Here is a 57,445-nt window from a genome sequence, read left to right on the forward strand (position 1 = left end):
CGCCCGCGTACGGCGCGGGCGAGCCCTCCAGCGGGTCGCCGTCGCGGCGGGCGTTGTCCTTGTCGTAGAAGACGGGTTCCACCACGGTGACGCCGTGCACGACCGCCCCGGAGACCGCCGTCAGCCGGTCGCCCGGCGCCACGCCCTTGGCCAGGGCCAGCGCGAACGTCCGGCCGAGCGCGGCGCCGGCGTAACTGGAGGTCACGTGGCCCAGCATCGGCACCACGCCCTCCCTGAGGCCGGCGACGAGCTGCGCGCCCTCGTCCACGAGGGTCGCCGGATCGTCGGGCAGCAGGCCCACCAGGCGCTTGCGGCCGGGCCGGTCGGTGTCGGGGCGGGTGTGCGAGCGCTTGCCGACGAAGTCGGGCTTGCGCGGGGAGACGATCCACGCCATGCCGAGGTCCTGCGGGGTGACCGTGCCGTCGGTCTCCTGGCCGACGATCGCGAACCCCTTCTCGGCCCGCAGCACGTGCATGGTCTCCGTCCCGTACGGCACCGCGCCGAGGTCCAGCACCGCCTCCCACAGCGCCCTGCCGTACGCCCACGGCACGTTGACCTCGTACGCCAGCTCGCCGGAGAAGCTGATCCGGAACACCCGGCCGGGCACGCCCAGCACGTCGGCTTCGGTGTACCGCATGAACGCCAGGCCGAGCGCGTCCGGCGCGACCGCCGCGATCACCTGGCGGGCGCGGGGGCCGACGACGGCGACGGTCGCCCAGTGGTCGGTCACCGACGTGAACGACACGTCCAGCTCCGGCCACTCCGTCTGCCGCCACTCCTCCAGCCAGTCCAGCACCGCGGCGGCGTTGCCCGTGGTCGTGGTCATGAGGAAGTGGTCCTCGGCGAGCCTGGTCGTGGTGCCGTCGTCGAACACCATGCCGTCCGCCCGGCACATCACCCCGTAGCGGCAGGCGCCGACGGCGAGCGTGGAGAACGTGTTCGTGTAGATCCGGTCCAGGAACTCCCCGGCGTCCGCGCCCCGGATGTCCATCTTGCCGAGGGTGGAGGCGTCCATGGCGGCCACGGCGGTGCGGGCCGCGCGGCACTCGCGCGGCACGGCGGCCTCCATCGGCTCGCCGTCCACGGGGAAGTAGCGGGGGCGTTTCCACTGGCCGACGTCCTCGAAGACCGCTCCCCTGGCCACGTGGACGTCGTGCATCGCGGTGGTCCTGACGGGGTCGGACAGCGCGCCGCGGTCACGCCCCGCCAGGGTGGCGAACGACACCGGCGTGTACGGCGGCCGGAACGTGGTCGTGCCGACCTGCCCGGGAGCGGCTCCGAGGAGGGCGGACATGACGCCGACGACCACGGCGCCCGAGGTCTTGCCCTGGTCGGCGCCGGTGCCGGCGGTGGTGTAGCGCTTGACGTGCTCCACCGACCGCATCCCGGTGCCCGCAGCCCTGGCCAGATCCTCCACGGTCACGTCCCGATGCAGGTCAGCGAACGCCGGCTCACCGGAGCGCCCCTCCACCTGCCACAACACCGCAGGCGCGCGCAGCGCCCGCTCATCGCACTCGGGAACCCGCCACCCGTCCGCCGTCGCAGGAGCCGTCTCAGGAGCGGTCTCAGGAGCGGTGGCCTCGTGGTCCGGTGGGCGGCCGAGGGCGAGGGCGGCGGCTTCCGTGCCGGCGGCGTAGCCGTCGGCGATGGCCTCGCGGGTGCCGTAGCGGCCGCGGCAGGCCCCTGCGGAGCGTTCGGCCTGGGCGGAGACGTCCGGGACGAACGCCTGCAGGTCATCGTCGAACCGGACGCGTCCCTGCGACTGGCTGAACAGGTGCACCACCGGGTTCCAGCCCCCGGCGACGGCCAGCAGGTCGGCCTCGATGTACTGGTCGCCGCGCCCGCCACCGTGCCCGCCGCTGTGCCCGCCGCTGTGCCCGCCACCGACGTACACGCCCGTGAGGACACCCTCCGCGTCGGCGGTCGTGCCGGTCACCACCTGGCCGGCGAGTGTGCCCGGCACGAGCCCTTCCTGGCGTGGGTCGACGATCGCCGCCACCTCAACCCCGGCGGCCTCCAGGTCGCGGGCAGCCTCGTACCCGGAGTCGGCGCAGGCGAGGACGACCGCGCGCCGCCCCGGCGGCACCCCGTACCGGTTGGCGTACGCGCGGGCGGCCGAGGCCAGCATCACGCCGGGCCGGTCGTTGCCCGGGAAGGCGAGCGAGCGCTCGTGCGCCCCGGTCGCCAGCACCACCCGCCGGGCCCGCAGGTGCCACAGACGTTCGTCGCGTTCGCGCCGCTCCACCGCCACCACGTAGTTGTGGTCGTAGTAGCCGACGGCGGTCGTCCTGGTGAGCACACGGCCGGGCAGGTCGAGCCCGTCCACCCAGTCGAGGGCGGGGGCGCCGTCCAGGAGCACGCGGCTGTTCAGCAGGTCGCCGCCGAGCCGCGGCTGCTCGTCCACGAGGATCACCCGCGCCCCGGCGCGCCCGGCCGCGACCGCGGCGGCCAGCCCGGCGGGCCCACCGCCGACGACCAGCACGTCGCAGTGCAGGTAGCCCTTGTCGCAGCGCCGATCGTCCACGGCGTCGAGGTCCAGCCTGCCCTTGCCACGCAGGCTCCACGCCTCCAACCCGTCGTACAGCTCCACGGTGGTGGCCGCGAGCATCGGGTCGGCGCCCACCCGCACCAGGGCGTTCGGCTCGTCGGCGCCCGCGGCGAAGATCCCGCGCGGCCGCCCCAGCTCGACGCTTCGGCCCACCACGCGCACGCCGTTGCGCAGCAGTGCGGCGGCCAGCGTGTCGCCGGGCTCGCCGCGCAGCTCCCGGCCGTCGAAGGTGAATCTCATGAGGTCCTGATCTCGTGGGTGACCGTGTGCCGCTCGACCGCGAACCAGGTCCGGCAGCCGTGCACGTGGAACCAGCGTTCGCGGAACCAGCCCTTGGGGTTGTCGCGCAGGAAGACGTACGCGGCCCATTCCTCGTCGGAGACCTCCCCGGCCGGGTACGCGACCCCGGCCTGGCCGCCGTAGTGGAACTCGGTCTCGTCGCGGGGGCCGCAGTGCGGGCACTCGATGAGCAACATCAGTGCGCCACCGCCGCCGCGCCGTGCTCGTCGATGAGCGCCCCCGTGGTGAACCTCTCCAGCCCGAACGGCTCCGCCAGCGGATGCGGCCGATCATGGGCGAGCGTGTGGGCGTACACCCAGCCCGAGCCCGGGGTGGCCTTGAAGCCGCCGGTGCCCCAGCCGGCGTTGACGTAGAGCCCTTCGACCGGGGTGGGGCCGATGACGGGGGAGGCGTCCGGGGAGACGTCCACGACGCCGGCCCACGTGCGCAGCACGCGCACCCGGCTGAAGATCGGGAACAGCTCCAGCGCCGCCGCCATCTGCGCCTCGATCACGTGCACGCCGCCCCGCTGTCCGTAGGAGTTGTACGCGTCGATGCCCGCCCCCATGACCAGCTCGCCCTTGTGGGCCTGGCTGACGTACACGTGGACGGCGTTCGACATGACCACGCAGTCGAGCACCGGCTCCAGCAGCTCCGAGACCAGCGCCTGCAGCGGGTGCGACTGCAGCGGCAGCCGGACGCCGGCCCGCTCGGCGAGCACCGACGTGTGCCCGGCCGCGGCCAGCGCCACTTTCCCAGCCGCGATGCGCCCCCGCGACGTCTGTACGGCCGTAACCCGATTTTTCGTGATCTCGAATCCGGTGACCTCGCAGCCCTGGATCAGGTCGATCCCGTACGCGTCCGCCTTACGAGCCAGCGCCCAGGCCACGTGGTCGTGCTTGGCGATGCCGCCGCGGCGCTGGAGGGTGGCGCCCATGACGGGGTGGCGGGCCCGGTCGGAGACGTTGATGACCGGGCAGAACTTCTTCACCTCGTCGGCGTCCAGCCACTCGGCGTCCACCCCGTTGAGCCGGTTGGCGTTCACCCGGCGCCGGCCCTCGCGCACGTCGCTCAGGCTGTGCGCCAGGTTGAGCACCCCGCGCCGGCTGAACCGCAGGTCGTAGTCGAGCTCCTCGCTCAGCCCCTCCCACAGTTCGAGCGAGTGCTCGTAGAGGGCGGCGCTCTCGTCCCACAGGTAGTTGGAGCGGATGATCGTGGTGTTGCGCGCCATGTTGCCGCCCGCCAGCCAGCCCTTCTCCAGGACGGCGACGTTCGTGATGCCGTGGTTCCTGGCCAGGTAGTAGGCGGTGGCCAGGCCGTGCCCGCCGCCGCCCGCGATGACCACGTCGTAGGCGGGCTCGGGGTCGGGGTTGCGCCAGAGGAAGTCGGGGTGGCTCAACGCCTGATCTTCTCCATCCCGGGGTCGTACAGGGGCTCGGCGGCGACCTCCGCGGGCACGCGGCGGCCGAAGTAGGAGATGTCCACGTGCGTCCCGGGTTCGGCGAGCTCGATCGGCAACCACGCGTACGCGATGGAGCGGTGGATCGTGTGGCCATAGGCGGCGCTGGTGACGTAGCCGACCGTGCGGCCCTGGTGACGTACGGGCTCCTTGCCCATGACGACCTCGGTGGCGAGCAGCGGCACCAGCTTGCGGGTGACGTCCGCGGACAGGGCGTCGCGGCCGAGGAAGTCCTTGTCCTGCCTGACGGCGAAGGCCAGCCCCGCCTCGTACGGGTTGTGCTCGGTCGTCATGTCCACGCCCCAGAGCCGGTAGCCCTTCTCCAGGCGCAGGCTGTTGAACGCGGCCCGCCCGCCCGCGACCGCCCGCCCCGGCGACCAGAGCGTGTCCCACAGCTTGAGCCCCATGTCGGCCGTGGTGTAGAACTCCCAGCCCAGCTCGCCGACGTACGAGACCCGCATCGCAAGCACCGGCACATGCCCGATATATCCCGATTTGCAGGTGAAATACGGGAAGCCCTGGTGGGACATGTCCATGTCGGTGAGGCCCTCCACCAGTCCCCTGGCCCAGGGTCCCCAGACGCCGACGCAGCACGTGCCGGGCGTCAGGTCGCGCACCCGCACCCCGCCCGGCGCGTGCCGGGTCAGCCATTCGAGGTCGAGGTTGCCGTTCGCGCCGACCTGGAACGTCTCCTCGTCCAGCCGCGCCACCGTGAGGTCAGACCGGATCCCGCCGCCGGCGTCCAGCATCAGCGTGTACGCGACCGAGCCGGGCTTCTTGTCGACGTTGTTCGTCGTCATACGCTGCAGGAACGCCGCCGCCCCGGGCCCGCTGACCTCGATCCGCTTGAGCGGCGTCATGTCGTAGAGCGCCACCCGCTCCCTCGTGGCCCAGGATTCGGCGGCGGCGATCGGCGACCAGTGACGGCTCGCCCACGCGTCTCGCTGCATCGCCCCGAGGAACGGCTCCGCGGCCGCGCCCCGGGCCTCCTCGGGCACGTCGGCGTACTCGTCCCTGCGCCGCCGTACGAGGTCCTCCAGCAGGGGCACGTTCGACTCGAACCAGTGGGGCCGCTCCCACCCGGCCGCCTCAAGGAAGTACGCGCCGAGCTCCCGCTGCCGGACGTGGAACGGGCTGGTGCGCAGCGGCCGCGGCGACTCCATCGGCTGCAGCGGGTGGATGACGTCGTAGACCTCGATGAAGTTCTGCCTGCCGCGCTCCTCGACGAAGGCGGGCGACAACTGCGCCTGCTCGAACCGGCCCAGCTCGCACTCATGCAGGTCGAACCCTGACCGCCCGTCCACCAGCACCTCGGCCAGCGCCCGCGCGACCCCCGCCGAGTGCGTCACCCAGACGGCCTCGGCCACCCAGAACCCGTCGAGCCGCGGAGCCTCGCCGATCAGCGGGAACCCGTCGGGGGTGAAGGAGAAGACGCCGTTGATGCCGTCCGCGTACTTGGACTCGGCGAGCGCGGGCAGCAGCTCGACCGCGTCCCGCCAGGAGGGCTCGAAGTCCTCCTCGGTGAACGCCTGCACCGACGGCATGGTGGTGCCCTTGGGGCCGATCTCGTCCTGGGCGACCGGCATGGGGCGGTGGGCGTACGAGCCGATGCCGATGCGGTCGCCGTGCCGGCGGAAGTACAGGTCGCGGTCCTGGTGACGGAGGATCGGGCCGTGCGGCTGCGGCGGCAGCGGGCCCGACCTGGCGTACTGGTGGGCCAGCGGCTGCAGCGGCACGGTCAGCCCGGCCATCCGCCCGATCGACGGCCCCCAGAAGCCGGCCGCGCACACCACCACGTCGGCCGGGATCGTCCGGTGCCCGCCGGACGTCACGACCGAGACCCCGGTGACACGCCCGCCGCGCTGCTCGACGCCCACCACCGTGTGGTGCGGCAGGAACCTGGCCCCGCGCTCGGTGGCCCGCGCCGCCTGGGCCTCGCCGCAGGCCACCGCCGCGGCCAGCCCGTCGCTCGGGACGTGGAGCCCGCCGAGCAACTTGCCCCGGTCGAGCAGCGGCCAGAGCCGCGCGCACTCCCCGGCCTCGATCAACCGGGCCTCGACGCCCCACGACTCGGCCCAGCCGAGCTTGCGGTGCAGGTCGGCCCAGCGTTCGGGTGTGGTGGCCACCTCCAGGCCGCCGACCTGCTGGAAGCACGACGGGCCGAGCGCCGCGTACTTGCTGACGGTGTAGGCGGCGAACGCGGTCATCGTCCTCGACGGGTTCGTCTGGAAGACCAGGCCGGGCGCGTGCGAACTGGACCCGCCGGCGGCGAACAGCGGCCCCTGGTCGACGACGGTGACGGAGGTCCATCCCCGTCCGGTGAGCTCGTCGGCCAGGGCGCAGCCGACGATGCCGGCGCCCACGATCACCACACGGGGCCGACTCATGGCGCCTCCGGTTGTTCCTTAATGCGCAATACGCACCGGACTACGCAACGACCATAGAGCGCCGTTCATCCCGGGACAAGACCGGTGGACCGCCCGACGCCTAGGCTGCTTCCGGATCACGACAGGGGAGGATCGATGGCGCAGCGGCGCTTACTTGAGGGGCTCGGGGTCACCGCCGCCGAGGAGACCGCCTACCGCGCCCTGCTGCGGCACGGACCGGCCACGCTGAACGAGCTGGCCGCCGAGACCGGCTCGTCCGCCGGGGGCATCCGCCGCATGCTGCCGCGGCTGGAGGACCTCGGCCTGATCTCGCGCGTGGCCGGACGGCCGCTGCGGCTGATCGCCACGCCCCCGAACATCGCGGTCGACATCCTGGTCGCCCGCCGCCAGGAGGAGATCACGCACAGCCGGGCCGCCGCGGCGCTGCTGGCCACGGAGGTCAGCGAGCGCAGCGGGCCGCATCCGGAGGAGGTGCTGGAGGTGGTCTCCGGCCGCGACGCCGTGTCCCGCCGCTACCTCCAGCTCGAACGCAACGCCACCCGCGAGATGCTCGTCCTCGTGCACCCGCCGTACGCGGTGGACATCAGCGACGACCAGGAGAACCGCCGGCGCGCCGCCCGCCAGGGCGCTCCCGTCATCCGCGGCATCTACAGCCCGCAGGCGTTCGAACAGCCCGGCATGCTGGCCCACACGCGCTGCGCCATCGCCGACGGCGAGCAGGCCAGGCTCGGGCACGTGCCGGTCAAGCTGGCGGTCGCCGACGCGAGCACCGCCATCCTGCCGCTGGTCTCCGAGGAGGACCAAGCCGTCGAGAGCGCCCTCGTGGTGCACCCGTCGGCGCTGCTCGACGCGCTGGTGGGGTTGTTCGAGACGCTGTGGCGGGCGGCGGTGCCGCTGCGCCTGACGTCCGAGGACCTGGAGCCGGAGACGTGGCCGCAGGCGCCCGACACGGAGGTGCTGGCCCTGCTCGCGGGCGGCATGAAGGACGACGCCATCGCCCGTCAGCTCGGCCTCAGCCCCCGTACGGTGCAGCGCCGCGTCCAGGTGTTGTGCGAGCGTCTGGGCGCCCGCACCCGTTTCCACGCCGGCTACCTGGCCGCCCAGCACGACCTGCTCGACCAGTGATCCACCACCCGGGCGGCACCCGCCTCCCGGGCATCACCATGGATGGGTCAGGGGACCAGGCCGGCCTCGTAGGCGGCGATCACCAAATGCACGCGGGTGCGCGCGCCGAGCTTGGTCAGCAGGTGGCTGACGTGGGTCTTCACCGTGCCCAGGCTGAGGTGGAGCGCGGCGCCGATCTCGTGGTTGGACAGGCCGCGAGCGATCAGGGTCAGGACCTCCCGCTCACGTTCGGTGATGTGGAGTCGTCTGGGCGGCGGCACGTGTGCGACGTAGCGCTCGATGAGCCGCTGGGTGACGGCGGGTGCGAGGAGTGCGTCGCCACGGGCGATCACCTCGACGGCCTTCAGCAGGTCGGACGGCGGCGTGTCCTTGAGCAGGAAGCCGGCGGCCCCGGCGCGCAGTGCGCCGTAGACGTACTCGTCCAGGTCGAACGTCGTCACGATGAGGATGCGCACCTGCGGCTGCTCGGCGCAGATGTGGCGGGTGGCCTCGATGCCGTCCATGACCGGCATGCGCACGTCCATCAGCACGACGTCGGGCCGCTCGCGGCGGCTGATCTCGACCGCTTCCATGCCGGTCGCGGCCTCCCCCACCGCGGACAGGCCGGGGGCACTGTCGACGAGCAGCCGGAAGCTTCCCCGGATCAGCGCCTCGTCGTCGGCGACGAGCACCCGCGTGGTCATGCCGTCTCGCCCGAGCCCTCCGGCCGGGGCCGGCCCTGGGGAACACCCTCCGCGTGTGGGGACACATCCTGTGCCGGGAGGAACGCGTGCACGCGGAAGCCACGCAGCGGACGGGGGCCCGCTTCGAAGTCACCGCCGAACACGCGCACGCGCTCCCGCAGCCCCATGAGCCCATGACCCGGCGCGCCCAGCTCGCCCGGCTCGCGTCCTGGCCCGTCGTCGAGCACCTCGACCCGGGTGCCCCCCACCTCCTGAGTCACGGTCACGCGGGCCTGGTCGGCACCGGCATGCTTGATCACGTTGGTCAGCGCCTCCTGCACGATCCGGTAGACGGTCAACTCCAGCTCCCGCGGCACGTCGCCGGTCACGGACAGGCACACGTCGATCCCCGCCGCGCGAGTCTGCCCGACCAGCTCCGGCAGGTCGGCCAGGGTGGAGGCGGGTGCGAGCGCGGCCTCGCCGTCCTCGCGCAGGACGCCGAGTAACCGGCGAGTCTCGTGCAGGGCCGACCTGCTCGTCTCACCGACGGAGCGCAGTGCCCTGCGCATCTCCTCCGGTCTCCCGACGTGCTCGGCGGCCCCGGCCTGCACGGCGATCGTGCTGAGGGTGTGCCCGACGACGTCGTGCAGCTCCCTGGCGATGCGCAACCGCTCCTGCGTCGCCTCCGCCCTGGCGTGTTCTTCGGCGTGCGCGGCCAGCCGCTCGACGTAGAGGGCACGCTCGCGCATCATCGCCCCCGCCGCCCAGAAGGTCACCTGCACCCCGGCCACGAGCAGGAAGACCTGGACGCTCTGGGCGGAACCCGTGGAGCGGAGCAGATGCGGCATCGCCGTGGCGGTGGTCAGCGCGAGCGCCGCGGCCAGCGCGCCGCCCGACCACCGGCCACCGGCGAACCGCGCGACCGCGTAGACAGCCATGGGCACGGCCAGCACGTCGCCTCCGGACGGCGCCAGCGCCTGCATGCCCGCCCCGCCGGCGATGACCACGCAGAACACCGTGCGCGGCCGAATCCGCCGCACGGCCAGCGGCAGCGTCGCCGCCAGTGCCGCGACGGCACCGGGCCATCCCGCTTCGTGGGTGTACACCATCAACGGCAGGTAGGCGAGCCCTACCCCGACCGCCCACAAACCGTCGAGCAGCAGCCACGCCTTCAGCGGCACTCTGCTGAACAGCGGCGGACGGATCTGGGTCGCAGGCACGCATCGACGGTAAACCGGCGGCCTGGGCCCGCACATCAGCCTGGGGTCCGATATCGGGATCAGACCTGGGGCAGACGCGGAGACGCGCTCGCCGGAGGATCGTCGTCCACATGATCGAAGTCTCCGGTGCCACCAAACGCTTCGGACGCGACCTGGCCGTGGACGACCTCTCCTTCGAGGTGCGTCCCGGCCGCGTCACCGGTTTCCTCGGGCCCAACGGGGCGGGGAAGACCACCACGATGCGGATGATCCTCGGGCTCGAACGCCCCACGTCGGGGCGTGCCACCGTCGGCGGCCGGCCCTACCACGAGATCGACAGGCCCCTCACCAGCGTCGGCGCGCTGCTCGACGCGACGGCCGTGCACGGCGGCCGCCGCGCGGACCAGCACCTGCGGTGGCTGGCGGCCTCCAACGACCTGCCGGACGAGCGCATCGCTCCCCTGCTCCGGCGGGTGGGCCTGGACGGCGTACGCAAGCGGGTCCAGGCCTACTCCCTCGGCATGAAACAGCGGCTCGGGGTGGCCGCGGCGCTGCTCGGAGACCCAGCCGTGCTGCTGTTCGACGAGCCGGTCAACGGGCTCGACGCCGAGGGCGTCCGGTGGAGCCGCGACCTGCTCAAGTCGGCCGCCGCCGAGGGCCGCACGGTCCTGGTGTCGAGCCATCTGATGTCCGAGATGGCGATCACCGCCGACCACCTGATCGTGGTCGCCCGCGGGCGGCTGGTGGCCGACGTGCCGGTCGCCGAATTCGTCCGGCCGGGAGCGTCCCTGGAGGACGTCTACCTCGAGGCCGTGGGAGGCATGTCATGAGACTGCTCGCCGCCGAGTGGATCAAGTTCCGTACGCTGCGTTCCAGCCTGTGGTCGCTGGCCGCCGCCGTGGGCTGCGCGCTGGCCGTGACCGTGCCCGCGGCGGGAACGGTCCTCACGCGCATCGAGCCCGGTCACCCGCCTGGACAGGTGGCGTCGGGCGTATGGGCGGTGGCCTTCTTCGGCGTGGCGCTCTCGGCCCTGGTGATCGGCGTCCTGGGAGTGATCACCATGACGGGCGAGCACGCGTCGGGGATGATCGGCCTGACCTACACCGCCATGCCGTCGCGCAGGGGCGTCCTCCTGGCCAAGGCGGCCGTCTTGACCGGCGCGGCCCTGACCGTGCTGGTGCTGGTCGGGGGCCTCGGATACGGGTACGGCCGGGTGGTGACCGCGCGGCACGATCCGGCGTTCCTGCCGCCGGACGCCTGGCGGCAGATCGGCGCGGCGGCGCTCGTGCTGGTGATGGCCGCGCTCCTCGGGCTCGCGTTCGGCGCCCTGCTGCGCAACGGAGCCGTAGCGGTCGTGGTTCTGATGGCGGTCCTGTACGTCATCCCGCTGGTCGTCCTGTCGCTTCCCGGCGGCGAGGACGTCGGCGGGTTCCTGCCTCTGGCGGCCGGGCTGGAGCTGCTCCGCCAGGCTCCCCAGACGATGCCGGCGTCGACGGCGGTCGCGGTCTGCGCAGCCTGGGCGCTGGTGCCGCTCGCCGTCGCGCTCGCCGTCAGCCGCCGACCCGGCAGCACCTCCAGGTGCCTCTAGGTGAGCAGCACCCCGCCGTCGACCGGCAGCGTCACCCCGGTGACGTACGAGGCCGCGTCACTGGCCAGGAAGACCGCGGCGGTCACCAGCTCCTCGGCCTGGCCAAGCCGCTTCATGAGCACCCGCGTCTCCACGATCTGCTCGAGATAACCGGGTTTGTACTGGTCGGTCATCTCGGAGGCGAAGAAGCCGGGCTCCAGGCAGTTGACCCGGATGCCGCGCCGCGCCGTCCACTGCTGGGCCAGGTCGCGCGTGAGCCCGGACACGGCCGCCTTGGAGGCGGTGTAGGCGGCCTGCGGCAGCCCCGCCGTGGTCTCGCCGAGCACGCTGCCGATGTTGACGATCGAGGATCCTGGCCGCATCACCCGCGCGCACGCCTGCGCCATGCAGTACGTGCCGACCAGGTTGACGTCGATGACCTGCCGGAACTCCTCGGGCGTCTCACGCAGCGCGGGCACGGCAGTGCCGATGCCGGCGTTGTTGATCAGCACGTCGACACGGCCCAGGCCCTCGACGGCGGCGGCCACCAGAGCGTCGCAGTCTTCCGGCCGCGACACGTCGGTCGCCACCGCCAGGCACCGGCGGCCGGTCTCTTCCACCAGCCGCCGCGTCTCCTCCAGCCGATCGGCGCGGCGCGCACCGATCACGACGTCGGCGCCCGCCTCGGCCAGCCCCCGGGCCAAGGCGACGCCCAGCCCGGAGGAGGCGCCGGTGACGACGGCCACCTTGCCGTCGAGCCGGAAGCGGTCGAGCACTTCTACAGCCCGTATTCCTTGACGATGCGCTCGTGCCGCTCGACCTCTACGCCGATCTCGCGGGCCAGGTCGAGCCAGGCCAGCGGGTGCACCCAGCGCTCGGTGGCGTCGTCGAGCAGCGCGTCGACCTCGGCGGGCGAGACGTCGGGCGGCACCGCGACCCAGCCGAACACGCCCGGCAGCCGCTCGCCGGTGCTCGGGTGGGTGATGGTGTAGTTCTCGTCGCTGTAGACCCACATCGGCCAGCCACGCTCGGCCATGACCTCGGTGAACTCCGCCCAGTCCTCCTCGCTCGGCGCGGCGCCGTCGAAGAAGTAGCTGGTGTAGCCGCCGGGCCGCAGGATGCGCACCGCGGCGAACGGCGGCACGAAGTTCTGCTGCTCCTTGGGGTCGTCGGGGACGGGCTCGAGCAGCTGCGGGTCGAACACGACCAGGTCGCCGGCGTTGTAGTCCATGCCGCGCGGCTGCGGCAGGGCCAGCCGGGCGGTGGCCGGGCCGGTGCGGATGGACAGCACCTGGCGCTGGCCGCCGTCGGGCGCCGGGAGGACGAGCCGGATCAGGCCCATCTCCTCCTCGATCGGGCCCTCGCTGGACTTCAGCGGCATGCCGAGCTTGGCCGCGCCCTTGCGGACGAGCGCCCAGTCTTCCGCCGAGGTGGCCATGACGATCATGCGCCAGACGTCTTCGTCGGCCAGCTCGTCGATCACCTCGGCCAGCACGTTGGCGGCCCTGTCGTTGTGGTCGAGCTGCTGGGCGGCGCCCGACAGCAGGCGGCGGGCCTCGATGCCGGCGCCGGCCGAGACGGCGTGCTCGGCGGCGTCGAGGCACTCCTGCCAGCGCTCGCGGGCGCTGTGCATGCGGGCGAGGGCGACGTACTGGTCGGCGTGCGGCAGCAACGCGGCCATCTGCTCCAGCCGCTCGTCCTGGCGGGCCTCGATGAGCAGCGTGGTCAGGTAGGCCAGGTCGTCGGCGTGGGCCGTGGCGATGTCGCCGGTGTCGACGAGCATCTTCCACAAGATGTCGGCGCCCGCCGCGGGGAAGCCGAGGAAGCCGAGCGTGGTGGTGTGGCGGCGGGTGGCCTCGAGGTCCTTGCCGGACAGCGGGGCCAGCCAGCCGACCCACTTCTCAGGGTCGGCGTTGAAGCCGTCGGCGGCGTCGAACTGGCCGACCCGCTCCTCCAGCGGCCCCGGCGCCGCGGGCTCCGGGGTGGCGTCGGCGGCGGCCCGCAACGCGGCGATGCGCTCGGTCAGGTCGCCGGTCTCGCGCAGCTCGGCGGCGCCGGCCTCGGCCACGTCGGCCAGCAGCCTGGCCTGCCAGACGCCCTGGCGGCCGAGCGCCAGGTCGCCGGCGACCAGCGCCAGCTCGACGCGGGCGCGGTAGCCGCCCATCATGCCGAAGTAGTCGATCCACTGCCGCACGACGCGGCCCAGCTGCCAGGTGTTGGTGATCTGGGCGGAGCCGGCCAGCTTGGCGACGGCCTGCGTCCATTCGGTGAACACCCGCGGGTGCTCGCCGATCACGTCGAGGTCGGGCAGCGCGTCGACGGCCTCGGAGATGCGGCCCAGCGTGGCGAGGATCAGCGCGCGGCACACGCCGTCGCGGTGGGGCTGGGCCACCGGGTCGTCGGGCTTGGCGTCGGCCGCGGCCTGCAGCGCGCCGAGCGCGTCGTCGCCGCGCCCGGCGGCCAGCAGCGCGCGGGCGCGCTCGGCGCCGAGCTCCCAGCTCGGCTCGCGCCCGGCCGTGCGCAGCCGCTCGACGGCGGAGTCGGCGTAGGTGACGGCCTCGCCGGGCTGGCCGGCGTCGGTCAGGGCGGCGACGTACTGCGTCACGAGGCCGGCGAAGGCCGGCTTCTCGGGGCTGGTCGCCTCGATGTGGGGGCTGAGCGTCTCCAGGCGCTGCGCGGCGTAGCCGGGGCCGTCGGTGTTGGCCCACGCGATGGCGAGGGCCTCGACCGCCGCCGGAGCGGCCGGGCAGTCGCGGACGTCTTCGCGCTCGGCGAACGCGAGCAGCTGCTTCGCGTCGTCGACGGCGACCGCGCCCTGCGCCCGGTCGCCGATGCGGCCGATCAGATGCCAGTAGCGGGCGTAGAACTCGAGCCAGGGCAGCTCCAAGGCCTCCGCCTGCTGCGCGATGGCCGGCGCCATGACGTCGAGCTGCGGGTATCGGCCCTCGTAAGCCTGTGCGGGGAGGTCTCCCAGCGCCATGGCGAGGCCCACGTTGCCCGCCTCGGAAAGCTGCTGCTGGGTGTCGCCGACCCAGGCCCAGATGTCCACGTCCATGGGCAGCCAGTCTGCCAGGTCAACGGGCATGCCCAAAACGCAGAAGCTCTATCAGCTCGTCCGATTCGCCGTCGCTCAGGACGGAGAACGCCTCCGCCATGAGCGCGTCGGTCGTCTCCTCGACCGCCGCGCGGCGCGCCACGACCTCGGGCCCCGGCGTCGCGTACGGCTCCGGCCAGGTGAAGAAGCGGGCGATCATCTCGCCCGACCGCTGCCCGAGCGGTGTGCCGTCGTGCTCGGCGGCGAGCGTGGCGTCCAGCGGGTGCAGCCCGGCCGCGATCACGGCATTGGCGTGCAGACCACCGCGCAGCTCGCGTAAGACGTGCATGAGCTGGACGGCGCGGGCGGGCGCGTCGCCGGGCAGCGGCACGGCCCGCCAGCCGGCGAACAGCGGGGCCCCGACCGGCGAGGCGTTCTCGACCACGCGCTGGAGCAGCTCGGCGATCCTGGCGCAGCCGTCGCGCCCGTCGAGTTTGCGCCGCGCCCACGCGTGGCACGCCTCGGCGTAGAGCTCGACGGCCCGCTCGACGGGGAGCTTGCGCCCGCTCTCCCAGCTCTGCCTGACGTGGTCCGGGGGGAAGAAGACGGCCGCCGCGCTCACCACGTCGGCGTCGCACTCGCCGAGGACGCCGCAGCGGCCCCGGAAGTAGAACTCACGGGCGCCGAGGCCGTACTCGTCGCAGACGGCCTTGGCCTCCCTGGAGATCATGAATCCGCCGCCGTACTGCCCGATGGGCGACTTGACCGCCCTTGCAGTGGTCCGCGCGTCCGCCATGTCCACTCCTCAGTTCGTGAAGTGAACCCAGCATCCGCTATCAGAACATCATTCTGCAAGCAGGAGTTCGCCGCTGGCGATGATCTCGGCGGGGCCCGACAGGTAGCTCGTGTCCTCGTCGAGGATGACCGTCAGCGTGCCGCCCAGCACCTCGACCGTCCACGTGCCGAGGGTGTCGCCCGACAGCCTGGCCGCGGCGACGGCCGTGGCCACCGCGCCGGTGCCGCAGGAACGGGTCTCGCCGGCGCCGCGCTCGAAGACGCGCATGACGGCGCGGGTGGTGCCGACCGGGTTGAACAGCTCGATGTTGACGCCGGCGGGGAAGACGCACGTGTCGAAGGCGGGCTGGTGGCTCAGGTCGAGCTGGGCGACCGGATCCCCGATGGCGCAGGCCAGGTGGGGGTTGCCCATGTCGACGTGGACACCGGTGTATTCGTGCCCGCCGAGGCAGGCCACGCTCTCGCCGAGGACGACGGGCTTGCCCATGTCGACGGTGATGTCGCCGTGGGGCTCGGCGCGCACCTTGCGCAGGCCGCCGCGCGTCGCCACCGCGAACTCGGTCGCATTCTCCAGCCCGGCGTCGATCAGGTAGCGCGCGAAGACCCGTACGCCGTTGCCGCACATCTCGGCCACGCTGCCGTCGGAGTTGCGGTAGTCCATGAACCACTCGGCCGCCGACGCCTGCTCGGCCACCTCGTGGCTCTGCTTCGTGCGCGCCACCCGGAGCACACCGTCGGCCCCGACGCCGGCTCTCCTGTCACAGATCTTGGCGACGACCGCGGCCGAAAGGTCGACCACACCGTCGGGATCAGGCAGGATGACGAAATCGTTCTCGGTGCCGTGCCCCTTGAGAAAGCGCATTGTACAAGTTTATCCGCATGCGTGCTCGGAGACTCGCGCGAGGGATCTTTCCAGGAGATCGGGAGCGTCGTACGGCAGCCAGCACACCCGCGGATCCCTGCGGAACCACGACTCCTGGCGGCGGGCGAAACGCCTGGTCAGACGGACGGTCTCGGCGAACGCCTGCTCTTCGCTCCACTCGCCCTCGAGGAAACGGATGACCTGGGCGTATCCGAGTGCCCTGCTCGCCGTACGGCCCTGCGTCAGCCCTCGCTCCAGCAGCGTGCGGACCTCCTCGACCAGGCCCGCCCCCCACATGCGCTCGACCCGTACGGCGATCCGCTCGTCGAGCTCGGGCCTCGGCACCTCCAGGCCGATCTGGACGCTCGGGTAGACGGCCTCGTAGGTCGGCATGGTCGCCGTGAACGGGCGCCCCGACAGCTCGATCACCTCCAGCGCGCGCACGATGCGGCGGCCGTTGGTCGGCAGGATGGCCGCCGCGGCGGCCGGGTCACGCTCGCGCAGGCGCTCGTGCAGCGGGCCGGGACCGACCTCGGTCAGCTCGGCCTCCAGCCGCGCCCTGATCTCCGCGTCGGTGCCGGGGAACTCCAGGTCGTCGATGGCCGCCCGGACGTACAGGCCGCTGCCGCCGACGAGGACGGGCACCTCGACGGCGTCGATGACGGCCCTGGCCAGCTTCTGGTACTCGGCCACGCTGGCGGTGACCGTCACGTCCCAGACGTCGAACAGGTGGTGGGGCACGCCGCGCATCTCGGCGGGGGTGAGCTTGGCCGTGCCGATGTCCATGCCGCGGTAGAGCTGCATGGAGTCGGCGTTGACGCACTCGCCGCCCAGGCGCAGGGCGATGTCGACGGCGAGATCGGACTTTCCGGCCGCGGTGGGGCCCACGACGGCGATGACGGGATGCTGGCGCACCCCTCCAGTCTGCTAGAGGTCGAGGAGTGTCGGTTGCAGATAGCCCTCATGGGTGAGCAGCCACCGCTTCGTCTCGACGCCCTCCCCGCCGCTGAACCCGCCCAGCCCGTTGCCCGCCACGACGCGGTGGCACGGCACGACGATCGGGATCGGGTTGGAGCCCATGATCGAGCCGATGCCGCGCGCGGGCACCCCTGAGCCGCTCAGCCGGGCCAGCTCGCCGTAGGTGACCGCGGTGCCGTACGGGACGCGGTGCAGGGCCCGCAGGACGCGCAGCCGCGCGCCGGACATCAGCCGCCAGTCCATCGGCGTCGCGAACTCCTTGAGCTCACCGGCGAAATAAGCATTCAGCTCGGCGACCGCACAGGCCGTACGATCCGCATCATGGACCTCAGCCAGGCCCAGGCGGTCGGCCAGCCGCTCACGGGACCCCCACCCCGACGCGACGAGACCGATCTCGGTCAAGGCCAGCGTGAACGGGCCCACCGGCGTGGGCACCTCGGCGTAGGCGACCGTGTTCTCCATGGGGGCCATCATGTCCTCACGTGAGCTCGTGGTGCTGGGCACCTCCAGCGCGGTGCCCACCCGCCACCGTAACCACAACGGCTACCTGCTGCGCTGGGACGGCCAGGGCTACCTGTTCGACCCCGGCGAAGGCACGCAGCGGCAGATGACGTTCGCGGGGCTGAGCGCGCACGACGTCCACTGGGTCTGCGTCACCCACTTCCACGGAGACCACTGCCTGGGCGTGCCGGGCGTCGTGCAGCGCATCGCCCGCGACAAGGTCCGCCACCCGGTGCGGGCGGTCTTCCCCGCCTCCGGCGCGAGCTACTGGCGGCGGCTGCGCCACGCGACGGCCTTCGCCGACACCTCCGTGATCGAGGAGCACCCCGTCTCCGGTGAGCTGGCCGGCGTCGGCCCGCTGACCGCGCGCCGCCTGTCCCACCCCGTCGAGTCGTACGGCTACCGCCTCCAGGAGCCGGCCGGGCGGCGCATGCTCCCCGAGCGGCTGGCCGCCCACGGCATCCGCGGCCCGGAGATCAGCGAGCTCCAGCGCACCGGCTCCGTGCGCGGCGTCACGCTCGACCAGTGCAGCGAGCCGAAGCCGGGGCAGAGCATGGCGTTCGTCATGGACACCCGGCTGTGCGACGCCGTCTTCGAGCTGGCGCAGGGGGTCGACCTGCTGGTGATCGAGTCGACGTTCCTGTCGTCGGAGAGCGCGCTGGCCAAGGAGTACGGGCACCTGACGGCGTTCGAGGCGGGGGTGGTGGCCGCCGACGCGGGCGCGCGCCGCCTGGTGCTGACGCACTTCTCCGAGCGGTACGGGTTCGACGACGAGCCGGCGTTCACCGAGGAGGTACGCCGCAGCTACGGCGGCCAGGTGGTGCTCGCCCGCGACCTGATGAAGATCCCCGTGCCGGGGCGTCAGGCCCACAGCGCGGCGAAGTAGCCGACGCCGTACGGCGCGCTCTGCATGAGCAGCCGCCCGTCGTACGCGCTCGCGCCGGCCGCTCCCGCCAGCACCTGCAGCGCGGCCCGGCCGCTCACCCACAGCCGGTCGGCCTCCTCGGGGTCGAGCGCGGCCAGCGGGGCGGGGTCGCCGGCGGCGAGCGCGGCGGCGATGCGGGCGTTGAACGGCCCGGCCGCGTCGTCGTACCGGCCGGGCGCTCCGGGGCTGAGACAGGCCGAGCCGTCGGCCATGACGACCAGCGCCACCCTGTCCGCGGCCGCTGCGAGCTCCTCCCCCAGCTTCCTGCAGTCCTCGCTCGGCGCGTCGAACGCCACGGACCGCAGCCGGTCGGGGGCGTGGCCGTCGAGGAGCAGGCGGCCCACGGTCAGCGACAGCGGCAGCACGGGCTCTCCCCGGCCGGCCGTGCGGTCGACGCCCCAGGCGCGCAGGCTGCCGGCGGCGGCGCCGTCGTACGCCTGCGACGACTCGGCGCCGCCCACCACGATCAGCGCGTCGGGTCGCGCCTCACCGACCGCGGCGATCGCGGCCAGGCAGGCGGAGCGGAGGTCGGGCATCCCGAGCACGACCAGCGGGGTGGGCGGGCATACGGCCGCGGCGACAAGCACGACCGCAAGCGTACGACTCCCCGCCGAATCCCCGTGACACGCCTCCACGTCACCGCAGGCCACCGGGTCAGAACGGGCTGCGGCCCACGTGGATCTCGGCGACGAGCTTCTCGGTGTAGGCGTGGACCAGCCGGTGGACCTCGCCTCCGAAACTGATCCTGGCGACACCCAGCTCCGCCAGCCTGGCGAGCTCGGGCACCCCCGGCCGGTAGAAGACGTTGACCGGCGCGCCCAGCTCGTCGACCAGCGCGCGGATCTCGTCCTCGTCGCCGAGGCCGATCGGGTACACGCAGTCGGCTCCCGCCTCCAGGTAGCGCCGCGCGCGCCGGACGGCCTCCGCGCGCGTGGCGCCGCCGTGGAGGTAGACGTCGACCCGGGCGTTGATCACCAGCTCGGGCCGGGCCGCGCGCACCCCGGCCAGGAACTCCGCCTGCTCGCCAGGGTCCACCAGCTCGCCGGTGCCGGGGAGGGAGTCCTCGAGGTTGCACCCGACGGCGCCGGTCTCGGCCAGGCGCTCGGCGAGCTCGGCCGGTTCGAGCCCGTAGCCGCGCTCCATGTCGGCGGTGACGGGCACGTCGACCGCCCTGACCACGCGGGCGACGGCCGCCAGCATCTCCTCGACGGGGGTCTGCTCGCCGTCGTCATGGCCGAGCACACGGGCGACGGCTGCGCTCCCGGTCGCCACCGCGGGGAACCCGGCATCACGTACGGCTCGGGCCGAGGCGGCGTCCCAGACGTTGGGCAGGACCAGCGGCTTCCCGGGGATGTGCAACGCGCGCAGCGCGGCCGCTCTGTCAGTCGTCATGCCACGACCCTAGGCAGCCCCGCGACCTGCGCGTAGAGCCACTGGCCGCCGTTTACGGCGAGCCACTTCCACGGACCGCGCGGCGGGGCGCCCGCTCACCGCCGGCGGCGGGGCGGCCCGTCAGCAGCCGGCCGTGGAGCACTGGCCCTCGACCACGCCGGCCGGGCCGTCGGCGGGGGTGTCGGCCGGGGCGCCGCCGCCTGAGGGCTTGCCCGAGCCGGAGGGGGCCGTGGTGGGCTTCTTGCCGCCGTCGGCCTTGGCGTCGCCCGAGGAGCCCGTGCCGGTCGAACCGGTGCCCGTCGAACCCGTGCCCGTCGAACCCGTGCCCGTCGAGCCGGTGTCGCCCGTACCGGCCTGGTCGTCGCCGCCCACGCCGGCGTCGCTCACGCCGCCCATGGTGGCGTCGTCGCCGCCGAGGTCGTCACCCGGGGTGTCGGTGACGGCGTCGCCCATCGTGGCGTCGTCGTCCTCGCCGCTCAGGTCGTCGGTGCCGCCCGCGGTCTGGGAGGGCGCGGAGGTGCCGCCGCCGGGCTGGGCCGCTTCCTCGGAGCCGCCGGCCAGTGTGAAACCGATGCCGCCCGCGACCAGCACGGCGACGATGGCGCCCAGGACGATGATGAGCGTCTTGTTGGTGTTCTTCTTGCGCCGGGTGTTTTCCGGGGGAGTATTTCCCGGCCCCAGGAGGGTGTCTCCCGGACCGGACAGGATCTCCTGACGATCGCGATCGATCGGATCTTGCATGGGGGTACAGCTCCCTGCGGTCGTATCGGGGAAAGCTCGCCGGCTTCCGCGGGTGATGGACCACACTAGCCGCATCGGCGGAATGCTCGCACACCCATCACAAAGGAATCACGACTTGTCCCCCCTTAGATCCGTTTGCCCAGGTAGCCGCGCCGGACTGGCACCCGCGGCCGGAGTAGCCGGGGTACTTGTCACCGCGACCCTGGGGATTTTCCTGGCATTCACCGACTCACCTGAACATTCTCCGCGGCGATCTTCAGAAATCGATCAGGAAACCACGCTTACCGTGAGATCGAAATCACCGTCGACGCCACTCATAGCGTCGGAGTTAACACCCACAGCCACCACGTCACGCCACTCTCGCGCGCCTTCGCATGGAGCGATCCATTTGCCGACGGCGCAACCCGCGGACCTCGTGCTCGGGCCGCTGCCCCCGCCCTGGATCGAACAGGTCCCACCGGTCGCGCTGCCGTCGGTGACGGCGGGCCCCGTGGCCTCGCCTCAGGCGCGCCGACCAGCCAGGAGCCGCGCCGAACGGCCGCGGAAGGACCGCCCGCCCGTCCCCCGCCCCCAGGGCTCGCCCGAGCCCCCGCCGACGCTCGAACGCCCGTCACGGGACCACGGCGCCGGCCACCCTCCCCCGCCGCCGCGCCGCGGTTTTCCCGACCCGTGCGCCACGTTCGACGACTTCCGCCGCGGCGCCTGCCACGCGTTCCTGGACCGCCTCATCCGCTGAGAACGGCGAAGGGCGGCGCCGCACGGCACCGCCCTCCGCCAAGCCGACTCCCGTCAGTGGGCCGAGCAGCCTCCCGTGGCCGCGGCGGACGGCTGCGGGCGGCCGATGGTCGGCATGCCCAGCGGCACTCCCGACCCCTGCCCGGCAGGGCGTCCCTGGCGGACCTGCCAGGCGTCGCCCGCCCGGGTGCGCCGGACGCCGAGCAGCGGCCCGTCGGCCACCAGGTGGTGCGGAGCCGCGTACGTCACCTCGACCGTGACCATGTCGCCCGGTCGCGGCGTCTCGTCGCCCGCCGCGAAGTGCACCAGGCGGTTGTCCGGCGCGCGCCCGGACAGCCGGCGGGTGGTTTCGTCCTTGCGGCCCTCACCCTCGGCGACGAGCACCTCGAGCGTCCGGCCGACCTGCTTCTTGTTCTCCTCCCAGGAGCTCTCCTCCTGCAGGGCCACCAGCCGCTCGTAGCGCTCCTGCACGACCTCCTTGGGCACCTGGTCGTCCATGGTGGCCGCCGGGGTGCCGGGACGGATGGAGTACTGGAAGGTGAAGGCGTTGGCGAAGCGGCTGCGCCGGACCACCTCGAGCGTCTGCTGGAAGTCGTCCTCGGTCTCGCCGGGGAAGCCGACGATGATGTCGGTCGAGATGGCGGCGTCCGGCATGGCCGCGCGCACGCGCTCGATGATGCCGAGGTAGCGCTCGGCGCGGTAGGAGCGCCGCATGGCGCGCAGCACCCGGTCGGAGCCGGACTGCAGCGGCATGTGGAGCTGGTGCATGACGTTGGGCGTCTCGGCCATCGCGGCGATCACGTCGTCGGTGAAGGCGGCCGGGTGGGGCGAGGTGAAGCGCACCCGTTCGAGCCCCTCGATGTCGCCGCAGGCGCGCAGCAGCTTGCCGAACGCCAGCCGGTCGCCGAACTCGACGCCGTAGGTGTTGACGTTCTGGCCGAGCAGCGTGACCTCGAGGACCCCCTGCCCGACCAGCGTGCTGACCTCGGCGAGGACGTCGCCGGGCCGGCGGTCCTTCTCCTTGCCGCGCAGCGACGGCACGATGCAGAACGTGCAGGTGTTGTTGCAGCCGACCGAGATGGCCACCCACGCGGCGTACGGCGACTCGCGCCTGGTCGGCAGGGTGGACGGGAAGACCTCCAGCGACTCCTTCAGCTCGACCTGCGCCTCGCCCGCGACGCGGGCCCGCTCCAGCAGCACCGGCAGCGAGCCGATGTTGTGGGTGCCGAACACCACGTCGACCCACGGGGCCTTGCGGACGATCTCGCCCTGGTCCTTCTGCGCCAGGCAACCGCCCACGGCGATCTGCATGCGCGGGTTGCGCGTCTTGGCGGGGCGGAGGTGGCCGAGGTTGCCGTAAAGGCGGTTGTCGGCGTTCTCCCGCACGGCGCACGTGTTGAACACGACCACGTCGGCCGTCTCCCCGTCGGGAACGGGCACGTAGCCGGCGTTCTCCAGCAGGCCCGACAGCCGCTCGGAGTCGTGCACATTCATCTGGCACCCGTATGTGCGCACTTCGTATGTGCGGGCGCCCTCCTGGGTCACAGTCATGGCGTCTTCAAGGGTAGTCGCAGTCGGACTTGACAGGACCCTCACCGTTCCAAAAGGCCAGCTTGATGGCATGATGTGATCGGATCGGTACCGCTCGGTTAGTGACCAGCGCTCTAACGCCCTCTACCGTTTCGTTCCATGACGGAGAACGGAGACGCCACTCCACTCGTGCAGTTGGAGAACGTCAACAAGCACTTCGGGTCGCTCCATGTCCTGAAGGACATCAACTTGACCGTCTCTCGTGGCGAGGTTCTGGTCGTCATCGGCCCGTCCGGCGGCGGGAAGTCCACGCTCTGCCGCACGATCAACCGGCTGGAGACGATCGACGGCGGGAGGATCGTCTTCGACGGCAACGTCCTGCCCGCCGAGGGCAAGGGGCTGGCCAGACTTCGGTCCGAAGTCGGGATGGTCTTCCAGTCGTTCAATCTGTTCGCGCACAAGACCATCCGGGAGAACGTCACCCTCGGCCCCACCAAGGTGCGCGGCATCGCGAGGGACGCCGCCGACAAGCGGGCGATGGAGCTGCTCGAACGGGTGGGCATCGCATCGCAGGCCGACAAATATCCGGCCCAGCTCTCCGGCGGCCAGCAGCAGCGCGTCGCGATCGCCAGGGCGCTGGCCATGGACCCGAAAATGATCTTGTTCGACGAGCCCACCTCCGCACTCGACCCCGAGATGGTGCAGGAGGTGCTCGACGTCATGATCGGGCTGGCGCGTGACGGGATGACCATGGTGGTCGTCACGCACGAGATGGGCTTCGCCCGGCGGGCCGCCCACCGCGTCGTGTTCATGGCCGACGGCCAGATCGCGGAGGAGAACACCCCCGACGAGTTCTTCACCAACGCGCAGACCGACCGAGCGCGTGACTTCCTTTCGAAGATCCTCACGCACTGAAGATTGAGGCAGGTACACATGCACATGCGTCGAGCGGGAGCACTGCTCTCGGTGGCGGCCCTGGCCGCCGGCCTGTCCGCCTGTGGCGGCGGCGAACAGACCTACGCCACGGTCGCGGACAAGATCGCGGCCGGCGGGACGATCGTGGTCGGCACCAAATGGGACCAGCCGAGCCTCGGCCTGAAGATGGGCGCCGAGCCCGAGGGCTTCGACGTCGACGTGGCCAAGGCCGTGCTGAAGCAGATGAACGGCGGCAAGGACGTGGCGGTGGAGTGGAAGGAGTCGGCCTCCTCCAACCGTGAGCCGTTCCTCCAGAACGGCACCGTTGACATCATCTTCGCCACGTACTCCATCACCGAGGAGCGCAAGACCAAGGTGACCTTCGGCGGCCCGTACGTCGTCGCGCACCAGGACGTGATGGTCCGCGGTGACGACACCACCATCAACACCCCGCAGGACCTCGAGGGCAAGCGGATCTGCAAGGCGGCCGGCTCCAACTCCTACCGCCGCATCACCGACCCGCCCCCGGACGGCGAGCTCGACCTCGACGCGACCACCGTCGACGCAGCCAACTACTCCGAGTGCGTGCAGAAGCTCTCCGGCAGCAACCTCGACGCGGTGACCACCGACGACCTGATCCTGGCGGGCTTCGCCAAGCAGGCGCAGCAGTCCGGCGGCAACTTCAAGGTCCTCGGGCAGGGCTTCACCGACGAGAAGTACGGCGTCGGCGTGAAGAAGGGCGACACCAAGACCTGCGAGGCCGTCAACACCGCGGTGAAGGCGCTGTGGGACAACGGCACCATGAAGACGCTGCTGGACAAGTGGTTCGGCGGCATCCAGGGCCTGAAGCTGTCCGACACCGCGCCGACGCCCGAGGGCTGCGCCTGATCACACATGAGGCGGCGGCCGGCGACCCGGCCGCCGCCGCCCTATGTGGTGGAGCACGATGGAAGATCTGATTAGGTACGCGCCCGACCTCGCCCTGGGGTTCCTGGAGAACATCAAGCTCTCCATCGTGGGCGCGATCACCTCCCTGATTCTCGGCACCATCCTGGTGGCGATGAGAGTTTCCCCCACCCCCGTCCTGCGGGTGGCCGGCACCTTCTACGTCAACGTGATCCGCAACACCCCGCTGACCCTGGTGCTCGCCTTCTCCGCGCTCGGGCTCAGCGACCAGCTCGGGCTGGTCTTCTCCGCCGAGCCCAGGATCAACTCGTTCTGGATCGTCGCGATGGGCCTGTCGGCCTACACGGCGGCGTTCGTCTGCGAGGCGCTGCGTTCGGGCATCAACACCGTGCCGCTCGGGCAGGCGGAGGCGGCCCGGGCGATCGGGCTGACGTTCATGCAGTCACTCCGGATGATCATCCTCCCCCAGGCTTTCCGCGCGGTCGTCGCGCCGCTGGGCAGCGTGATGATCGCCATGATCAAGAACACCACCGTCGCGGTGGCGGGCGGGTTCGCCGCCGAGTCGGCGGCCAACATGAAGGAGTCCTTTGACCAGGTCGGCGCCTCGATCCCGATCTTCCTCGGCATCGTGGTCGCCTTCATGGCCGTGACCCTGCCCGTCGGCTGGTTCACCGGCCGGCTGGCCCGGCGCCTGGCGGTGGCCCGATGAGCACTTCTGTCCTGTTCGACGTTCCCGGGCCGCGGGCGCGGGCGCGCAACGCGCTCCTCACGGTGGCCAGCGTCATCCTGGTCGGCGCCGCCCTGTACGGCATCTACAGCGGCTTCGACGCCAAGGGCCAGTGGCGGGCCGAGATCTGGCAGCCGTTCCTCGAGTGGGAGACGTGGGAGTTCTACATCTTCCCCGGCCTGCTCGGCACGTTGCGGGCCGCCGCGGTCGCCTCGGTGCTCGCCCTGGTCTTCGGCGCGGTCTTCGGCCTGGCGCGGTTGTCCGACCACCGCTGGATCCGCGTCCCGGCGGGCGTGGTGGTCGAGGTCTTCCGGGCCATCCCGCTGCTGCTGCTGATCTTCTTCATCTTCTACCTGGCGCCTGCCGTGGCGGGGCCCGGCGACTACACGTTCATGGCGGTCGTCGTCGGCCTGATGCTCTACAACGGCTCGGTGCTGGCCGAGGTCGTCCGGGCCGGCGTGCTGTCCGTGGCCAAGGGCCAGTCGGAGGCCGCGTACGCGATCGGCATGCGCAAGAACCAGGTGATGCGGCTGGTGCTGCTGCCGCAGGCCGTCACGGCGATGATGCCGGCGATCGTCAGCCAGCTCGTGGTGCTGCTGAAGGACACCGCGCTCGGCTACATCATCGCCTACGTCGACCTGCTCAACACCGGCTTCAAGATCCTGCCGGCGCGCTTCTTCGGCTCGCTGATCCCGGCGGCCATCGTCATCGGCGTCATCTACGTGGCGCTCAACATGGCGCTGAGCTTCCTCGCCACGTGGCTGGAACGGCGTAGCCGGCGCAGCCGCAAGACCTCGGCGGCGCCGATCGAGCCCCCCGGCCAGCCCGCCATCGGTGCCGGGGCGGGCACCGGGCCGCAGGGCGGCGGGGTCGCGGCCGGCCGCGGCATGGAGTGACGGCGGGGCGGCGGGCCCGCGCGCCCGCCGCCTCCCAGGGACGGCCAAGAAAGCCCCAGGTCTGCTTTGCCGCAGGTCCGGGAGCGCCCCTCCGCAGGTAGCCTCCTTGCGAGGAGGTCCGGGAAGCATGCGGGGGGCGGCGCACGCGGGGCTCGTCATGGTGCTGGCCCTGACGGCGTGCGGAGGCGGCGGTTCGTACACGACCGTCGTCGACAAGATCAAGAACACCGGCACGGCCGTCGTCGGCACCAAGGCGGACCAGCCGGGCGTCGGCCTGCGCACGGGCGCCGGCGAGCCTCAGGGCTTCGACGTCGACGTGGCCCGCTACATCGTCAGGCAGCTCGCCGGCGGCGACGACGTCCGGATCACCTGGCGGGACTCGCCGTCGTCGTCCCGAGAGGCGCTGCTCCAGAACGGCACCGTCGACCTGGTCGTCGCCTCCTACAGCATCACGCCGGCCCGCTCGGCCAGGGTGACGTTCGCCGGGCCGTACGTGATCGCCCGGCAGGACACGATGGTGCGGGCCACCGACCCCAGCATCAGGAAGACGACCGACCTGCGCGGCAAGCGGATCTGCCTCGCCGAGGGGTCCAACTCCTACCGCCGGATCGTGGACCCGCCGCCAGACGGGCGGCTGGACCTGCCCGCCGTCCTGGTGCCCGCGGCGAACTACTCCGACTGCGTACGCAAGCTCGCCGCCGGACAGCTCGACGCGGTCAGCACCGACGACCTGGTCCTGGCCGGGTACGCCGAGCAGCAACCCGGCAAGTTCCGGCTGCTGAACGACCCCATCTCGGACGAGAGCTACGGCGTCGGCATCAAGGAGGGCGACGTCGCCACCTGCGAGGCCGTGAACCGGGCGATCGCCCGGATGTGGCAGGACGGCACGGCGACCTCCCTGCTGCGCAAGTGGTTCGGCGGGACGGGGCTCAAGCTGCCCGCCTCACCGCCTCGCCCCCGGCACTGCGGCTGAACCGCGCGGAGCCTCCTGCGTTCGCGCAGATCTTCCGGCAGGATGCGGGTATGCCTTTCTGGCCCTCCCCCATTTCGACCAGAGACGTGGCGAGTTCCGGCACGCGCCCCGCCTGGCCCATCGCCCGCGACGGCCGGGTGTGGTGGACCGAGGACCGTCCCGACGAGAGCGGGCGCACCACCATCGTGTGCCGGGCTCCCGACGGCACCCGCACCGAGTTACTGCCGGCCCCGTGGTCCGCCCGCACCCGGGTCCACGAGTACGGCGGGCGCCCCTACACCGTGACCCCCGCGGGCAAGGTCGTCTTCGCCAACCTGCCGGACCAGCGGCTGTACATCCTGGACGGCGACGGCGACCCGCGCCCGCTCACCCCCGAAGGCGCCCGCTACGCCGACCTGCTGGCGCACGACGGCCAGGTGTGGTGCGTCCGCGAGCGCCACAGCGGCGACGGCAAGGTGAGCCGCGCGATCGTGTCCGTCCCGCTCGACGGCGGCGAGATCCGCGAACGCGCCAACGGCTGTGACTTCTTCGCCTCCCCCGCCGTCTCCCCCGACGGGCGGCACCTCGCCTACATCTGCTGGAACCACCCCCGCATGCCCTGGGACGGCACCGAGCTGCGCGTCACCTCCCTGGCCGACGGCCGCTCCTGGACGGTGAAGGGCGGCCCGGCCGAGTCGGTGCTGGCCCCGGCGTGGAAGGACGATGCCCGCCTCTACCTGATCTCCGACTCCACCGGCTGGTGGAACCTCTACGAGATCGGTCTCCACGGCGACGACGCGCGGGCCGTGCACCCGTCCGAGGAGGAGTTCACGCTGCCGCCGTGGCGGCTGGGCGGGATGCCGTACACCGTGCTGGCCGACGGGCGGCTCGCGGTGCTGCACGGGCGCGGAGACCTGCGGCTGGGCGTGCTCGACCCCGAGTCCGGGGCGCTGACCGACCTCGACCTGCCCTACGCCGGTTGGGACGCCGCGCTGGCCGCCGAGGGCACGTCCGTGGTCGGCGTCGCGTACGCCGCCACGACCCCGCGCTCGGTGGTGCGGGCCGACACGGCCACCGGGCGCCATCTCACGCTCGGGAGCGACCTCACCTCACTGCCCGACCCCGAGTACCTGCCGGTCCCCCGCGCCGTGCGCGTGCCGGGCGAGCGCGAGGTGCACGCCTTCCTCCATCCGCCGTACGCCCCGGCCACCGAGGGCGACACGCCCCCATACGTGATCTTCGTGCACGGCGGGCCGACCGCTCAGGCCGACTCCGCGCTCGACCTGGAGAAGGCGTTCCTCACCTCGCGCGGCATCGGCGTGCTCGACGTCAACTACGGCGGCTCCACCGGCTACGGCCGCGCCTACCGCGAGCGGCTCAGGGGCCGGTGGGGCCTGGCCGACGTCGACGACGTCGTCGCCGCCGCCCGCTGGCTCGCCGCGGAGGGCCTGGCCGACGCCGGGCGGATCGCCGTACGCGGGGGCAGCGCGGGCGGCTGGACGGTCATGGCGGCCTGCTGCCGCTCCGACGTGTTCGCCGGCGGCGTCTCCTACTACGGCATCAGCGCGCTCGCCCCGCTGGTCGCCCACACCCACGACTTCGAGTCGCGTTACGTGGAGTGGCTGGTGGGCCCGGAGGACCCTCAGGTGTACGCCGCCCGCGAGCCACTCGCGCTGGTCGACGGCGTGACCTGCCCCATGCTGCTCCTCCAGGGGCTCGACGATCCCGTGGTGCCGCCGGAGCAGTCGGAGGCCTTCGCCGATGCGCTGTCCGAGCGTGGCGTCCCGTGCACGTACCTCGCCTTCGAGGGCGAGTCGCACGGCTTTCGCCGCACGGAGACGCGGGCCGCGGCGCTCGCCGCCGAGCTTGCCTTCTACCAGCAGATCTTCTGAGCGGATCGGTCACAGCCTGCTAGCATGATCGCCGCTATGGACGATTCCCTCGGCAGCTCCTACCGCCTCGTCGAGATCCTCGGCGAGGGCGCCATGGGCACCGTGTGGCGTGCGCTCGACCGCCGCACCGGGGAACAGGTGGCGGCCAAGCTCCTGCATCCCCGGCTGACGCGCGAGCCCGACACCGTCACCAGGTTCGTCCGCGAACGCACGGTTCTGATCCGGTTACGCCATCCGGGCATCGTGTCCATCCGCGACTTCGTCCTCGAAGGCGACCGCATCGCGATCGTCATGGACCTGGTGACCGGCGGCGACCTGAGCGCCCTCGTACGCCGCTCCGGCACGCTCCCCGCGGCCACGGCCGCCACGATGACCGCCTCGCTGGCCGAGGCGCTCGCCCACGCCCACGAGCGGGGCGTCGTCCACTGCGACGTCAAGCCCGCCAACGTGCTGGTCGACCAGGCCACCGGGGCGCTGCGGCTGACCGACTTCGGTGTCTCCCGCATCCTGCACAGCTCCACCGCCAGCACCACCGGCTCCGTGGCGGGCACGCCCGTCTTCCTGGCGCCCGAGGTGTTGCGCGGCGAGCGTCCCTCACCGGCGGCCGACGTCTACGCGCTCGGCATGCTGCTGTACGAGCTGCTGGCCGGGCGTCCGCCGTTCGCGGGCGGCCACGGGCTGAGCGCGCTGCACTCGGCGCTGCACATGGCGCCGCGGCGGCTGGAGGGCATGTCCGACACTCTCTGGGGCGTGATCGACGCCTGCACCGCCAAGGAGCCTGCCGCCCGGCCGCCGCTCGACCAGCTCACCCCCGTCCTCCACGCGGCCGCCCGCACGGAGCCCCAGCTTCCCCTGCCGCCGGTCTCCCGCGACGAACCACTCTCCGCCACCGCCATCCCGCTCCCCAACACCCCGACCTCCCTGCCCCAGCCCGACACCGGCACGTCCTCACCTCACCCAGGCACCACGACCTTCCCGCCTCACCCCGACGCCGGCCCCTCTGTGCCGCGACCTGACGCCACCACCTTCCCGCCTCAGGCCGACCAAGCGAGCACCCTCCCGCCCCAGCCCGACGCCGCCGCCTCTGTGCCGCGACCTGACGCCACCACCTTTCCGCCTCAGGCCGACTCCAGCACCTTCGCCCCGCAGCCCGACGCCGGCCCCTTACCGCTTCAGGACGACCGAGCCGGCGCTTTCCCGTTCCAGCCTGGCCAGGCCGCCAGCGCCTCCCCTCAGTCCCCTCAGAGCTCGCCCCACCGCGCCCCGGGCTCCTCGCACCCGGGTTTCCCTACGCACGCCGGAGCGGCGCCTGAGAGCTCCACGACCCCCGGCTGGTACCCCGACCCCGGTCCGGGTACCAGCATCCCGCCGCACACGCAGACCGCCGCGACCTCACCGCACCTCCCCGCCCACACGCACGGCTCCCCGACCGCGCCGCACGTCCCGACGCTGGGGCAGGCCGACTCGGCGTCGCCGCACGTCTCGACGCCCGCGTCCGCCAACCCCGCCTCGCCATACCCCTCGACACCCAGACAGGCCGACCCGACTTCGCCGCACGTCCCGACGCATCCGCAGGCCAACCCCGCTTCGCCGCACCTCCCGGTCCTCGGGCAGACAAACCCGCCGCACGGCCCGACGCCCTCGCAGATGGCCCCCGCGCCGCCTAGGAGTGAGGCATCCTCACCCGGTGGTCCTCAGGCGGCGGCCGTCCCCCACTCCGGGCAGGGCGTACCGCAGCCGCCGGGCGCGCACGGGGCCGCGCCGGTTCCGCCTCGCGGCGGCTCGGGGCCGTACCCCGTTCCGGCCGCGCCCGGCTGGGGCGAGGCCACCTCGCCCGCCGTCACCCGTACGGCGCGCAAGCGGGGAGCGTGGCTGGCAGGCGGCGCCAGTGCGGCGGCGGCGGCCGCCGTCGCCGTGTTCATCGTGTCACCGGGGCAGCCGGAGCCCACGCCGTACCGGGAGCAGGCCCAGACCGCGGCGCTCGCGCCGGAGACGACCGCACCGGCCCAGTCCGCACTCCCACCGACCCCGACGGAGCCCTCAACGTCACCGTCCGACCTGGAACCGGCCGACCGGGAAGAGCTGAAACCGTCCGGGCGGGAAGAGAACGCGCCGCCCGGCCACCGGTCGGTCAAGACCACACAGGTCGCCCCGAAGACCACCCCCAAGCCTCGTACGTCCACCTCCGCCCCTCAGAAGAAGAGCCCCACCCCCGAACCCACCACAGAGAAGAAGACCCCCACCCCCGCGGTCACCCTCAAGCCGAGCCCGCCTTCGGCGCCCGAACGCGTAGGCTGCCGGACCTGGTCACCGCCCAAGGACGGCTTGACGATGAGCCCCTGCCTGAAGATCGTCGGCGAGCGCGCCTACATCCAGGCCCGCGCCAAGGGCAAGGTCGGCACGTCCGTCGACCTGTCGATCGAGCTGTACGACTCCCAGGCGAACCGTACGGTCACCAGCCCGCTGCGCTGCCACGACATGCGTTTCGCCTACGAGGGCGAAATGGAGGTCTGCGGCTGGTACGAGGTCACCGCGCCGCGCGGCATCCCGTACGTCGCCCGGCAACGCTGGAAGCTCCGCACCGCGACCGCCTTCGGCGGCGGCTTCGAGAGCCCCGAGCTCACCTGGTGACTACCGGGCGAACTCGGTCGCCCGCGACTCCCGCACCACCGTGATCCGGATCTGTCCCGGATAGGTGAGCTCCTCCTCCACCTGCTTGGCCACGTCACGGGCGATCACCTGGGCCTGGATGTCGTCGATCGCGTCAGGCTTGACCATGACGCGGATCTCCCGCCCGGCCTGCATGGCGAACACCTTCTCCACGCCCTCGTACGACTGCGCGATCTGCTCCAGCCGCTCCAGCCGCTTGACGTACGCCTCCAGAGACTCCCGCCGCGCCCCCGGACGGCTGCCGCTGATCGCGTCGGCGGCCTGCGTGAGGACCGCCTCGACCGTGCGGACCTCGACCTCGTTGTGGTGAGCCTCGATGGCGTGCACCACGTCTTCCTCCTCGCCGTAGCGGCGGGCGATCTCCGCGCCGATCAGGGCGTGACTGCCCTCGACCTCGTGCGTGAGCGCCTTGCCGATGTCGTGGAGCAGGGCACAGCGCTTGAGCAGCGTCGAGTTCAGCCTCAGCTCGGCGGCCATGATGCCGGCGATGTGGGCGGACTCGATGAGGTGCTTGAGCACGTTCTGCCCGTAGGAGGTGCGGTAGCGCAGCTGCCCGAGAAGCAGCGTCAGCTCCGGGTGCATGTCGGTGATGCCCAGCTCGACGAGGGCGTCCTCGCCGGCCCGCGCGCACAGGTCCTGCACCTCCTGGCGGCTGCGGTCGTGGGCCTCCTCGATGCGCTGCGGGTGGATGCGGCCGTCGAGCACCAGCTTCTCCAGCGTGAGCCGCGCCGTCTCCCGCCGGACCGGGTCGAAACAGGACAGCAGCACCGCTTCGGGGGTGTCGTCGATGATGAGGTTCACCCCCGTCGTGGACTCGAACGCGCGGATGTTGCGCCCCTCACGCCCGATGATGCGGCCCTTCATCTCGTCGCCCGGCAGGTGGAGCACGCTGACCACGGACTCGGCCGTCTGCTCGGCCGCCAGCCGCTGCACGGCCAGAGTCACGATCTTCGTGGCCCGCTTCTCGCCCTCCTTGCGGGCGTCGCCCTCGATCTCCCGGACGATCAGCGCGGCCTCACGCTTGGCCTGGTTCTGGATCTCCTTGACCAGCTCGGCCTTGGCCTGCTCGGCGGTGAGCCCGGCGACCCGTTCGAGGACGGCCCGGCGTTCCTCCTCGGCCTGCAGCAGCTCCTCGCGGCGGCCCGCCAGCTCGATCTCGGTCTCGGCCAGCTTCCTGTCGCGCTCGGCCTGCCGCCTCGCCTCCTCATCCAGCCGCTGCTCGCGCTCGGCCAGGCGAGCCTCGCGACGTTCGAGGTCGACACGGAGCTCCTTGAGCTCGGACTTGAGGATGCGGCTCTCCTCCTCGACCTCACGCCGCATCTGCGTGGCGCTCTCGGCCGCCGCCTCCGACCTGCGCAGGATCTCCTCCGCGTCGGTCTCCGCCTTGGCGCGGATCTCCTGCGCCTCCTCACGCGCCTGCTCAAGCTCGCCCTGTACGGCCTGCAACTGCTCAGGGCTCGGCTTGGCGGCGCGGGGCAGGCCGCCCGAAGTGCGTCGTACGACGACGAGAAGCGCAGCGACCATCCCGAACGCGAGCACGAGCACCGCCACCATCAGCACCACGACCAGCGGCCCCATGTGCGCCCCGCCCTCCTCGCGTCGTCAACACCTCATAACGCGGCCACAAAACGGGAGGGGTCACAGACGCGCCGCGGACAGCCCGGTCGGCGTCATCGCCGGGATCGATGTCAAGCAAAGGCCGACCGGGCGTCGGCCTCGAAATCCGAAGCCTCGCCTGCCTCGACCAACCAAGCTTGTTCGTCCGTCGTTCACCGGTATGGCAATCCGCACTGCGCGGAGTAACTCCTCACTGCCGTCGAGGTTATGCGTCGAACAGGTCACGAGCAAGCAAACGCGTCATCAAGCGTGTCTTACGGGGTTGACTCTCCCCATTCCGCCCGATATCCCCCGCTCGCCCCCGAAGCGCCCAGCCGTACAGCCAAAACCCACACAACACCGCGCCCACAGGGGACCCCAAACCCCCGTTCCCACCGAGGATCCCGCACATATTCCCGGCCCATCCGACCCTCGGCTCCAAACTCAACAAAGCCACGGAACCCGCCACCAACCCACATCCGCCGCTCCCAGCGATTCCAAAATCAGATATCCCTCAAACCAGGACCTCGCATAGCAGGACCAAGGGGTCGCCCAGCCCGCCGCCAACGGGTACAGACGGCCTCAAACGACGTCGTCGCCCTCAGCGCGCAGGCCGCCACGCCAGCGTGTGGAACGCCCCCGCGCCAGCCCACCGAGATCCCGCGCCCAAGCCACACGCCGACCGGCGAGAGCCACGCACGGGCCGACCGAAGCCACGCCGGTCCCACCGAAGCCACGCACGGGCCGACGGAAGCCACGCGCAGACCGGCGGGGCCAGCCGTCCGGCGCTCTCGAACGCGACGAACAGGCCACCGGCACCCAAACACCATGGACGGTTCCTTGACATCCGAACCCATGGTCGGTTCCTTGACATCCGAACTTCAGAGACCAGCCCTCTGGATCCCGAGCCCCCTGGGCCGACCCCCTGGCATCCGAACCCCTAGACGGCTCCTTGGCACCCGAACTTCAGAGACCAGCCCTCTGGATCCCGAGCCCCCTGGGCCGACCCCCTGGCATCCGAACCCCTAGACGGCTCCTTGGCACCCGAACCACGACGGAGCGACCACTCTGGCATCCGAACTTCAAGACCGACCTCTGGCATCCGAACTTCAGAGACCAACCTCCTGGCATCCGAACCTCAGAGACCAACCTCCTGGCATCCGAACCTCACGGACTGGCTCCTTCACATCAAGGACACGACCGAGGGCGACACGCAGTTCGGTGACCTGCTACGGGAGGTCTTCCTCCATCTCGATGCCCTCCTGCTCCAGCGCCTCGCGAATGACGCGGAAGGCCAGGCCGGACGGATAGCCCTTGCGGGCAAGCATGCCCGCCAACCGGCGGGTGCGGGTCTTCGGGTCGAGGGATCGGGTGGCGGAGAGCTTACGTTCGACCAGCCGCCGGGCCGTCTCCGCCTCCTGGTCGGGGTCCAGCCGCTCCACCGCCTCGCTGACGGTCTCGCTGTCGACACCACGATGGCGCAGCTCCGCCGCCAGAGCCCGCTTGGCCAGACCGCGGCCGTGGTGCCGGGAGTCGACCCAGGCCGCCGCGAACGCCTCGTCGTTGATCAGCCCAAGCTCCGAGAACCGGCTGAGCACCGCCTCGGCGGCCTCCTCCGGCACGTCCCTCTTCCGCAGCGCCTCGGCAAGCTGAGCACGCGTCTTGGGCGCCATCGTCAGCAGTCGCAGGCAGATGTTCCGCGCCACGGCCTCCGGATCGGCCTCGGCTGCAGAGCCGGACCGTCCCTTCCCCGTACGCCCCTCCGCCATATGTCCCGCACCCGCGCCGGCCTGGTCGCCTGCACGCCCGGCCTTGCGCCGCTTTCCCCCTCGGGACCGCCCGCGAGCATCGCTCTCGCCCCCGGCTCCCCCACGGGAATCCCAGTCGGCCTCGACACCAGTCGAACGATCACCATCGGAGGCCCAGCCCACCGGGCGATCCCCATCAGGAGCCGAACCGGTCAGACGATCGCTCCCGGAAGCCCAACCAGTCGAATGATCACCATCGGAAGCCCAGCCGGGCGGATGGTCGCCACTGGGAGCCCAGCCGGGCGGGCTGCCCGCATCGGTGTCCTCGCCAGAAGAGCGGTCGCGCCCGCGTGGACGCTGCCCGGCCCGTTTGCCGCCGGCACGGCCGGACCGCCTGCCGGACCCCCCGGACCGACGGCCCCCGCTCGCTCTCTCGGTCTCGTCGCCGCCCCGATCGATGCCCTGCTCGCTCTGGTCGGCCGCGAACCAACTGCTCCCGGCCAGGACCTCGGCGTGCCACTCGCTCCCGGGACGCGCGTCCGTGCGGCCCTCGTCCGGAGCACGTTCGGCGGAACCGATGGCCGCCTCACCCCCGATCGGAGCCGATGGCGTCGTCTCCACGTCAGAGACGGCCTTCGGCTCCTCCGCTGCGGAGACAGGCCTAGAACCATCCCTCTCGAAGACAGACCCTGAATCATCCACTCCTGACACAGGCCCTGGGCTACCCGCTTCGGACACAGATCCTGAATCACCGGCCTCGGAGATAGGCCCGGAAGCACCGGCCTCGGAGACAGGCCCTGGACCATCCGCCTCGTAAGGCGCGGTGGACGGTTCCTCTGCGCGCAGGCGGATGCGTTGTTCGCGCCACTCGTCCACCGATGGCCAGCCGTCGGCGGATGAGCGCGCCAGGTCGCGCCCGCCTGATGAGCCCGATGAGGGGAGCCGGGCGCCCCGGTCGGGGAGGTGGGGCGCCTGTGGGCGATCGGTGTTACTCATGCGTCAGGCGATCAGACGTCACCCGGCTTCGGGGTGGACTTCGAGCCACGGCCGGACGAGGCGGCGGCCGGAGCCGCGGCAGGGGCCGGAGCGGCGGCCTCGGCGGGAGCGTCAAGACGCGGGCCCACGCCCAGCTTGTCCTTGATCTTCTTCTCGACCTCGTTGGCCATGTCGGGGTGGCTCTTCAGGAAGTTGCGGGCGTTCTCCTTGCCCTGGCCCAGCTGCTCGCCCTCGTACGTGTACCAGGCGCCGGACTTGCGGACGAAACCGTGCTCCACGCCCATGTCGATGAGGCCGCCCTCGCGGGAGATGCCCACCCCGTAGAGGATGTCGAAGTCGGCGACACGGAAGGGCGGGGCCATCTTGTTCTTGACGACCTTGACCCTGGTGCGGTTGCCGACCGCCTCCGTGCCGTCCTTGAGCGTCTCGATGCGGCGGATGTCCAGCCGGACGGAGGCGTAGAACTTCAGCGCCTTACCACCGGTCGTGGTCTCGGGGCTGCCGAACATGACGCCGATCTTCTCGCGGAGCTGGTTGATGAAGATGGCGGTGGTGCCGGTGCTGTTGAGGGCGCCGGCGACCTTGCGCAGGGCCTGGGACATCAGGCGGGCCTGAAGGCCGACGTGGCTGTCGCCCATCTCACCCTCGATCTCGGCCTTGGGCACCAGGGCCGCCACCGAGTCGATGACGATGATGTCGACGGCGCCGGACCTGATCAGCATGTCGGCGATCTCGAGCGCCTGCTCGCCGGTGTCGGGCTGGGAGACCAGCAGGGCGTCGGTGTCGACCCCCAGCTTCTTGGCGTATTCGGGGTCGAGGGCGTGCTCGGCGTCGATGAACGCCGCGATGCCGCCGGCCCGCTGGGCGTTGGCCACCGCGTGCAGCGCGACCGTGGTCTTACCCGAGGACTCGGGGCCGTAGATCTCCACGATGCGCCCGCGCGGGAGCCCGCCGATGCCGAGGGCGACGTCGAGCGAGATCGACCCCGTGGGGATCACCTCGATGGGAGCTCGGGCGTCGTCGCCCAGCCTCATGACAGAGCCCTTGCCGAACTGCCGCTCGATTTGGGCGAGCGCGGTCTCGAGGGCCTTCTCGCGGTCGTTGATTGCCATGGAACTCCCCCTGAGGGTCGTGGTCCGATCAGTCGAGTGAAAGCTATGGCCTGCCACCGACATTTTCTGCCGCAGTCAGGGAAGACGTGGCCCGACGCTGTCCATCGTAGCCGAACGACTGTTCGATCACAGCACGAACACGCAGCTACCGCACCGCGTTCACGAATGTCCCCGCCCGCGCGGTGACATGGGCCACGGCGGCGGTCCGCGCATACGATGCCGAACCTCCGGCCGGTGTGTCAGCATGCCGATATGACGATCTTTGTCCACGAGGCAGGCCCTGAAGACGCACCTGCGGTCGTTCTCCTGCACGGCGTGGGCACCACCGGCTGGATGTGGAACAGGCAGGTCGACGCCTTGGCCACGGACCTGCGCGTCCTGGTGCCCGACCTGCCGGGACACGGGAAGAGCAACGCCCTGCCGTGGCGCTCGATGTCCGATACCGCCCGCCTGGTCGCCGAGGTGATCACCACGCTGGTGCCAGGCGGAAGGGCGCATGTCGTGGGGCTCTCCCTGGGTGGATACGTGGCCGTGCACCTGGCCGCCGCCCACTGCGAGACGGTGATCGGCGCGATCGTGAGCGGGGTGAACGTACGGCCGTTCCCGCACCCGGGCCGGCTCCGGCTCATCGGCGCGCTGATGGCACCGGTCATGAAGCTGGGCCCGGTGCTGCGGGCCAACGCCCGTGCGCTCAACGTACCGGCGGAGGATCTCGACGGTTACCAGGACGCCGCCCGCACCACCACCCGGCAGGCGTTCAGGAAGGTCAACGACGAGGCCCTGGGCTTCCGGCTGCCCGCACGGAGCGGAGACTGCCCGTGTCCCGTCCTGGCCGTGGCCGGCGAGAACGAGCACGATCTGACCAAGGGTTCGCTTTCGGACATCGCCGCCGGCTTCCCGTCCGGCGAGGCGTGCCTGGCCCCCGGGGTGGGCCACGGCTGGAACGGGGAGAAGCCGGAGCTGTTCACGGCCATGATCAGAGCCAGGGTCGTGAATGAGCCGCTGCCCGGAGAGCTCGTCCCCGTCTGATCAGGACCGCCTGGTTCCCGTGCCGCCGCGCGCGTTCTCGCGCGACATGAGCTGGGGAGACTCTCTGCAGTGGCGAGGGTTGGAGGCGGCGACGTGACGAGCGGTTACACCGGGGAACGGCGCGTACGGCTGGAGGCCCTCGCCGAGTTGCTGCCCGATCACGGCCTGGTCGGCCGCATGGTCGGGGGCGAGGATCCGGTGCTGTGGGTGTGGCACCCGCACACGGGCCGCCAGACGATCATCTTCGCCACCCCGTCGAACCGCGGCTGGCAGTTCCTGTGGTCTCCGGACGGTCAGGACAGCGCCGACGACCCGGAACGCACGGCCGCCACGCTCCGCCGCGTCCTCGACCTGGCCCCGTCCGACTAGCGCCGCGTCCGGCTGGCGCTCCGTCCGGCTGGCGCCGTCCGATCAGCGCAGCTTGGACGAGACGTTCTCGACCTGGCAGACCGCGCGCCACACCGTCTTGGCGCTCTCGCCGTCGGCCAGCGCCTGCACGACCGTGCGGCCGCCCAGAGGAGCGAGCACGAAGTCGCGCGCCCACGACTCGGCGTACGTCTCGCCGAAGTGGGCGTTCATCCTTCTCCAGAACTCGGTCAGGCGCATCACTCAAGTATGGGAGCGCCTGGAGGGTGGGTAGGACATCCGCATGCCAAAGACCCCCAAGTCTTCACCCCCGAAGCCCCCCAGGACGAAGGCCAACAGGGCCAAGCGCCGCCGGTTGGCACACCTGCTGCGTCTCGCCGTACAGAAGGAGAAGGCCGAGCGTGCCGAGCGGCACGCGGGCATCAGGCGGCAACCCCGTGCGGGCAGGCCGCGCACGCGCAGGCCGTCGCGGCGTTAGATCACAGCACCCGCGCGCCGTACATCTCACCGAGATGGTCGGCGAGCAGCTCCAGCCGGGCGCCGTCGGGGTCCTTGAAGTAAATGGAGGCGCCGCTCTCTATCTGGTGCGGCACGCCGGCCATCTCCAGCTTCCCGCGCAGCCGTTCCCACGTCGCGGGGTCGACCGAGATCGCGATGTGGTGCAGACCGCCCAGCACCTCGCGGTACGGGCCCAGGTCGAGGCCGGGGAAGTCGAAGAACGCCAGCAGGTTGCCGTTGCCGATGTCGAAGAAGAAGTGGCTCGAACCCTGGTGGTCGCGGTTCTCGATGATCTCGGTGAGCGGGAACTCCAGGAGCTCCTGATAGAACTTGACGGTCCGCTCCACGTCCGAGGAGAGCAGGGCCACGTGGTGGAGGCCGCGGGCGCTGCTCGAAGGCCGGTGCGGTAAGAGATAGCGCTGTCTGATTTCGGTACGGCGGGCGTCGATGGCCGCGTGGTCGATGGTCACGGTCGCTGTATGTCCGCGAAGGCCCCTGCTCAACCACGGGCCGGCGTTTTCTGTCGGTGGCGCGAGGCAGTATGGCCTGGTGAGCTCGCTAGACCACTTCAGCCAGGTGACCACGCAATGGTTCGCCGGAGCGTTCCGCGCACCCACGGCCGCCCAGGAGGGCGCCTGGGAGTCGATCGCGCGCGGCGACAACACCCTGGTCGTGGCGCCGACGGGGTCGGGCAAGACGCTGGCGGCGTTCCTGTGGTCGCTCGACCGGCTGGCGGGCGCGACCCCCGACACCGAGCGCAAGGGCACGCGCGTGCTCTACGTCTCGCCGCTCAAGGCGCTGGCGGTCGACGTCGAGCGCAACCTGCGCGCGCCGCTCGCCGGTCTGAAGCAGACGGCGCGGCGGCTGGGGCTGCCGGTGCCGGAGATCTCGGTGGCGATCCGCTCGGGAGACACGCCCGCGCAGGACCGCAGGCGGTTCGCGGCCAAGCCGTCCGACATCCTCATCACCACTCCCGAGTCACTGTTCCTGCTGCTCACCAGCCAGGCGCGCGAGGCGTTGCGCACGGTCGAGACGGTGATCGTCGACGAGGTGCACGCGGTCGCGGCCACCAAGCGCGGCGCCCACCTGGCCCTCAGCCTGGAGCGGCTCGACGCGCTGCTCGACCGGCCGGCGCAGCGGGTGGGGCTGTCGGCGACCGTGCGGCCGGTGAGCGAGGTGGCGGCGTTCCTGGGCGGGGCGCGGCCGGCCACCGTGGTGCAGCCGCCGTCCGACAAGCAGATCGAGGTCGAGGTCGTCGTCCCGGTCGAGGACATGACGGAGATGGAGGCCCGGCCGCGGCAGGAGGGCGGGGAGTTCGCGCCCGATCCCGCCAACCGGTCGATCTGGCCCCATGTCGAAGATCGCCTGTTCGACCTGATCGAGGCCCACAGCTCCACGATCGTCTTCGCCAACTCGCGGCGGCTGGCCGAGCGGCTGTGCACCCGCCTCAACGAGCTGGCGTACGACAGGGGTCAGGGCGGCGAGGCCGTCGACCTGTCGATCTGGGAGACGGGGCCCAAACGCACGCCCGCCGACATGATGGCCCAGGCCGGGGCGAGCAAGGGCACGGTGACGGAGATCGTCCGGGCCCACCACGGCTCGGTGTCCAAGGAGGAGCGGGCGCAGATCGAGGAGGCGCTCAAGTCGGGCCGCCTGCCCGCCGTGGTCGCCACCTCCAGCCTGGAGCTGGGCATCGACATGGGGGCGGTCGACCTGGTCGCGTGTGTGGAGGCGCCGCCGAGCGTGGCGAGCGGGCTGCAGCGCATCGGCCGGGCCGGCCACCAGGTGGGCGCGGTGTCGAAGGGGGTCATCTTCCCGAAATACCGGGGAGACCTGGTGCAGACGGCCGTGGTGGCCGAGCGGATGAAGAGCGGCATGATCGAGGAGCTGCGCTATCCGCGTAATCCGCTCGACGTGCTCGCCCAGCAGATCGTCGCGATGACGGCGCTCGACGAGTGGACGGTCGACGAGCTGGAGTCCGTGATCAAGCGCGCCGCCTCCTACGCCACGCTGCCGAGGAGCGCGCTGGAGGCCACCCTCGACATGCTGGCCGGGCGCTACCCGAGCGAGGAGTTCACCGAGCTGCGCCCGCGCATCGTGTGGGACCGCGTCACCGGCACCCTGCGGGGGCGGCCGGGCGCGCAGCGGCTGGCGGTCACCAACGGCGGCACGATCCCCGACCGGGGCCTGTTCGGAGTGTTCCTGGTCGGTGAGCGGGCCTCCCGGGTGGGTGAGCTCGACGAGGAGATGGTCTACGAGTCGCGCGTGGGCGACGTGTTCGTGCTGGGCGCGACCTCCTGGCGGATCGAGGACATCACGGCCGACCGGGTGCTGGTCTCCCCCGCGCCGGGGCAGCCGGGCAAGCTGCCGTTCTGGCACGGCGACGCGCAGGGCCGGCCGGCCGAGCTGGGCCGGGCGATCGGGCAGTTCCTGCGCGAGCAGGCCAAGCACGGCTCCACCGAACGCATGCAGGCGGCCGGTCTCGACGAGTTCGCCGCCGCCAACCTGCTGGCCTACCTGCGTGAGCAGCGCGAGGCCACCGGCTACGTCCCCGACGACCGCACACTGCTGGTGGAGCGCTTCCACGACGAGCTGGGCGACTGGCGCGTGGTGATCCACTCCCCCTACGGCGCGCGGGTGCACGCCCCATGGGCCCTCGCGATCAACCGGCGGCTGCGCGAGCGTTACGGCATCGACGTGCAGGCCGTCCATTCCGACGACGGCATCGTGCTGCGCATCCCCGACACGCTGGCAGAGCCGCCCACCGACGTGGCGGCGTTCGACGCCGAGGAGATCGAGCAGATCGTCACCGAGGAGCTGGGCGGGTCGGCCATGTTCGCCTCCCGGTTCCGCGAGTGCGCCGGGCGGGCGCTGCTGTTGCCGCGCCGCACGCCCGGCCGGCGCAGCCCGCTGTGGCAGCAGCGGCAGCGGGCCGCCCACCTGCTCGGCGTCGCCTCTCAGTACGCGTCGTTCCCGATCGTGCTGGAGACGATGCGGGAGTGCCTCCAGGACGTCTTCGACGTCCCCGGGCTGGTGCAGCTCATGCGCGACGTCGCCGCGCGCCGGGTGCGGGTGGTGGAGGTGGAGACCTCGCAGGCCTCGCCGTTCGCGGCCTCCCTGCTGTTCCACTACGTGGGCGCGTTCATGTACGAAGGCGACGCCCCGCTGGCCGAACGCCGTGCGCAGGCCCTGGCGCTCGACACCTCGCTGCTGGCCGAGCTGCTCGGCCAGGCAGACCTGCGCGAGCTGCTCGACCCCGACGTGATCTCCGACAGCGAGCGTGAGCTGGCCCGGCTCGACCGGCCGCTGCGTGACCCGGAAGACCTCGCCGACCTGCTGCGTTCCCACGGGCCGCTGCTGGCGCCCGACGTGAGCGTACGCGGCGGCGATCCGGCCTGGCTGGAGGAGCTGGAGCGGGCGCGGCGGGCGATCCGGGTGCGCATCGCCGGCGAGGAGCAGTGGGCGGCGATCGAAGACACCGCCCGCATGCGCGACGCGCTCGGCGTGCCGCCGCCCGTGGGGGTGCCGCACGCGTTCCTGGAGCCGGTGGCCGATCCGCTGGCCGACCTCGTGGCGCGGCACGCCCGAACCCGAGGGCCGTTCCACGCCGCGACGGCCGCCGTGCGGTTCGGGCTGGGCGTGGCCGTGGTGACCGACGCGCTGCGGCGGCTGGCCGCGAGCGGGCGGGTCGTCAGCGGTGAGTTCCGGCCCGGCGGGCGGGGCGAGGAGTGGTGCGACTCGGGTGTGCTGCGGATGTTGCGCCGCCGGTCACTGGCCCGGCTCCGCAAGGAGGTCGAGCCGGTCGCCCCTGAGACGCTCGCCCGCTTCCTGTCCGCCTGGCATGGCGTCACCGGCTCCGACGGGGGCTCCCCGGCGCGGGGCACGATCGGATCGGCGCGGGCCATGGACGCGCTGGTCCGCTCCATCGAGCAGCTCCAGGGGGCCGCGGTGCCCGCCTCGGCGCTGGAGACGCTGGTGCTGCCCTCGCGGGTGCCCGGCTACCATCCCGCGCTGCTCGACGAGCTGACCTCGTCGGGCGACGTCATGTGGATGGGGCAGGGGTCGTTGCCCGGCGGCGACGGCTGGGTGTCGCTCTACTTCGCCGACACCGCGCCGCTGCTGATGCCGGAGCCGGCCGAGATCACGATGACGCCGGTGCACGAACGCGTGCTGGAGCTGCTGGTCGGAGGCGGCGCGCTGTTCTTCCGGGGGATCTCCGACCAACTCGGCTCGCTCGACGACGCGACACTGGTGTCCGCGCTGTGGGACCTGGTGTGGGCCGGCCGGGTGTCGGGCGACACGCTGGCGCCGCTGCGGGCGACGCTCGGCACCGGGCGGCCCGCGCACCGGCCGCCTGTGACGCGGCGGCGCCGGGCGGTGCTGCCGAGCCGGAGCGGGCCGCCGACCGTGGCGGGACGGTGGTGGCTGCTGCCCGGGCCGGCCGCCGACGCCACCCAGCGGGCTCACGCCCAGGCTGAGGTCCTGCTCGAACGGCACGGCGTGGTGACCCGAGGGGCGGTGACCTCAGAACGACTGCCTGGTGGGTTCACGCCCATTTACCAAGTTCTGCGGGTGTACGAGGAGAGCGGGCGGTGCCGCCGGGGTTACTTCGTGGAGGGGCTCGGGGGTGCGCAGTTCGCGCTGCCGGGAGCGGTCGACCGGATGCGCGCCATGGCCCCGAGCGTCGCCCCCACCACCCAGCCGGAGGGCCTGCCGGCCGACTTCCGCACCCCACCGGGCGAGGGCGGGCCCGCTGCTGAAGGACCTGGTACGAGGCGTGGCGCGTGGTCTGGGGGTGGAGGGGCCAACCGCGGCCTGAGTGATGGGGGGCAGCGGGCCGTGGTGTTGGCGGCGGCCGACCCGGCCAGCCCGTACGGGGCGGCGCTGCCCTGGCCGCAGCATCCCGGCGACGTCGGGCACAAGCCAGGGCGGAAGGCCGGTTCGCTGGTCGTGCTCGTGGACGGTCACCTGGTGCTCTACGTGGAGCGCGGCGGCAAGACGCTGCTGTCGTTCACCGACGGCGAGCGGCTGCAGCCGGCCGTGGACGCGCTCGCCCTGGCCGTACGCGACGGGGCCCTCGGCAAGCTGACGGTGGAGCGGGCCGACGGCGCGCCGATCGTCGACTCCCCGCTGGCGGCTGCCTTGGAGGCGGCCGGCTTCCACCCCACCCCCCGTGGCCTTCGACTGCGCGCCTGATCCCCCGGGCACAGGCGAGGGCGCAAAGCGTGCCCAGTGTGAGAGCAGACAAGCCCAGTCAAGCCGGGTGAACCCGGATAAGCCGATCCAGACCGCCGAGAGCAAACAAGCCGGTCACACCGAGCGAGAGGAGATGAGTGAGCCCAGGCAGGGTGAGAGCAGACAAGCCGGTCCAGGACAGGCATCGGGGGGAGGCATGACCTGCGCCTGTCGCCGGACGCGGCCCCCGCCTCGCGGCGACTGTCGCAGCCGCCCTGTTCATCGTGGAGATGGAGCAGCTAATAGGACCGTTGAGGTTGGCGAACGCAGCCATTGAGGTCAGCGAGAGCGAACCTGAACCGGACCAGCACAGCCAACGCGGTCATTGAGGTCAGCGAGAGCGACCGTGAAGTGGACGAGCACAGCCAGCAAGCCGACAAGCACAACCGTTCAAGTCACGAGAGCCACCGCGAAGCCAACCAGCACAGCCAGGAAGCCGACAAGCACAACCGTTGAAGTCAGCGAGAGCGAACCGATGGGTGGGCGAACCAGACCGCCGAGGTGAGCGAGTGACATGCCCGGTACGCGCGAGCTCACGGCGCCCGCAGTTCTCAAGCGCCGCCATCCGCCATGGCAGCAGGCGTGCCGCTATCTGGCGTGGCAGGTGGCGCGCCGGCGTTGCTAGGAGCTGTTTTGTGAGTCCGTCGGGGATGCTGGCCCTGCCGTAGCGAGAGTCTTCGCTCCAGCGCGGAACGCCAGGGCCACCGCGAACAGGAAGCCGACAAGCACGACCGTTGAGGTCAACGACAGCCACCGCGAAGCCGACCAGCACAGCCAGGAAGCCGGCAAGCACCACCGTTGAACTCAGTGAGAGCGAACCGATGGGTGGGCGAACCAGGCCGCCGAGGTGAGCGAGTGGCATGCCCGGTACGCGCGAGCTCACGGCGGCCGCAGTTCCCAAGCGCCGCCATCCGCCGTGGCAGCAGGCGCGCCGCTATCTGGCGGTGGCAGTGGCGCGCCGCCATCTGGCGAGGCAGTGGCGCGCCGGCGTTGCTAGGAGCTGTTTTGTGAGTCCGTTGGGGATGCTGGCCCTGCCGTAGCGAGAGTCTTCGCTCCAGCGCGGAACGCCAGGGCCATCGCGAAGAGGAGCGCGGCGGCGGCGAGCGGCGGCCATGACAAGGTGGGTGACGGGAGGAAGGGCCCGGTGAGGCCGACGCGGTCGAGTACGGTCGCTGCGGCGGCGCCCGGCAGCAAGGGGCTGAGGCCTCCGACGAGCGCAAGAGCGGCGAGCCAGGCGATCCGGGCGGGATTTCGCCTTGCGAAAGGGCGTCCTTGCGTGAGGGAGTTCAGGAGGGCGATCAGCAGGAGGGCGGCGACGCCGGCACACAGGCCGCTCAGTAAGACGTCTCCCCGTGAGAGCACTTGTTCGGCGACCGTGGAGTCCGCTACGTCCAGGGGCAGGTCTCGGTCGTTGAGGACGACGCCGGCGGGGAGGTTCACACCGCTCAGCGGCGAACGGGAGACGGCTTCCAGCGTGGACGTGACGCGGATGGTGACGTACCCACCGGCCCGGGTGGCGGCATTGACCGTATACGCGATGCCCCAGGCCGCCGTGGCGGCTCCGGCGAACCTGATCGTATGAAGGGCCAGGCGGATGAGCATGCGTTCCATGAGCGCCTCACGAAGCGGGTCGATTGCGGTCATTATCCGGGGCGGCAATCACGGCAGGCAGCCCGAAAGGCTCCGCGATGCGCGGAAAGTAAGGGGTTACCGCGGAGTTGAATGAACGTTTAAGGTTCTGAACGTGGCGTCAGAAACTCGGACGTTCGTCGAAGAAGCCCGGCGGGCGCAGATCATCGGGTGCGCCATCGACGTTCTCGCCGACGAAGGGTACGCGCAGGCCACCATGGCCAGGATCGCCAAGCAGGCGAAGATCAGCCCTGGGGCGATCTCGTACCACTTCGGGGGAAAGGCGCCGCTCATCGACGCGGTCGTCAGCGACGTGGCCAGGATGGCCACCGACATGATGGTGCCGCGCATCCTCGCCCAGCCCACCGCGACCGAGGGACTCAGGGCGTACGTCGAGGCCAATCTCGACTTCATGCGGCAGCACCGCAAGCCCCTGCTGGCGCTCATGGAGATCATCACCCACGCCCCTCGCGAGAGCGGCGGGCCGGGGCCGTACGACCGGCAGGCCGAGATCGCGGTCCGCGACCTGGAGAAGGTGCTGGAGTGGGGCCAGCGAACGGGCGAGTTCCGCGACTTCGACAGGCACACCATGGCCGTGGCGCTCCGTGGAGTGATCGACGCCGTGGCCGGGCACCTCATCCCCCACCCCGATTGGGACTTCGACCTGCTCGCTCGCGAGCTGGTCACCACTTTGACCCTCGCGACCAGGAGATAGGCCATGACAGCGGCGTTAGATATCAAGGGCTTGGCGAAGACCTACGGGGACAATGTCGCCGTCGACCACGTCCACCTCACCGTGCCGCAAGGCTCCTTCTACGGCCTGGTCGGGCAGAACGGCGCGGGCAAGACGACCACGCTGTCCATGGCGGTGGGGCTGCTGCGGCCAGACGCGGGCACGGCGAGCATCTTCGGCGCCGACGTGTGGGCCGATCCAGCGAAGGCCAAGCAGCTGGTCGGCGTGCTGCCCGACGGGATGGCGCTGCCGGAGCGGCTGACCGGGCGCGAGATGCTGACCTACCTCGGGCTGTTGCGCGGGCTGAGCAAGGACGTGGTGGCCGAGCGGGCCGGAGAGCTGTTGTCGGTGCTGGAGCTCGACGGCGCGGAGAAGACGCTGGTGATCGAGTACTCGACCGGCATGCGTAAGAAGATCGGCCTGGCCACGGCGCTGCTGCACGCGCCCCGGCTGCTGGTGCTGGACGAGCCGTTCGAGGCGGTCGACCCGGTGTCGGCGGCGACGATCAAGGGGATTCTGCGCGAGTTCGTCGCGGGGGGCGGCTCGATCGTGTTGTCCAGCCACGTGATGGCGCTGGTGGAGCAGCTGTGCGACCACGTGGGCGTGATCGACAAGGGCCGGGTGGCTGCCGCGGGCACGCTGGACGAGGTACGCGGCGCGGCGACGCTGGAGGACCGGTTCGTGGAGCTGGTGGGCGCGGCCACCACGACCACGAAGGGGCTGTCGTGGCTGTAGCGATGACGCTGGTCCAGATGAAGGTGGCGATCCTGCGCCACGCGATCAAGGGCCCGCAGGGCGCCACGATGAGCTCGGCGGGCGTGCTCGGCGCCCTGCTCGCGGCCGGCACGATCTATCTGGCCTTCCTGGGCGGCGACTGGCTCGCCGCCGCGTACGCCGTGTGGATGCTCGGCTGGATCATCGGCCCGGTCTTCTCGGGCGGCGACGAGACGCTGCGCCCGGAGTTCTTCGCACCGCTCGGGCTGCGGCAGCACCGCCTCGCGGCCGGGCTGCTGGCGTCGGCCTTCGTGGGGGTGGCGCCGGTCGTCAGTCTGGTCGCGCTGGGCGGGCTGGTCGTGGCCGGGGCGCGGGAGGGCGTCGTGGGGGCTCTCGTGGCGCTGCCCGCGATGGTGTTGCAGCTGGCGGTGTTCGTGCTGCTGTCGAAGGTGACGGTGGGGCTGCTCGGCGTGGCGCTCGGGTCCCGGGTCGGGGCGATCGGCGCCGGGGTGATCAACGGGGTGATCCTGGCCTTCCTCGGGCAGAGCTGGGTCTTCGCCGTGGCTTTTGGTCAGGGCGGGCAGATCCCCGAGTTCGTGCGTTATCTGCCGTCAGGGTGGGGGCTGCTCGCGGTCCAGGGCGACTATGTGGCGCTGGCCGCGATGGCCGTGCTGGTCGGGCTGCTGCTGGCGGCGTGGGCGGCGCTGCTGGCCCGGCGTACCGGCAGGGACCGGCCCTCGACGCGGGGGCGCAGGCCGATGCGGCCGGCCACGGCGCGGCAGGCGGTGGTCGCCAAGGAGCTGCGTACGTGGACCCGCGATCTGGTGCGCAACCACCTGCTCACGTTCGCGCTGGCCTACGGGGTGTTCTTCGCGGCCACTCCGCTCGTCGTGGGCATCCCCGACATGCTGCCGCTGGCCGGGCCGGTGTTCATCGCGATGGCGGCGGCCATGACGGCGAACTCCTACGGCACCGACGGCACCGCTCACTGGCTCACGCTGATGACGCCCGGCGCGTCCGACGCGCGGGGGCGGCAGCTGGCGTGGCTGGTGTCGGTCGGGCCGGTCGGGGTGGTGGTCACGGTGGCGTTCACGATGATCACCGGTGGACCCTGGCCGGTGATCCTGGCGGTGACGCCCGCGCTGCTCGGCGGGGGCGCCGGCTTGGTGCTGCTGATGTCGGTGTACGGCCTCGTGCCCGGCATCGACCCGCGCAACCGGGGCGGCAACCCGCTGCGCACCAGCGAGGACGACGGCACGCAGACCGGGATGGCGTACCTCATGCTGCTCCTGGTGGCGTGCGCGGCGGCGCCGGCCATGACGGCGGCGGTGCTGTTCGGCTGGTGGGGCGTGCCGGTCGGGGTGGTGACCGGCGTGCTGTGGTACTGGTGGTTCGGCCTGCTGGCGGAGCGGCGGCTGACGACGAAGGGGCCGGAGCTGCTGCAGCTGATGCGTACGGGCCGGCGTCCGGGCAGCGGCACCTCCGCGTTCGCGATGCCGAAGATGTCGAAGCCGCGTGAGGCCGTCGTGATGGTCTGCGTCACGCTCGGCGCGATCCCGCTGATCCCGCAGGGCGTCGTCGCGATGGTGATGACGGCCGAAGGACAGCTCCGGCACTCGTGGTTCCTGGCCACGTACATGCCGCCGGGGCTGCGCTGGCCCACGGCCGTCGTGATGATGCTCGTCGGCCTGGCCATGTACGTCACCGGCTTCCGGCTCTGGCACCAGGCGAAGAAACAGGCCGCCCAAAAAGCCCAGGAGGCCTGATAAGAAGATCACATGGGCCCCTTGAAGCGCTTACGCCAGGATCTCGCCACCGGCAAGAACCTCGAGATCTACGTGACGGCTCTGATCGCGCTGGCGGTCGGCGTGCTGGGCGTGTTCGACGCCGTGAACCCGAAGGTCGTGGGGGCCGCGACCCTCGCCACGCTTGCGCTCGTGGCGGTGAACGCGCTCGGCCCGCGCCACCAGGTGGCCGACCTGGAGTCGCGGGTCGCCGAGCTGAGCCGCCAGCTCGAAAGGAGCCTGGCCGGCGGCGACTTCCTCAGCAAGGACCGCGAGAGCCTGAGCGGGCGGGTGGGCCGCGCCGACGACATCCGTTTCGCGGGCGTGACGCTGAGCCGGACGGTCCGCCGGTACGCCGACGACCTGCGCCAGGCCCTGGAGCGGGGCGCGTCGGTCAAGGTGCTGATGATCGACCCGGTGGGCGCGGCACCGGAGGAGGCGGCGCGCCGGAGCACGGTCCCCGACCAGCCCGACGTCTTCGAGAGTCGTGTGCGCTCCACCCTGTACGTGCTGCGCGACCTGCGTGCCCACGACGGGCTGGAGGTGCGGCTGCTGCCGCTCGTGCCCGCGTTCGGGCTGCTGATGCTGGACCCGGGCGACGACGACGGCATCGTCTATGTGGAGCTGGGCACTCACCGCTCACCGGGCAACGACCCGGCCTTCACGCTCAGCCCGCGCCGGGACCACGCGTGGTGCCGCCATTTCGGCGCCGAGTTCGACCGGCTGTGGGAGGTCTCACGCGAGGTGACGGACGCCGACTGGCACCCGGCCGCGCGGACCTGACCCGGCCGCGCCTGTCCCTTGTATACGATTTAATCCCCTTATGAGTGGTATCACGCTGGGCGCAGCGCATCAGACCTTGCGCGACGAGGTCACCGCGGAGCTCCGCCACCGCATCCTCACCGGCGAGCTGCGCCAGGGCGAGCGCCTGGTGGAGGACAGGCTGGCCGCCTCGCTCGGCGTCTCACGCAACCCCGTACGCGAGTCCATCCGCGTGCTGGCCGCGGAGGGGTTCGTCCAGGTCGTCCCCCGGCTCGGCGCCACGGTCGCCCTACTGTCCCAGGAGGAGGCCGACGAACTGTTCGACGTGCGCATGGCGGTCGAGGGCCTGGCCGCGCGGCTGGCCGCCCGCAAGCGCAGCGCCGCCTCGGCCGAGCGGCTGCGCACGGTGCTGGAACAGGCCGGAGAGGCGGTGGCCGATGGGCGGCTGGAGCAGGTCGCCGCCCTCAACACCGCGTTCCATCTGGGCATCGGGGAGGCGGCGGGCAACTCGTACCTGACGCTCATGATGAAGCCGATGGTGCAGCGCGCGCAGTGGATCTTCAGCAGGACCGCCGCCGCGCGCGCCCCCCACTCCTGGACCGAGCACCTCAGCCTGTACGAGGCCATCGCCGCGGGCGACGAGGACGACGCGCAGGCGCGGGCGGTCGCGCACGTCGCCGCGGCCCGGCGGTCGTTCCTCGCCGAGACCGGCCGCACGGCGACACGCCGGAACGACTAGCGAAACACCCGAACGATTCGAAAACGCTCAGATAACAACATAGGGCAATGAAACACCAGTGAAATGTCAGGTCTTGTATACAGTCTCCTAAACCCTTCAATGGAGGCCACATGAGACCGTCCCCCAGGCTCGTCGCGGTTCTCGCCACACTTCCCCTCGCCCTGGCGGCGTGCGGCGGAGGAAGTTCGAGCACCACGCCCTCGGCCCCACCCTCCATAGCCGACGCCTCGGCCGACAACCGGCCGGTCAAGGCCGGCGGAACACTCAACATCGCACTCAACGCGGACCCCGACGCACTCGACCCGAGCAGCTCCACCACGCTGGTGGGCCGCGAGGTGTTCGCGAACATGTGCGAGAAGCTCTATGACATCGACGCGTCCTCGACGCTCATCCCCCAGCTGGCCGCCTCCATGCCCGAGCTGTCCGACGACGGCAAGGAGGTGACGATCAAGCTGCGTGAGGGGCTGAAGTTCAACGACGGCACGCCCTTCGACGCCGAGGCGGTCAAGAAGTCGCTCGACCGGCACCGCACGTGGGAGAAGTCGGCGCGCCAGGCCGACCTCGCCGCCGTCACGGAGGTCACGGTCGTCGACCCGTCGACGGTGCGGCTCACCCTGACGCAGGCGTTCACGCCGCTCACCGCACAGCTCGCCGACCGCGCCGGCATGATCATGTCGCCCAAGGCCCTGGACGCCGAAGGCGACAACTTCGGCGCGAACCCGGTGTGCGTGGGGCCGTTCAAGTTCGCCAGCCGTACGTCGGGCAACCAGATCGCGCTGGAGAAGTCGGCCGACTACTACGACGCCGCCAAGGTCAAGCTCGACAAGCTCGTATACAAAATCATCGTCGACCCGAACGTCCGGGCCGCGAACCTGAAGTCCGGCGACGTGCAGGTGGCCGACCAGCTCGCCACGAACACCGTCAAGGGCGTCCAGGACGACCCCAACCTGAGCGTCGTCTCGGGCGGCGGCCTCGGCTACTACGGCATGCAGATCAACATCGGCAACGTCAGCGGCTCCACCGAGAAGCCGGGCGAGGTCGACACGCCGCTGGGCAAGAGCCCGGAGCTGCGTGAGGCGTTCGAGCTGGCGCTCGACCGTGACGTGATCAACAAGACCGTCTACAACGGCCTGCACGAGGCGGACTGCTTCCCGGTGCCGCTGGACAGCCCGTACCGGCCGAAGGACCTGCAGTGCCCCAAGCGTGACCTGGCCAAGGCCAAGCAGCTCGTCCAGGCCTCGGGGGTCCCGACGCCGATCAAGGTCACCCTGACCTCCCCGAACGACGCCACCAACGTCCGCCTGGCGCAGGTCATCCAGCAGATGACCAAGGAGGCCGGCTTCGAGGTGAGCGTGCAGACGGCCGAGTTCGTCACCACGCTGGAAGCGGGCCGGGCGGGCAAGTTCGACGTCATGCTGCTCGGCTGGTCGGGCCGCGTCGACCCGGACGGCAACCTGACGAACATCGTCACCACCGGCGGCAGCAACAACTACGGCGGCATGTCCGACCCGGGGGTGGACGACCCGATCAAGCAGGCCGCCGCCGAGACGGACGTCGCCGAGCGCGCCGAGCTGTACGGCTCCGCCATGCGCAGGATCCAGGAGCTGCGCAGCGTCGTGTACCTGTACCACAACAAGTACTACCTGGGCATGAGCAAGAACGTGGCCGGCGTCCAGTACTTCAAGGACGGCCTGCCGCGCTTCGTGACCGCCGGATTCACCGCGTAATGCTCTGGTTCATCCTTCGGCGTTGCGGGTCGGCGGTCATCGTGCTGTTCCTGGCCAGCATCCTGATCTTCCTGGGGATCAGGGCGCTGCCGGGCGACCCGGCCACCGTCATGGCGGGCGACGAGGCGTCGCCCGCCGTGGTGGCCGCCATCCGGCAGGAGTTCGGCCTGGACAAGCCGCTGCCCGCCCAGTACCTCGACTACGTCACGCAGACCGTCACCGGCAACTTCGGCCGCTCCACCCAGGACCAGCTGCCGGTGATCGACATCATCGCCGAGCGGCTCCCGGTGACGCTGGAGTTGTCGGCCCTGGCCATGCTCGTCGCCATCGTCATCGGCGTGGGCGCGGGCATCGTGGCGGCGATCCGCCGCGGCAAGGCCGCCGACTACGTGGCCACCGGCTTCGGCCTGGCCGGGCTCTCGGTGCCGCACTTCTGGCTGGGCCTGCTCGGCATCCTGCTGTTCGCGGTCACCTGGCGGGTGCTGCCCGCCTCCGGGTACGTCCCGTTCTCCGAGGATCCGGCGCAGAACCTGCAGCGCATGATCCTGCCCGCCCTCGTGCTCGGCACCGGCTTCGCGGCCATCCTCATGCGGCAGACCCGCTCGGCCATGCTGGGCGCGCTGTCGGCCGACTACGTCCGCACCGCCCGGTCCAAGGGCCTGTCGGAGGCCAAGGTCGTCGGCGCGCACGCGCTGCGCAACAGCCTGACGACCGTGGTGACCGTGCTCGGACTGCAGCTCGGCGCGCTGATCAGCGGCGCCGTGGTGACCGAGCAGATCTTCGTCATCCCGGGCTTCGGCAAGCTGACCGTGGACGCGGTGCTGACCAGGAACTACCCGGTCATCCAGGCGGTCGTGCTGGTCACGGTGATCGGATACGTGCTGGTCAACCTGCTGGTCGACATCGCCTACGCCTTCCTCAACCCACGGATCAGGCTCTCGGGGGCGCGCCATGACTGACACGATGGCCCCGCCGCTGCGGCGCGCCAGGATGTGGCGGCGCTTCCGGCGGCGCCCGATGCCGATGACCGGGCTCGTGCTGGTCATCGGGTTCATCCTGCTGGCGCTGATCGGACCGCTGGTCACCGGCGACCCGGCGGCGCAGGACTACCTCGCCACGCTCGCTCCCCCGTCCGCCGCCCACCCGATGGGCACCGACGACCTCGGCCGTGACGCCTTCGCCCGCATCGCGCACGGCGCGCAGGTCTCGCTCCAGGCAGGCGTGCTGTCCACGGCCCTGGCCATGGCGGTCGGCATCCCCGTCGGGCTGGTCGCCGGGTTCTACCGGCGCTGGCTGGACCCGATCGTGATGCGCCTGGTGGACGTGACGCTGGCGTTCCCGTTCCTGGTGTTCGCGGTGGGTCTGGCGGCGATCCTCGGGCCCTCGCTCAGGGGCGTGGTGCTGGCGCTCGGCTTCTCGCAGCTGCCCGCCGTCATCCGGATCACCCGCGGCGAGGTGCTCGCGATCAGGGAGATGGACTACGTGGCCGCCGCGGTCGCCGACGGCGCCGGCGACGGTCACATCATCTTCCGGTACGTGCTCCCCAACTGCGCGAGCCCCCTCATCGTGCAGGCCACGGTCGCGATCCCGGCGGCGATCATCGGCGAGGCGACGCTGTCGTTCCTGGGCCTCGGCGTGCAGCCGCCGACACCGTCGTGGGGCGTGATGCTGACGACCGCGCAGCAGTACCTCGGTGACGCGCCCTGGCTGGCCATCTGGCCCGGTGTGATGATCGCGCTGGCCACGCTCGGCTTCAACCTGCTCGGAGACGGGCTGCGTGACGTACTGGACCCGAGGAGCGGCCCATGAGCCTGCTGGAGATCACCGACCTGAGCGTCGGCTTCGCCACCGAGGACGGCCTCGTGCAGGCGGTCAGGGACATCTCGCTGACCCTGGACGAGGGCGAGATCCTGGCGCTGTGCGGCGAGTCGGGCTGCGGCAAGTCGGTCACCGCGATGTCGGTGCCCCGGCTGCTGCCGCCCGACACCACGCGCCTGTCGGGCTCGGTCACGCTGGACGGCCGCGAGCTGACCACGCTGCCCGAGGCCGAGATGCGGCGGGTACGCGGCAAGTCCGTCTCGGTCGTCTTCCAGGAGCCGATGACCTCGCTGAACCCGTCGTTCACCGTCGGCTACCAGATCGCCGAGGTGCTGCGCCGGCACGAGGGCCTGTCGCGGCAGGCGGCGGGCAAGCGGGCCGTCGAGCTGCTGGAGCTGGTGGGCATCCCGGCCCCCCAGCGCCGCATGAAGGAGTACCCGCACCAGCTGTCCGGCGGCATGCGCCAGCGCGTGATGATCGCCATCGCGGTGGCCTGCGAGCCGCGGGTGCTCATCGCCGACGAGCCCACCACGGCGCTCGACGTGACGATCCAGGCGGGCGTGCTGGACGTCTTCCGCGACCTTCGCGACCGGCTGGGCACCGCGATCATCCTCATCACGCACGACCTCGGCGTGGTGGCCGACATCGCCGACCGTGCCGTCGTCATGTACGCCGGCCGCGCCGTCGAGCAGGCCCCGGTGACCGAGCTGTTCGCCCACCCGCGGCACCCGTACACGCTGGGGCTGATGAAGGCGCTGCCGTCCGCGGCCGTGAACGGGCGGCTGGCGGAGATCCCCGGCATGGTGCCCTCGCCGCTGTCCGACCCGGACGAGTGCGCGTTCCACGACCGCTGCCCGCGCGCCCAGACGGACTGCCGCCTGTCCCGGCCGCCGCTCGTCCGCCAGGGCGAGGACCACCTGGCGGCCTGCTTCCACCCCGGAGGTCAGTCGTGATCCTGCGCATCGACAACCTGGTCAAGCACTACGGGCCCGTACGCGCCGTGGACGGCCTGTCGCTGGAGATCGGCGAGGGCGAGGTGCTCGGCCTGGTCGGCGAGTCGGGCAGCGGCAAGTCCACGGTCGGCAAGTGCGTGTTGCGCCTGACCGAGCCGACCGCCGGCACGATCGAGCTGAACGGCCGCGACATCACCCACCTGTCGCGCCGGGCCATGCGCCCGCTGCGCCGCGACGTCCACATGGTCTTCCAGGACCCCTACTCCTCGCTCAACCCGCGCTTCACGATCGAGCGGATCGTCGGTGAGCCGCTGCTGCGGCACAAGCTCGCCGACCGCCGCGAGACCTCCCGGCGGGTGGCCGAGATGCTGGAGAAGGTCGGGCTGCGTCCGGAGATGCGCTCGCGTTTCCCGCACGAGTTGTCCGGCGGGCAGCGGCAGCGGGTGGGTCTGGCCAGGGCGCTGATCCTGGAGCCCAAGCTCGTCGTGGCGGACGAGCCGGTGTCGGCGCTGGACGTGTCCGTGCAGGCGTCCGTGCTCAACCTGATCACCGATCTGCAGCGGGACATGGGGTTCTCGTGCCTGTTCATCACCCATGACCTGTCGGTCGTGGAGTTCCTGGCCGACCGGATCGCCGTCATGTACCTCGGCAAGCTCGTCGAGTCGGGGCCGACGAAGGAGATCTTCGCTCAGCCCCGGCACCCGTACACGCAGGCGCTGCTGTCGGCCGCGCCCGTGGCCGACCCGGTCACGCAGCGCGAACGGCGCCGCATCGTGCTCGGCGGCGACGTGCCGAGCCCCGTGGACCCACCCTCCGGGTGCCGCTTCCACACCCGATGCCCGCTGGCGTACGACGAGTGCCGTACCGTCGAGCCGGCCTTGCAAGACCCACGTGGCAGCGGCCATCCGGCCGCCTGCCACCTGGTAACGGCGGACCGCGTCCCCGACGCGGCCGCGACTCGATAGAAGGAGAGAACTTGTTCACCACCAGGCCCGAGCTGTCGGGCGACTTCGGCATGGTCGCGAGCACGCACTGGCTGGCCTCGGCCACCGGCATGGGCGTGCTGGAGCGCGGCGGCAACGCCTTCGACGCGGCGGTCGCCGCGGGCTTCGTGCTGCAGGTCGCCGAGCCGCACCTGAACGGTCCCGGCGGCGAGGTGCCGATCCTGCTGTGGAGCGAGGCCGAGCAGAAGGTGTCGGTCGTGTCGGGGCAGGGCGTGGCCCCGTCCGCGGCCTCCATCGAGCGCTTCACCGAGCTGGGGCTCGACCTCGTCCCCGGCACCGGGCTGCTGGCGGCGACCGTGCCGGGGGCGTTCGGCGGCTGGATGCTCATGCTGGAGCGGTGGGGCACCTGGTCGCTGGCCGACGTGCTGGCGCCTGTGATCCACTACGCCGAGCACGGTGTGCCGGTGCTGGAGCGCGTCTCCACCACGATCGAGTCGGTCAAGGGCCTGTTCACCGACGAATGGACGACCTCCGCTGCCACCTGGCTGCCCGGCGGGAACGTCCCGGCTGCGGGCACGAGGCTGGCCAACCCCGTGCTGGCGGCCACGTACCGGCGGCTGGTCGCGGAGGCCGAGGCGGCCTCCAGCACCCGCGAGGGCCAGCTGGAAGCCGCCAGGAAGGCATGGTACGAGGGCTTCGTCGCCGAGGCGATCGCCGAGTTCTGCGCCAAGACGGCCTGGCGTGACAGCTCCGGCGAGGTGCACGGCGGCCTGCTCACGGCCGACGACCTGGCGGCCTGGAGGCCGTCGGTCGAGGAGCCGCTGACCTTCGACTACCGCGGCCACACCGTGTGCAAGACGGGCCCGTGGGGCCAGGGGCCGGTGTTCCTGCAGCAGCTCGCCCTGCTGGAGGGCTTCGACCTCGACGCGATGGGCCACCTCGGCGCCGACTGGATCCACACGGTCACGGAGGCCGCCAAGCTGGCCTTCGCCGACCGCGAGGCCTGGTACGGCGACACCGACGTGCCCCTGTCCGACCTGCTGAGCCAGGAGTACAACGCCGAGCGGCGGCGGCTGATCGGCGCCCAGGCCAGCCTGGAGCTGCGTCCCGGCGCGCCCGGCGGGCGCACGCCCCGGCTGCCCGTCTACCCCGACCCGAGCACGATCCCGGGCGCGCCCGGTCTGTCGGGCGCGCGCGCCCCGCAGGGCGTCGGCGAGCCCACCGTGGGCCGGGTGGACACCGGCGAGCAGGTGATCTCCGCCGACGGCACGGTCAAGGGCGACACCTGCCACGTCGACGTCGTCGACCGCTTCGGCAACATGGTCTCCGCCACCCCCAGCGGCGGCTGGCTGCAGAGCTCCCCCACGATCCCCCAGCTGGGCTTC

The 57,445-nt window shown here is 71.7% G+C and carries 47 protein-coding genes and 1 pseudogene (2 of these 48 cut by a window edge); 26 read left to right on the top strand and 22 right to left on the bottom strand.

Annotated features, from left to right (window positions below):
• The 4 genes in view from ACIBP6_RS22625 to ACIBP6_RS22640 are tightly spaced (each overlapping or abutting the next) and all read right to left on the bottom strand, a layout consistent with a single transcriptional unit that may run on beyond the window.
• On the bottom strand, window positions 1-2,788 hold the 5' portion of the coding sequence (locus ACIBP6_RS22625; RefSeq protein WP_397055008.1) for a 2Fe-2S iron-sulfur cluster-binding protein. 434 nt of this gene lie to the left of the window's left edge; only the first 2,788 of its 3,222 coding nucleotides appear in the window; the start codon lies at window positions 2,786-2,788; the stop codon falls past the left edge of the window.
• Complete coding sequence (locus ACIBP6_RS22630) at window positions 2,785-3,024, bottom strand: sarcosine oxidase subunit delta (protein WP_132617522.1); 240 nt, start codon at window positions 3,022-3,024, stop codon at window positions 2,785-2,787. Before ACIBP6_RS22630 ends, ACIBP6_RS22625 begins: the two co-directional genes overlap by 4 nt.
• Entirely contained in the window at window positions 3,024-4,226 is a 1,203-nt protein-coding gene (locus ACIBP6_RS22635; protein WP_397055010.1) for a sarcosine oxidase subunit beta family protein, read from the bottom strand. The genes ACIBP6_RS22630 and ACIBP6_RS22635 overlap by 1 nt, the downstream gene beginning before the upstream one ends.
• Window positions 4,223-6,673 (bottom strand): FAD-dependent oxidoreductase, encoded by a 2,451-nt coding sequence (locus ACIBP6_RS22640; protein ID WP_397055012.1) that lies wholly within the window; start codon window positions 6,671-6,673, stop codon window positions 4,223-4,225. Before ACIBP6_RS22640 ends, ACIBP6_RS22635 begins: the two co-directional genes overlap by 4 nt.
• A 135-nt stretch (window positions 6,674-6,808) precedes the next feature.
• Here ACIBP6_RS22640 and ACIBP6_RS22645 point away from each other — a divergent pair, with 135 nt between their 5' ends.
• Complete coding sequence (locus tag ACIBP6_RS22645) at window positions 6,809-7,798, top strand: helix-turn-helix domain-containing protein (protein WP_397055014.1); 990 nt, start codon at window positions 6,809-6,811, stop codon at window positions 7,796-7,798.
• A gap of 47 nt (window positions 7,799-7,845) precedes the next feature.
• On the opposite strand, the gene ACIBP6_RS22650 is transcribed toward ACIBP6_RS22645, so the two are convergent.
• Both ACIBP6_RS22650 and ACIBP6_RS22655 read right to left on the bottom strand, forming a co-directional pair.
• Window positions 7,846-8,481, bottom strand: a complete 636-nt coding sequence (locus tag ACIBP6_RS22650; protein ID WP_397055015.1) for a response regulator — start codon at window positions 8,479-8,481, stop codon at window positions 7,846-7,848.
• On the bottom strand, window positions 8,478-9,680 hold the full coding sequence (locus ACIBP6_RS22655) for a sensor histidine kinase (protein ID WP_397055017.1): 1,203 nt from the start codon (window positions 9,678-9,680) through the stop codon (window positions 8,478-8,480). The genes ACIBP6_RS22650 and ACIBP6_RS22655 overlap by 4 nt, the downstream gene beginning before the upstream one ends.
• A gap of 110 nt (window positions 9,681-9,790) precedes the next feature.
• On the opposite strand from ACIBP6_RS22655, the pseudogene ACIBP6_RS22660 reads away from it, so the two are divergent.
• Both ACIBP6_RS22660 and ACIBP6_RS22665 read left to right on the top strand, forming a co-directional pair.
• Window positions 9,791-10,432 (top strand): annotated as a pseudogene (locus ACIBP6_RS22660) (ABC transporter ATP-binding protein); the annotation flags it as partial.
• Between the two features lie 53 nt (window positions 10,433-10,485).
• The gene (locus ACIBP6_RS22665; RefSeq protein ID WP_397055019.1) at window positions 10,486-11,247 is read left to right on the top strand and encodes a hypothetical protein; all 762 of its coding nucleotides are present in this window, start codon (window positions 10,486-10,488) and stop codon (window positions 11,245-11,247) included.
• Here the strand turns inward: ACIBP6_RS22665 and ACIBP6_RS22670 are convergent.
• From ACIBP6_RS22670 to ACIBP6_RS22695, 6 genes are read right to left on the bottom strand one after another with little or no spacing between them, the layout of a single operon-like run.
• Window positions 11,244-12,002: an SDR family NAD(P)-dependent oxidoreductase gene (locus ACIBP6_RS22670; protein WP_397055021.1), complete on the bottom strand. Its 759-nt coding sequence runs from the start codon at window positions 12,000-12,002 to the stop codon at window positions 11,244-11,246. The two genes, ACIBP6_RS22665 and ACIBP6_RS22670, sit on opposite strands and share 4 nt — an antisense overlap.
• A 2-nt stretch (window positions 12,003-12,004) precedes the next feature.
• Entirely contained in the window at window positions 12,005-14,311 is a 2,307-nt protein-coding gene (locus tag ACIBP6_RS22675; protein ID WP_397055023.1) for a tetratricopeptide repeat protein, read from the bottom strand.
• A complete protein-coding gene (locus ACIBP6_RS22680) occupies window positions 14,301-15,056 on the bottom strand; it encodes an SCO6745 family protein (RefSeq protein ID WP_397055025.1) in 756 nt (251 codons plus the stop codon). Before ACIBP6_RS22680 ends, ACIBP6_RS22675 begins: the two co-directional genes overlap by 11 nt.
• Before the next feature lie 48 nt (window positions 15,057-15,104).
• On the bottom strand, window positions 15,105-15,917 hold the full coding sequence (gene dapF / locus ACIBP6_RS22685; protein ID WP_397055027.1) for a diaminopimelate epimerase: 813 nt from the start codon (window positions 15,915-15,917) through the stop codon (window positions 15,105-15,107).
• A 9-nt stretch (window positions 15,918-15,926) separates the two neighbouring features.
• Window positions 15,927-16,832, bottom strand: a complete 906-nt coding sequence (miaA, locus tag ACIBP6_RS22690; RefSeq protein ID WP_397055029.1) for a tRNA (adenosine(37)-N6)-dimethylallyltransferase MiaA — start codon at window positions 16,830-16,832, stop codon at window positions 15,927-15,929.
• A gap of 12 nt (window positions 16,833-16,844) precedes the next feature.
• Window positions 16,845-17,357, bottom strand: a complete 513-nt coding sequence (locus tag ACIBP6_RS22695) for a methylated-DNA--[protein]-cysteine S-methyltransferase (protein ID WP_397055031.1) — start codon at window positions 17,355-17,357, stop codon at window positions 16,845-16,847.
• A 10-nt stretch (window positions 17,358-17,367) separates the two neighbouring features.
• On the opposite strand from ACIBP6_RS22695, the gene ACIBP6_RS22700 reads away from it, so the two are divergent.
• Window positions 17,368-18,282: a ribonuclease Z gene (locus ACIBP6_RS22700; protein WP_397055033.1), complete on the top strand. Its 915-nt coding sequence runs from the start codon at window positions 17,368-17,370 to the stop codon at window positions 18,280-18,282.
• Here the strand turns inward: ACIBP6_RS22700 and ACIBP6_RS22705 are convergent.
• The 3 genes from ACIBP6_RS22705 to ACIBP6_RS22715 all read right to left on the bottom strand — a co-directional run bounded on the left by ACIBP6_RS22705 (window position 18,258) and on the right by ACIBP6_RS22715 (window position 20,454).
• Window positions 18,258-18,908: a class III extradiol ring-cleavage dioxygenase family protein gene (locus ACIBP6_RS22705; protein WP_132621716.1), complete on the bottom strand. Its 651-nt coding sequence runs from the start codon at window positions 18,906-18,908 to the stop codon at window positions 18,258-18,260. The two genes, ACIBP6_RS22700 and ACIBP6_RS22705, sit on opposite strands and share 25 nt — an antisense overlap.
• A 67-nt stretch (window positions 18,909-18,975) precedes the next feature.
• Entirely contained in the window at window positions 18,976-19,713 is a 738-nt protein-coding gene (locus tag ACIBP6_RS22710; protein WP_397055035.1) for an isocitrate lyase/phosphoenolpyruvate mutase family protein, read from the bottom strand.
• Window positions 19,714-19,833: 120 nt separating this feature from the next.
• The gene (locus ACIBP6_RS22715) at window positions 19,834-20,454 is read right to left on the bottom strand and encodes a hypothetical protein (protein ID WP_397055037.1); all 621 of its coding nucleotides are present in this window, start codon (window positions 20,452-20,454) and stop codon (window positions 19,834-19,836) included.
• 388 nt (window positions 20,455-20,842) lie between these two features.
• On the opposite strand from ACIBP6_RS22715, the gene ACIBP6_RS22720 reads away from it, so the two are divergent.
• Complete coding sequence (locus ACIBP6_RS22720; protein ID WP_397055039.1) at window positions 20,843-21,190, top strand: hypothetical protein; 348 nt, start codon at window positions 20,843-20,845, stop codon at window positions 21,188-21,190.
• Window positions 21,191-21,243: 53 nt separating this feature from the next.
• On the opposite strand, the gene miaB is transcribed toward ACIBP6_RS22720, so the two are convergent.
• The gene (gene miaB, locus ACIBP6_RS22725; protein WP_397055041.1) at window positions 21,244-22,740 is read right to left on the bottom strand and encodes a tRNA (N6-isopentenyl adenosine(37)-C2)-methylthiotransferase MiaB; all 1,497 of its coding nucleotides are present in this window, start codon (window positions 22,738-22,740) and stop codon (window positions 21,244-21,246) included.
• A gap of 138 nt (window positions 22,741-22,878) precedes the next feature.
• Here miaB and ACIBP6_RS22730 point away from each other — a divergent pair, with 138 nt between their 5' ends.
• The 7 genes from ACIBP6_RS22730 to ACIBP6_RS22760 all read left to right on the top strand — a co-directional run bounded on the left by ACIBP6_RS22730 (window position 22,879) and on the right by ACIBP6_RS22760 (window position 31,638).
• The gene (locus tag ACIBP6_RS22730; RefSeq protein WP_397055043.1) at window positions 22,879-23,634 is read left to right on the top strand and encodes an amino acid ABC transporter ATP-binding protein; all 756 of its coding nucleotides are present in this window, start codon (window positions 22,879-22,881) and stop codon (window positions 23,632-23,634) included.
• 18 nt (window positions 23,635-23,652) lie between these two features.
• Window positions 23,653-24,522 (top strand): glutamate ABC transporter substrate-binding protein, encoded by an 870-nt coding sequence (locus ACIBP6_RS22735; RefSeq protein WP_397055044.1) that lies wholly within the window; start codon window positions 23,653-23,655, stop codon window positions 24,520-24,522.
• Window positions 24,523-24,580: 58 nt separating this feature from the next.
• Complete coding sequence (locus ACIBP6_RS22740; RefSeq protein WP_132622713.1) at window positions 24,581-25,249, top strand: amino acid ABC transporter permease; 669 nt, start codon at window positions 24,581-24,583, stop codon at window positions 25,247-25,249.
• Window positions 25,246-26,163: an amino acid ABC transporter permease gene (locus ACIBP6_RS22745; RefSeq protein ID WP_397055047.1), complete on the top strand. Its 918-nt coding sequence runs from the start codon at window positions 25,246-25,248 to the stop codon at window positions 26,161-26,163. Before ACIBP6_RS22740 ends, ACIBP6_RS22745 begins: the two co-directional genes overlap by 4 nt.
• 127 nt (window positions 26,164-26,290) lie before the next feature.
• Entirely contained in the window at window positions 26,291-27,136 is an 846-nt protein-coding gene (locus tag ACIBP6_RS22750; protein ID WP_397055049.1) for a glutamate ABC transporter substrate-binding protein, read from the top strand.
• A gap of 50 nt (window positions 27,137-27,186) precedes the next feature.
• Window positions 27,187-29,007 carry a S9 family peptidase gene (locus ACIBP6_RS22755; RefSeq protein WP_397055051.1) on the top strand — a complete coding sequence of 607 codons (1,821 nt, stop codon included), beginning with the start codon at window positions 27,187-27,189 and terminating at the stop codon, window positions 29,005-29,007.
• 36 nt (window positions 29,008-29,043) lie between these two features.
• Window positions 29,044-31,638, top strand: coding sequence for a serine/threonine-protein kinase (locus ACIBP6_RS22760; protein ID WP_397055053.1), 2,595 nt, complete (start codon window positions 29,044-29,046; stop codon window positions 31,636-31,638).
• On the opposite strand, the gene rny is transcribed toward ACIBP6_RS22760, so the two are convergent.
• The 3 genes from rny to recA all read right to left on the bottom strand — a co-directional run bounded on the left by rny (window position 31,639) and on the right by recA (window position 37,129).
• Window positions 31,639-33,255 (bottom strand): ribonuclease Y, encoded by a 1,617-nt coding sequence (gene rny, locus ACIBP6_RS22765; protein WP_397055055.1) that lies wholly within the window; start codon window positions 33,253-33,255, stop codon window positions 31,639-31,641.
• 1,247 nt (window positions 33,256-34,502) lie between these two features.
• Window positions 34,503-36,017, bottom strand: coding sequence for a recombination regulator RecX (gene recX, locus ACIBP6_RS22770; RefSeq protein WP_397055056.1), 1,515 nt, complete (start codon window positions 36,015-36,017; stop codon window positions 34,503-34,505).
• Window positions 36,018-36,028: 11 nt separating this feature from the next.
• A complete protein-coding gene (gene recA, locus ACIBP6_RS22775; RefSeq protein ID WP_132616325.1) occupies window positions 36,029-37,129 on the bottom strand; it encodes a recombinase RecA in 1,101 nt (366 codons plus the stop codon).
• A 252-nt stretch (window positions 37,130-37,381) separates the two neighbouring features.
• Between recA and ACIBP6_RS22780 the strand changes: the two genes are divergently transcribed.
• Window positions 37,382-38,158: an alpha/beta fold hydrolase gene (locus ACIBP6_RS22780; protein ID WP_397055059.1), complete on the top strand. Its 777-nt coding sequence runs from the start codon at window positions 37,382-37,384 to the stop codon at window positions 38,156-38,158.
• A 69-nt stretch (window positions 38,159-38,227) separates the two neighbouring features.
• On the top strand, window positions 38,228-38,527 hold the full coding sequence (locus tag ACIBP6_RS22785) for a hypothetical protein (protein WP_397055061.1): 300 nt from the start codon (window positions 38,228-38,230) through the stop codon (window positions 38,525-38,527).
• Between the two features lie 42 nt (window positions 38,528-38,569).
• On the opposite strand, the gene ACIBP6_RS22790 is transcribed toward ACIBP6_RS22785, so the two are convergent.
• Together ACIBP6_RS22790 and ACIBP6_RS22795 are read right to left on the bottom strand one after the other, a co-directional pair.
• A complete protein-coding gene (locus tag ACIBP6_RS22790) occupies window positions 38,570-38,764 on the bottom strand; it encodes a DUF3046 domain-containing protein (RefSeq protein WP_397055063.1) in 195 nt (64 codons plus the stop codon).
• A gap of 239 nt (window positions 38,765-39,003) precedes the next feature.
• Window positions 39,004-39,492, bottom strand: coding sequence for a VOC family protein (locus ACIBP6_RS22795; protein WP_397055065.1), 489 nt, complete (start codon window positions 39,490-39,492; stop codon window positions 39,004-39,006).
• Window positions 39,493-39,568: 76 nt separating this feature from the next.
• Between ACIBP6_RS22795 and ACIBP6_RS22800 the strand changes: the two genes are divergently transcribed.
• Window positions 39,569-44,218 carry an ATP-dependent helicase gene (locus ACIBP6_RS22800; protein ID WP_449594943.1) on the top strand — a complete coding sequence of 1,550 codons (4,650 nt, stop codon included), beginning with the start codon at window positions 39,569-39,571 and terminating at the stop codon, window positions 44,216-44,218.
• Between the two features lie 1,032 nt (window positions 44,219-45,250).
• Here ACIBP6_RS22800 and ACIBP6_RS22805 read toward each other — a convergent pair.
• Entirely contained in the window at window positions 45,251-45,868 is a 618-nt protein-coding gene (locus tag ACIBP6_RS22805; RefSeq protein ID WP_397055069.1) for a hypothetical protein, read from the bottom strand.
• A gap of 133 nt (window positions 45,869-46,001) precedes the next feature.
• On the opposite strand from ACIBP6_RS22805, the gene ACIBP6_RS22810 reads away from it, so the two are divergent.
• The 11 genes from ACIBP6_RS22810 to ACIBP6_RS22860 all read left to right on the top strand — a co-directional run.
• A complete protein-coding gene (locus tag ACIBP6_RS22810; protein ID WP_397055071.1) occupies window positions 46,002-46,601 on the top strand; it encodes a TetR/AcrR family transcriptional regulator in 600 nt (199 codons plus the stop codon).
• Between the two features lie 3 nt (window positions 46,602-46,604).
• On the top strand, window positions 46,605-47,354 hold the full coding sequence (locus ACIBP6_RS22815; RefSeq protein ID WP_397055073.1) for an ABC transporter ATP-binding protein: 750 nt from the start codon (window positions 46,605-46,607) through the stop codon (window positions 47,352-47,354).
• Window positions 47,345-49,099: a hypothetical protein gene (locus ACIBP6_RS22820; RefSeq protein ID WP_397055075.1), complete on the top strand. Its 1,755-nt coding sequence runs from the start codon at window positions 47,345-47,347 to the stop codon at window positions 49,097-49,099. The genes ACIBP6_RS22815 and ACIBP6_RS22820 overlap by 10 nt, the downstream gene beginning before the upstream one ends.
• A gap of 12 nt (window positions 49,100-49,111) precedes the next feature.
• Window positions 49,112-49,900 (top strand): hypothetical protein, encoded by a 789-nt coding sequence (locus tag ACIBP6_RS22825; protein WP_397055077.1) that lies wholly within the window; start codon window positions 49,112-49,114, stop codon window positions 49,898-49,900.
• A gap of 40 nt (window positions 49,901-49,940) precedes the next feature.
• On the top strand, window positions 49,941-50,618 hold the full coding sequence (locus ACIBP6_RS22830; RefSeq protein ID WP_397055078.1) for a GntR family transcriptional regulator: 678 nt from the start codon (window positions 49,941-49,943) through the stop codon (window positions 50,616-50,618).
• A gap of 110 nt (window positions 50,619-50,728) precedes the next feature.
• Window positions 50,729-52,345: an ABC transporter substrate-binding protein gene (locus ACIBP6_RS22835; RefSeq protein WP_397055080.1), complete on the top strand. Its 1,617-nt coding sequence runs from the start codon at window positions 50,729-50,731 to the stop codon at window positions 52,343-52,345.
• On the top strand, window positions 52,345-53,304 hold the full coding sequence (locus ACIBP6_RS22840) for an ABC transporter permease (protein ID WP_132616301.1): 960 nt from the start codon (window positions 52,345-52,347) through the stop codon (window positions 53,302-53,304). The genes ACIBP6_RS22835 and ACIBP6_RS22840 overlap by 1 nt, the downstream gene beginning before the upstream one ends.
• Window positions 53,297-54,154: an ABC transporter permease gene (locus ACIBP6_RS22845; protein ID WP_397055082.1), complete on the top strand. Its 858-nt coding sequence runs from the start codon at window positions 53,297-53,299 to the stop codon at window positions 54,152-54,154. Before ACIBP6_RS22840 ends, ACIBP6_RS22845 begins: the two co-directional genes overlap by 8 nt.
• Entirely contained in the window at window positions 54,151-55,116 is a 966-nt protein-coding gene (locus tag ACIBP6_RS22850; RefSeq protein ID WP_397055084.1) for an ABC transporter ATP-binding protein, read from the top strand. Before ACIBP6_RS22845 ends, ACIBP6_RS22850 begins: the two co-directional genes overlap by 4 nt.
• The gene (locus tag ACIBP6_RS22855) at window positions 55,113-56,081 is read left to right on the top strand and encodes an ABC transporter ATP-binding protein (protein WP_397055086.1); all 969 of its coding nucleotides are present in this window, start codon (window positions 55,113-55,115) and stop codon (window positions 56,079-56,081) included. Before ACIBP6_RS22850 ends, ACIBP6_RS22855 begins: the two co-directional genes overlap by 4 nt.
• Before the next feature lie 50 nt (window positions 56,082-56,131).
• Window positions 56,132-57,445 carry the 5' portion of a gamma-glutamyltransferase family protein gene (locus ACIBP6_RS22860; RefSeq protein WP_397055385.1) on the top strand. Its footprint extends 471 nt past the window's final position, so the window shows 1,314 of its 1,785 coding nt (coding positions 1-1,314); its start codon is at window positions 56,132-56,134; the stop codon falls past the right edge of the window.

The sequence above is a fragment of the Nonomuraea terrae genome, from assembly GCF_044465245.1.
Classification (GTDB): domain Bacteria; phylum Actinomycetota; class Actinomycetes; order Streptosporangiales; family Streptosporangiaceae; genus Nonomuraea; species Nonomuraea terrae.

Excerpts from the sequence above, each read along its gene's own strand:
- ACIBP6_RS22845 (WP_397055082.1), top strand. The coding sequence starts at position 53,297 with ATGACTGACACGATGGCCCCGCCGCTGCGGCGCGCCAGGATGTGGCGG.
- ACIBP6_RS22745 (WP_397055047.1), top strand. The coding sequence starts at position 25,246 with ATGAGCACTTCTGTCCTGTTCGACGTTCCCGGGCCGCGGGCGCGGGCG.
- ACIBP6_RS22680 (WP_397055025.1), bottom strand. The coding sequence starts at position 15,056 with ATGGCGGACGCGCGGACCACTGCAAGGGCGGTCAAGTCGCCCATCGGG.
- ACIBP6_RS22640 (WP_397055012.1), bottom strand. The coding sequence starts at position 6,673 with ATGAGTCGGCCCCGTGTGGTGATCGTGGGCGCCGGCATCGTCGGCTGC.
- ACIBP6_RS22735 (WP_397055044.1), top strand. The coding sequence starts at position 23,653 with ATGCACATGCGTCGAGCGGGAGCACTGCTCTCGGTGGCGGCCCTGGCC.
- ACIBP6_RS22760 (WP_397055053.1), top strand. The coding sequence starts at position 29,044 with ATGGACGATTCCCTCGGCAGCTCCTACCGCCTCGTCGAGATCCTCGGC.
- ACIBP6_RS22650 (WP_397055015.1), bottom strand. The coding sequence starts at position 8,481 with ATGACCACGCGGGTGCTCGTCGCCGACGACGAGGCGCTGATCCGGGGA.
- ACIBP6_RS22730 (WP_397055043.1), top strand. The coding sequence starts at position 22,879 with ATGACGGAGAACGGAGACGCCACTCCACTCGTGCAGTTGGAGAACGTC.
- rny (WP_397055055.1), bottom strand. The coding sequence starts at position 33,255 with ATGGGGCCGCTGGTCGTGGTGCTGATGGTGGCGGTGCTCGTGCTCGCG.
- ACIBP6_RS22750 (WP_397055049.1), top strand. The coding sequence starts at position 26,291 with ATGCGGGGGGCGGCGCACGCGGGGCTCGTCATGGTGCTGGCCCTGACG.
- dapF (WP_397055027.1), bottom strand. The coding sequence starts at position 15,917 with ATGCGCTTTCTCAAGGGGCACGGCACCGAGAACGATTTCGTCATCCTG.
- ACIBP6_RS22740 (WP_132622713.1), top strand. The coding sequence starts at position 24,581 with ATGGAAGATCTGATTAGGTACGCGCCCGACCTCGCCCTGGGGTTCCTG.
- miaB (WP_397055041.1), bottom strand. The coding sequence starts at position 22,740 with ATGACTGTGACCCAGGAGGGCGCCCGCACATACGAAGTGCGCACATAC.
- ACIBP6_RS22840 (WP_132616301.1), top strand. The coding sequence starts at position 52,345 with ATGCTCTGGTTCATCCTTCGGCGTTGCGGGTCGGCGGTCATCGTGCTG.
- ACIBP6_RS22850 (WP_397055084.1), top strand. The coding sequence starts at position 54,151 with ATGAGCCTGCTGGAGATCACCGACCTGAGCGTCGGCTTCGCCACCGAG.
- ACIBP6_RS22715 (WP_397055037.1), bottom strand. The coding sequence starts at position 20,454 with ATGCAAGATCCGATCGATCGCGATCGTCAGGAGATCCTGTCCGGTCCG.
- recA (WP_132616325.1), bottom strand. The coding sequence starts at position 37,129 with ATGGCAATCAACGACCGCGAGAAGGCCCTCGAGACCGCGCTCGCCCAA.
- ACIBP6_RS22710 (WP_397055035.1), bottom strand. The coding sequence starts at position 19,713 with ATGACGACTGACAGAGCGGCCGCGCTGCGCGCGTTGCACATCCCCGGG.
- ACIBP6_RS22815 (WP_397055073.1), top strand. The coding sequence starts at position 46,605 with ATGACAGCGGCGTTAGATATCAAGGGCTTGGCGAAGACCTACGGGGAC.
- ACIBP6_RS22645 (WP_397055014.1), top strand. The coding sequence starts at position 6,809 with ATGGCGCAGCGGCGCTTACTTGAGGGGCTCGGGGTCACCGCCGCCGAG.
- ACIBP6_RS22675 (WP_397055023.1), bottom strand. The coding sequence starts at position 14,311 with ATGCCCGTTGACCTGGCAGACTGGCTGCCCATGGACGTGGACATCTGG.
- ACIBP6_RS22700 (WP_397055033.1), top strand. The coding sequence starts at position 17,368 with ATGTCCTCACGTGAGCTCGTGGTGCTGGGCACCTCCAGCGCGGTGCCC.
- ACIBP6_RS22755 (WP_397055051.1), top strand. The coding sequence starts at position 27,187 with ATGCCTTTCTGGCCCTCCCCCATTTCGACCAGAGACGTGGCGAGTTCC.
- ACIBP6_RS22835 (WP_397055080.1), top strand. The coding sequence starts at position 50,729 with ATGAGACCGTCCCCCAGGCTCGTCGCGGTTCTCGCCACACTTCCCCTC.
- ACIBP6_RS22695 (WP_397055031.1), bottom strand. The coding sequence starts at position 17,357 with ATGGAGAACACGGTCGCCTACGCCGAGGTGCCCACGCCGGTGGGCCCG.
- ACIBP6_RS22630 (WP_132617522.1), bottom strand. The coding sequence starts at position 3,024 with ATGTTGCTCATCGAGTGCCCGCACTGCGGCCCCCGCGACGAGACCGAG.
- recX (WP_397055056.1), bottom strand. The coding sequence starts at position 36,017 with ATGAGTAACACCGATCGCCCACAGGCGCCCCACCTCCCCGACCGGGGC.
- ACIBP6_RS22665 (WP_397055019.1), top strand. The coding sequence starts at position 10,486 with ATGAGACTGCTCGCCGCCGAGTGGATCAAGTTCCGTACGCTGCGTTCC.
- ACIBP6_RS22805 (WP_397055069.1), bottom strand. The coding sequence starts at position 45,868 with ATGGAACGCATGCTCATCCGCCTGGCCCTTCATACGATCAGGTTCGCC.
- ACIBP6_RS22825 (WP_397055077.1), top strand. The coding sequence starts at position 49,112 with ATGGGCCCCTTGAAGCGCTTACGCCAGGATCTCGCCACCGGCAAGAAC.
- ACIBP6_RS22780 (WP_397055059.1), top strand. The coding sequence starts at position 37,382 with ATGACGATCTTTGTCCACGAGGCAGGCCCTGAAGACGCACCTGCGGTC.
- ACIBP6_RS22790 (WP_397055063.1), bottom strand. The coding sequence starts at position 38,764 with ATGCGCCTGACCGAGTTCTGGAGAAGGATGAACGCCCACTTCGGCGAG.
- ACIBP6_RS22830 (WP_397055078.1), top strand. The coding sequence starts at position 49,941 with ATGAGTGGTATCACGCTGGGCGCAGCGCATCAGACCTTGCGCGACGAG.